50 protein-coding genes, 1 tRNA gene, 1 rRNA gene, 1 other RNA gene, 1 pseudogene and 1 other annotated feature (1 of these 55 running past the window's edge) are annotated in these 57,671 nt (G+C 33.2%); of the genes and pseudogenes, 45 read left to right on the plus strand and 9 right to left on the minus strand.

The window, feature by feature from the left end; genetic code table 11:
* Nucleotides 1-17: 17 nt before the first annotated feature.
* Nucleotides 18-134: ribosomal RNA gene (rrf, locus tag GKG00_RS03950) — 5S ribosomal RNA — on the plus strand.
* Between the two features lie 1,037 nt (nucleotides 135-1,171).
* Here the strand turns inward: rrf and GKG00_RS03955 are convergent.
* Nucleotides 1,172-1,777, minus strand: coding sequence for a hypothetical protein (locus GKG00_RS03955; RefSeq protein WP_094210333.1), 606 nt, complete (start codon nucleotides 1,775-1,777; stop codon nucleotides 1,172-1,174).
* Between the two features lie 216 nt (nucleotides 1,778-1,993).
* Here GKG00_RS03955 and GKG00_RS03960 point away from each other — a divergent pair, with 216 nt between their 5' ends.
* Together GKG00_RS03960 and GKG00_RS03965 are read left to right on the plus strand one after the other, a co-directional pair.
* Nucleotides 1,994-3,922, plus strand: coding sequence for an oligopeptide transporter, OPT family (locus GKG00_RS03960; protein WP_154254371.1), 1,929 nt, complete (start codon nucleotides 1,994-1,996; stop codon nucleotides 3,920-3,922).
* A complete protein-coding gene (locus tag GKG00_RS03965; RefSeq protein WP_154254372.1) occupies nucleotides 3,909-4,253 on the plus strand; it encodes a PqqD family protein in 345 nt (114 codons plus the stop codon). The genes GKG00_RS03960 and GKG00_RS03965 overlap by 14 nt, the downstream gene beginning before the upstream one ends.
* 1,152 nt (nucleotides 4,254-5,405) lie before the next feature.
* On the opposite strand, the gene GKG00_RS03970 is transcribed toward GKG00_RS03965, so the two are convergent.
* Nucleotides 5,406-6,098, minus strand: a complete 693-nt coding sequence (locus tag GKG00_RS03970) for a DUF554 domain-containing protein (RefSeq protein WP_241673597.1) — start codon at nucleotides 6,096-6,098, stop codon at nucleotides 5,406-5,408.
* A gap of 188 nt (nucleotides 6,099-6,286) precedes the next feature.
* Here GKG00_RS03970 and GKG00_RS03975 point away from each other — a divergent pair, with 188 nt between their 5' ends.
* The 4 genes from GKG00_RS03975 (at nucleotide 6,287) to GKG00_RS03990 (ending at nucleotide 12,350) form a co-directional block, all read left to right on the plus strand.
* Nucleotides 6,287-7,972: a hypothetical protein gene (locus GKG00_RS03975; RefSeq protein WP_154254373.1), complete on the plus strand. Its 1,686-nt coding sequence runs from the start codon at nucleotides 6,287-6,289 to the stop codon at nucleotides 7,970-7,972.
* Between the two features lie 2 nt (nucleotides 7,973-7,974).
* Nucleotides 7,975-8,580, plus strand: coding sequence for an ABC transporter ATP-binding protein (locus tag GKG00_RS03980; RefSeq protein ID WP_154254374.1), 606 nt, complete (start codon nucleotides 7,975-7,977; stop codon nucleotides 8,578-8,580).
* A 168-nt stretch (nucleotides 8,581-8,748) separates the two neighbouring features.
* A complete protein-coding gene (locus GKG00_RS03985) occupies nucleotides 8,749-11,277 on the plus strand; it encodes a ribonucleoside-diphosphate reductase subunit alpha (protein WP_154254376.1) in 2,529 nt (842 codons plus the stop codon).
* Between the two features lie 5 nt (nucleotides 11,278-11,282).
* Nucleotides 11,283-12,350 carry a hypothetical protein gene (locus GKG00_RS03990; protein WP_154254377.1) on the plus strand — a complete coding sequence of 356 codons (1,068 nt, stop codon included), beginning with the start codon at nucleotides 11,283-11,285 and terminating at the stop codon, nucleotides 12,348-12,350.
* A 100-nt stretch (nucleotides 12,351-12,450) separates the two neighbouring features.
* Nucleotides 12,451-12,701, plus strand: a binding site (T-box leader).
* Nucleotides 12,702-12,759: 58 nt separating this feature from the next.
* On the opposite strand, the gene GKG00_RS03995 is transcribed toward GKG00_RS03990, so the two are convergent.
* Nucleotides 12,760-13,746 (minus strand): IS30 family transposase, encoded by a 987-nt coding sequence (locus GKG00_RS03995; protein ID WP_154254379.1) that lies wholly within the window; start codon nucleotides 13,744-13,746, stop codon nucleotides 12,760-12,762.
* A 125-nt stretch (nucleotides 13,747-13,871) separates the two neighbouring features.
* On the opposite strand from GKG00_RS03995, the pseudogene GKG00_RS04000 reads away from it, so the two are divergent.
* The 8 genes and pseudogenes from GKG00_RS04000 to GKG00_RS04035 all read left to right on the plus strand — a co-directional run bounded on the left by GKG00_RS04000 (nucleotide 13,872) and on the right by GKG00_RS04035 (nucleotide 24,371).
* Nucleotides 13,872-14,876, plus strand: a pseudogene (locus tag GKG00_RS04000) (ATP-binding cassette domain-containing protein).
* Entirely contained in the window at nucleotides 14,876-15,532 is a 657-nt protein-coding gene (locus GKG00_RS04005; protein WP_094206794.1) for a methionine ABC transporter permease, read from the plus strand. The pseudogene GKG00_RS04000 and the gene GKG00_RS04005 overlap by 1 nt, the downstream one beginning before the upstream one ends.
* A gap of 11 nt (nucleotides 15,533-15,543) precedes the next feature.
* Nucleotides 15,544-16,371 (plus strand): MetQ/NlpA family ABC transporter substrate-binding protein, encoded by an 828-nt coding sequence (locus GKG00_RS04010; protein ID WP_154254381.1) that lies wholly within the window; start codon nucleotides 15,544-15,546, stop codon nucleotides 16,369-16,371.
* Nucleotides 16,372-16,395: 24 nt separating this feature from the next.
* Entirely contained in the window at nucleotides 16,396-17,511 is a 1,116-nt protein-coding gene (locus GKG00_RS04015; protein ID WP_154254382.1) for a 5-methyltetrahydropteroyltriglutamate--homocysteine S-methyltransferase, read from the plus strand.
* 363 nt (nucleotides 17,512-17,874) lie between these two features.
* Nucleotides 17,875-19,455 (plus strand): type I restriction-modification system subunit M, encoded by a 1,581-nt coding sequence (locus GKG00_RS04020; RefSeq protein WP_154254383.1) that lies wholly within the window; start codon nucleotides 17,875-17,877, stop codon nucleotides 19,453-19,455.
* Entirely contained in the window at nucleotides 19,448-20,701 is a 1,254-nt protein-coding gene (locus GKG00_RS04025) for a restriction endonuclease subunit S (protein ID WP_154254384.1), read from the plus strand. The genes GKG00_RS04020 and GKG00_RS04025 overlap by 8 nt, the downstream gene beginning before the upstream one ends.
* Nucleotides 20,702-20,714: 13 nt before the next feature.
* Nucleotides 20,715-21,341 (plus strand): restriction endonuclease subunit S, encoded by a 627-nt coding sequence (locus tag GKG00_RS04030; protein ID WP_154254385.1) that lies wholly within the window; start codon nucleotides 20,715-20,717, stop codon nucleotides 21,339-21,341.
* A 9-nt stretch (nucleotides 21,342-21,350) separates the two neighbouring features.
* On the plus strand, nucleotides 21,351-24,371 hold the full coding sequence (locus tag GKG00_RS04035) for a type I restriction endonuclease subunit R (RefSeq protein WP_154254386.1): 3,021 nt from the start codon (nucleotides 21,351-21,353) through the stop codon (nucleotides 24,369-24,371).
* A 60-nt stretch (nucleotides 24,372-24,431) separates the two neighbouring features.
* On the opposite strand, the gene GKG00_RS04040 is transcribed toward GKG00_RS04035, so the two are convergent.
* Both GKG00_RS04040 and GKG00_RS04045 read right to left on the minus strand, forming a co-directional pair.
* A complete protein-coding gene (locus tag GKG00_RS04040) occupies nucleotides 24,432-25,355 on the minus strand; it encodes an IS3 family transposase (RefSeq protein WP_346962832.1) in 924 nt (307 codons plus the stop codon).
* A complete protein-coding gene (locus GKG00_RS04045) occupies nucleotides 25,289-25,828 on the minus strand; it encodes a helix-turn-helix domain-containing protein (RefSeq protein ID WP_154254387.1) in 540 nt (179 codons plus the stop codon). Before GKG00_RS04045 ends, GKG00_RS04040 begins: the two co-directional genes overlap by 67 nt.
* A 186-nt stretch (nucleotides 25,829-26,014) precedes the next feature.
* Here GKG00_RS04045 and GKG00_RS04050 point away from each other — a divergent pair, with 186 nt between their 5' ends.
* From GKG00_RS04050 to radA, 5 genes are read left to right on the plus strand one after another with little or no spacing between them, the layout of a single operon-like run.
* Entirely contained in the window at nucleotides 26,015-26,476 is a 462-nt protein-coding gene (locus tag GKG00_RS04050; RefSeq protein ID WP_154254388.1) for a CtsR family transcriptional regulator, read from the plus strand.
* A 10-nt stretch (nucleotides 26,477-26,486) separates the two neighbouring features.
* The gene (locus tag GKG00_RS04055; protein WP_094204256.1) at nucleotides 26,487-27,086 is read left to right on the plus strand and encodes a hypothetical protein; all 600 of its coding nucleotides are present in this window, start codon (nucleotides 26,487-26,489) and stop codon (nucleotides 27,084-27,086) included.
* On the plus strand, nucleotides 27,079-28,074 hold the full coding sequence (locus tag GKG00_RS04060; protein WP_154254390.1) for an ATP--guanido phosphotransferase: 996 nt from the start codon (nucleotides 27,079-27,081) through the stop codon (nucleotides 28,072-28,074). Before GKG00_RS04055 ends, GKG00_RS04060 begins: the two co-directional genes overlap by 8 nt.
* Nucleotides 28,071-30,491, plus strand: a complete 2,421-nt coding sequence (locus GKG00_RS04065; protein ID WP_154254391.1) for an ATP-dependent Clp protease ATP-binding subunit — start codon at nucleotides 28,071-28,073, stop codon at nucleotides 30,489-30,491. The genes GKG00_RS04060 and GKG00_RS04065 overlap by 4 nt, the downstream gene beginning before the upstream one ends.
* 1 nt (nucleotide 30,492) lies before the next feature.
* The gene (gene radA / locus GKG00_RS04070; RefSeq protein WP_154254392.1) at nucleotides 30,493-31,854 is read left to right on the plus strand and encodes a DNA repair protein RadA; all 1,362 of its coding nucleotides are present in this window, start codon (nucleotides 30,493-30,495) and stop codon (nucleotides 31,852-31,854) included.
* 28 nt (nucleotides 31,855-31,882) lie between these two features.
* Here the strand turns inward: radA and GKG00_RS04075 are convergent, their stop codons facing one another.
* Complete coding sequence (locus tag GKG00_RS04075; protein ID WP_154254394.1) at nucleotides 31,883-32,188, minus strand: hypothetical protein; 306 nt, start codon at nucleotides 32,186-32,188, stop codon at nucleotides 31,883-31,885.
* Nucleotides 32,189-32,290: 102 nt separating this feature from the next.
* Nucleotides 32,291-33,976: a M3 family oligoendopeptidase gene (locus tag GKG00_RS04080; RefSeq protein WP_094208294.1), complete on the minus strand. Its 1,686-nt coding sequence runs from the start codon at nucleotides 33,974-33,976 to the stop codon at nucleotides 32,291-32,293.
* A gap of 114 nt (nucleotides 33,977-34,090) precedes the next feature.
* Here GKG00_RS04080 and GKG00_RS04085 point away from each other — a divergent pair, with 114 nt between their 5' ends.
* Nucleotides 34,091-34,903, plus strand: a complete 813-nt coding sequence (locus tag GKG00_RS04085) for an ADP-ribosylglycohydrolase family protein (protein WP_154254395.1) — start codon at nucleotides 34,091-34,093, stop codon at nucleotides 34,901-34,903.
* A 44-nt stretch (nucleotides 34,904-34,947) separates the two neighbouring features.
* Here GKG00_RS04085 and GKG00_RS04090 read toward each other — a convergent pair whose 3' ends face one another.
* A complete protein-coding gene (locus GKG00_RS04090; RefSeq protein ID WP_094206807.1) occupies nucleotides 34,948-36,108 on the minus strand; it encodes an iron-containing alcohol dehydrogenase in 1,161 nt (386 codons plus the stop codon).
* A 229-nt stretch (nucleotides 36,109-36,337) separates the two neighbouring features.
* Here GKG00_RS04090 and GKG00_RS04095 point away from each other — a divergent pair, with 229 nt between their 5' ends.
* Nucleotides 36,338-36,670 carry a hypothetical protein gene (locus GKG00_RS04095; RefSeq protein ID WP_154254396.1) on the plus strand — a complete coding sequence of 111 codons (333 nt, stop codon included), beginning with the start codon at nucleotides 36,338-36,340 and terminating at the stop codon, nucleotides 36,668-36,670.
* A gap of 49 nt (nucleotides 36,671-36,719) precedes the next feature.
* On the opposite strand, the gene ssrA is transcribed toward GKG00_RS04095, so the two are convergent.
* Nucleotides 36,720-37,081, minus strand: a transfer-messenger RNA (tmRNA) gene (gene ssrA, locus GKG00_RS04100).
* Between the two features lie 106 nt (nucleotides 37,082-37,187).
* Between ssrA and rpiB the strand changes: the two genes are divergently transcribed.
* From rpiB to GKG00_RS04215, 23 genes are all read left to right on the plus strand, one after another.
* On the plus strand, nucleotides 37,188-37,640 hold the full coding sequence (gene rpiB / locus GKG00_RS04105; RefSeq protein WP_154254398.1) for a ribose 5-phosphate isomerase B: 453 nt from the start codon (nucleotides 37,188-37,190) through the stop codon (nucleotides 37,638-37,640).
* A 1-nt stretch (nucleotide 37,641) separates the two neighbouring features.
* Nucleotides 37,642-40,269 carry a DNA polymerase I gene (polA, locus tag GKG00_RS04110; RefSeq protein ID WP_154254399.1) on the plus strand — a complete coding sequence of 876 codons (2,628 nt, stop codon included), beginning with the start codon at nucleotides 37,642-37,644 and terminating at the stop codon, nucleotides 40,267-40,269.
* Nucleotides 40,256-40,864, plus strand: a complete 609-nt coding sequence (coaE, locus tag GKG00_RS04115) for a dephospho-CoA kinase (RefSeq protein ID WP_241673653.1) — start codon at nucleotides 40,256-40,258, stop codon at nucleotides 40,862-40,864. The genes polA and coaE overlap by 14 nt, the downstream gene beginning before the upstream one ends.
* Nucleotides 40,861-41,502, plus strand: coding sequence for a lytic transglycosylase domain-containing protein (locus tag GKG00_RS04120; RefSeq protein ID WP_002835551.1), 642 nt, complete (start codon nucleotides 40,861-40,863; stop codon nucleotides 41,500-41,502). Before coaE ends, GKG00_RS04120 begins: the two co-directional genes overlap by 4 nt.
* A gap of 28 nt (nucleotides 41,503-41,530) precedes the next feature.
* A tRNA-Leu gene (locus GKG00_RS04125) sits at nucleotides 41,531-41,616 on the plus strand.
* Nucleotides 41,617-41,644: 28 nt separating this feature from the next.
* Nucleotides 41,645-42,973 carry an electron transport complex subunit RsxC gene (rsxC, locus tag GKG00_RS04130; protein WP_094205306.1) on the plus strand — a complete coding sequence of 443 codons (1,329 nt, stop codon included), beginning with the start codon at nucleotides 41,645-41,647 and terminating at the stop codon, nucleotides 42,971-42,973.
* A gap of 3 nt (nucleotides 42,974-42,976) precedes the next feature.
* A complete protein-coding gene (locus GKG00_RS04135; RefSeq protein WP_094206812.1) occupies nucleotides 42,977-43,948 on the plus strand; it encodes an RnfABCDGE type electron transport complex subunit D in 972 nt (323 codons plus the stop codon).
* Complete coding sequence (locus tag GKG00_RS04140) at nucleotides 43,945-44,517, plus strand: FMN-binding protein (protein ID WP_154254400.1); 573 nt, start codon at nucleotides 43,945-43,947, stop codon at nucleotides 44,515-44,517. Before GKG00_RS04135 ends, GKG00_RS04140 begins: the two co-directional genes overlap by 4 nt.
* Before the next feature lie 10 nt (nucleotides 44,518-44,527).
* The gene (rsxE, locus tag GKG00_RS04145) at nucleotides 44,528-45,157 is read left to right on the plus strand and encodes an electron transport complex subunit RsxE (protein WP_154254401.1); all 630 of its coding nucleotides are present in this window, start codon (nucleotides 44,528-44,530) and stop codon (nucleotides 45,155-45,157) included.
* Nucleotides 45,157-45,738: an RnfABCDGE type electron transport complex subunit A gene (locus tag GKG00_RS04150; protein WP_094205310.1), complete on the plus strand. Its 582-nt coding sequence runs from the start codon at nucleotides 45,157-45,159 to the stop codon at nucleotides 45,736-45,738. Before rsxE ends, GKG00_RS04150 begins: the two co-directional genes overlap by 1 nt.
* Nucleotides 45,739-45,748: 10 nt before the next feature.
* Nucleotides 45,749-46,600 carry an RnfABCDGE type electron transport complex subunit B gene (locus GKG00_RS04155; protein WP_154254402.1) on the plus strand — a complete coding sequence of 284 codons (852 nt, stop codon included), beginning with the start codon at nucleotides 45,749-45,751 and terminating at the stop codon, nucleotides 46,598-46,600.
* A 184-nt stretch (nucleotides 46,601-46,784) separates the two neighbouring features.
* Nucleotides 46,785-47,459, plus strand: a complete 675-nt coding sequence (locus GKG00_RS04160; protein WP_002835543.1) for a DUF969 domain-containing protein — start codon at nucleotides 46,785-46,787, stop codon at nucleotides 47,457-47,459.
* Nucleotides 47,452-48,438: a DUF979 family protein gene (locus GKG00_RS04165; RefSeq protein WP_154254403.1), complete on the plus strand. Its 987-nt coding sequence runs from the start codon at nucleotides 47,452-47,454 to the stop codon at nucleotides 48,436-48,438. Before GKG00_RS04160 ends, GKG00_RS04165 begins: the two co-directional genes overlap by 8 nt.
* Before the next feature lie 11 nt (nucleotides 48,439-48,449).
* Nucleotides 48,450-49,091 carry a pyroglutamyl-peptidase I gene (gene pcp / locus GKG00_RS04170; RefSeq protein ID WP_094206821.1) on the plus strand — a complete coding sequence of 214 codons (642 nt, stop codon included), beginning with the start codon at nucleotides 48,450-48,452 and terminating at the stop codon, nucleotides 49,089-49,091.
* Nucleotides 49,092-49,254: 163 nt separating this feature from the next.
* Entirely contained in the window at nucleotides 49,255-49,632 is a 378-nt protein-coding gene (locus GKG00_RS04175; protein WP_094206822.1) for a NusG domain II-containing protein, read from the plus strand.
* Entirely contained in the window at nucleotides 49,632-50,144 is a 513-nt protein-coding gene (locus tag GKG00_RS04180; protein ID WP_002835538.1) for a Gx transporter family protein, read from the plus strand. Before GKG00_RS04175 ends, GKG00_RS04180 begins: the two co-directional genes overlap by 1 nt.
* Nucleotides 50,145-50,146: 2 nt before the next feature.
* On the plus strand, nucleotides 50,147-50,818 hold the full coding sequence (radC, locus tag GKG00_RS04185; protein WP_154254404.1) for a DNA repair protein RadC: 672 nt from the start codon (nucleotides 50,147-50,149) through the stop codon (nucleotides 50,816-50,818).
* Entirely contained in the window at nucleotides 50,819-51,814 is a 996-nt protein-coding gene (locus GKG00_RS04190) for a rod shape-determining protein (RefSeq protein WP_154254405.1), read from the plus strand.
* Nucleotides 51,815-52,669: a rod shape-determining protein MreC gene (mreC, locus tag GKG00_RS04195; RefSeq protein ID WP_154254406.1), complete on the plus strand. Its 855-nt coding sequence runs from the start codon at nucleotides 51,815-51,817 to the stop codon at nucleotides 52,667-52,669.
* Nucleotides 52,670-53,161, plus strand: coding sequence for a rod shape-determining protein MreD (mreD, locus tag GKG00_RS04200; RefSeq protein ID WP_002838856.1), 492 nt, complete (start codon nucleotides 52,670-52,672; stop codon nucleotides 53,159-53,161).
* A gap of 8 nt (nucleotides 53,162-53,169) precedes the next feature.
* Entirely contained in the window at nucleotides 53,170-56,496 is a 3,327-nt protein-coding gene (locus tag GKG00_RS04205) for a penicillin-binding transpeptidase domain-containing protein (RefSeq protein ID WP_154254408.1), read from the plus strand.
* Nucleotides 56,477-57,073, plus strand: a complete 597-nt coding sequence (locus GKG00_RS04210; protein WP_154254409.1) for a cell division inhibitor — start codon at nucleotides 56,477-56,479, stop codon at nucleotides 57,071-57,073. The genes GKG00_RS04205 and GKG00_RS04210 overlap by 20 nt, the downstream gene beginning before the upstream one ends.
* Nucleotides 57,070-57,671: the 5' portion of a ribonuclease E/G gene (locus GKG00_RS04215; protein ID WP_154254410.1), read on the plus strand. The gene runs 403 nt beyond the window's last position; only the first 602 of its 1,005 coding nucleotides appear in the window; it begins with the start codon at nucleotides 57,070-57,072; its stop codon lies beyond the right edge, outside the window. The genes GKG00_RS04210 and GKG00_RS04215 overlap by 4 nt, the downstream gene beginning before the upstream one ends.

Here is a 57,671-nt window from a genome sequence, read left to right on the forward strand (position 1 = left end):
TGTAAAAAGTGAATAAGTATGGTGATAAAAGCAAGAGGGATACACCTGTACCCATGCCGAACACAGAAGTTAAGCCTCTTAACGCCGATGGTACTACGATGGAAACGTCGTGGGAGAGTAGGTAGTCGCCAAACAATTAAGGTCTAACGTGATTTGATCCGTTAGATCTTTTTTATTTTAACCAATGAACCTACGAGCCCACTTGTGGGAGAGCTAGACGGGAAATTTAATGATTTCACTCGCTCAGCCTCACTTCATAAATCTTCTTTTTTTAAAAAGCAAAAATGAAGATTTCCTCGTTCGAAGCGTCGCTCATGAAAAACATTAAATTTCTGGATTATAAATGATGTTGCAACCAGTTGCCACGAATCTATGATTCGTAGGAACTGTCTGCTGTAGGTAGTCGCCAAACAATTAAGATCTAGTGATGACAAGTCCGCTAGGTCTTTTTTGTGCGTTCTTTTAGCTATATTAAGATAGAAAATAGTTTATAGAATTCGCAATACAACAGTTGCAGGATAAACATAGGTAATGAAATAAGCAAACATCTCGCATGAATATCTTGTGAAAAATTTAATGTTCTCACTCGCTCAGCCTCACTTCAGAAATCTTCTTTTAAAAAATTTAACTGAAGATTTCCTCGTTCGAAGCGTCGCTCATAAGAAGCATTAAATTTTATATGGTGATATTCTTAGCTTCGATTGTTTGCTTGAAGGTTTTTCAGTGTTGATGATTGCAGGGAGAGGATAGAAAATGATAAAAAAATTTTCGCTAGACAACAGTTGCAGGACACACGTAGGTTAGAAAGTAAGCAAACATCTTGCACGAATATCTAGACTACGAAAATAAATAAATTCTAAGCTTGTGAACCTAAAATTGTGAACTCGTGCTATGCACTCAAACAGCCCAGTTTTTAACGGTTCCCTTCGCTTGAATTTATGATTATTATCTCCGTATGATATTCTTAGCTTCGATTGTTTGCTCGAAGGTTTCGAGATGTTCAAGAATTGAGAGACACAGATATAAATTTTTGATAAGGATCACTAGACTAGGATAAAGGACGTATAGATTTAAATAGAAAATTATAAAATTAAATCACTAGACTTGGGGGAAAACAGAGAAATAAAAGGATAAAATGATAGCCACTAGATTTCTAGTGGCTAGGTGTTCATTATTTTGCTTTGATTACAAGTTGTTGGTTTGGTCTTTGTAATTTTGCGTTTATGTCTTGTGGTAGGTCGATTTTTGCTTCTTTTCCTGCAGATTCTAAGTTTACTACGTATTTTATTGCGTCGTGTTCTTCTTGTTCTTCAACTTGTGCTGCTTTACCATTTACATTGATTTTTGGTGCTTGTAAGTTCAAGATTGTTTTTGCTTTTTCTGATGATTTTAAGTCTTCTGGAATTTGTACGATGAAGTTTAATGTTTTAGGCATTTCTGCTACTTCAACTGTTGTTTCTTGTGCTAATTCTTGATCATCAGCTGTCAATTTGTAAGCAATTGTGTTTGTTAATACTTTTTGCAATTGTTCGTTTGTCATTTCAGCTGTTAGGTCGTTTACTAATACTTTTGAGCTGTATCCTTGTTCTTGTTCTTGAATTTTTGCGTTTAATTCTTTGATTTTGTTGTTAGCGTCGTTTAAGTTTTCGATAGCAAATTTTTTATCTGTTTCTACTTCTTTTAATTTGCTTTCTAATTCTGATCCTTTTTGATTAGAACATGATGCTAATACAACCATTGATAATACTAATAATACTGTTAAAAATTTCTTTTTCATAATTTCCTCCAATTAATTTATTCCAACTCTTTTATTATACTATTAATTTGGGAAAATTCAAACTATTTTAGTAGAAAAGTTCAGATATTTGTTTCTTAAATATTTTTATAATTATTTGAGTATTTAAGTGTAATGCAATAAATATTATTGACAAAATAAATTCAATTTGGTATAATGATGTTGTAAATTTATATATATAAAAAGGAGGGTATATTTATGAGTAACAATAATAATGACTTTAAGCCTTTTATTTCGGCCGATAAGGTCTTGCCAGAGCTTACACCATTCTCTATTATTTTCGGTATTATCATGGCAATTGTATTTGGTGGAGCTAATGCATATTTAGGTCTTAGAGTTGGCTTGACAGTTTCTGCATCAATTCCTGCTGCAGTTATTTCAATGGGAGTTATCAGATTGATTTTCAAGAGGGATTCTATTTTGGAAAACAACATCGTTCAAACTATAGGATCCGCAGGGGAATCAGTTGCTGCAGGTGCTATCTTTACAATGCCAGCATTATTTATTTGGATGAAGGAATGGAATGAACCAGCTCCATCATTAATCGAAATAGGGGTTATTACTCTTATTGGTGGTTTATTAGGGGTTTTATTCATGGTTCCGTTGAGAAATGCTTTAATAGTTAAGGAACATGGGGTTATTCCATATCCAGAAGGAACTGCTTGTGCAGAAGTTTTATTAGCAGGTGAAGAAGGTGGATCCAAGGCTAAGCTTGTATTCAAGGGTTTAGGTTTGGCTGCTGTATACAAATTCTTTGCTGATGGTTTGAAGATTTTCCCATCTTCATTATCAAAAGAAATTACAGTTAAATCTTTCTCAGGTGCTGGTATCGGTATCGACCCACTTCCATCTTTGGTAGGTGTTGGTTATATTTGTGGTCCTAAGATTTCTGGATATATGCTAAGTGGTGCAACTTTAGGTTGGTTAGTTATTATGCCACTTATGAAATTATTCGGTGGAGACAACATAATCGGTGCTGCAGATAAGGCTATTTCTGCTATGACAGTAAAAGATATTTGGGGTACTTATTTAAGATATATAGGAGCTGGTGCTGTAGCTACTGGTGGTATTATATCTTTAATTAAATCATTGCCACTAATTATTAGAACTTTCAGAGATGCTATGAAAGACTACAAATCACAAGGTTTGGGTACAGACTCAGTTCTTCGTACTGAAAAAGATTTGAGTATGAAATTCATAGGAATAGCTATTCTTGCTATCGCAGTTGTAATGGCTGTTTTACCAATTATTCCAGTTGGTCCTATTGGTTCAATCATTATCGTTGTATTTGGTTTCTTCTTTGCAACTGTATCATCTCGTTTGGTTGGTCTTATTGGATCTTCTAACAACCCAGTTTCTGGTATGACTATTGCGGCTTTATTAATAACTTCATTATTAATCAAAGCTATGGGAAATACTGGTCACGATGGTATGATGATGGCAATTTCAATTGGTACTGTAATCTGTGTTATCGCTGCTATTTCAGGGGATACTTCACAAGACTTAAAGACTGGTTTCTTGGTTGGAGCTACTCCATATAAACAACAAATCGGTGAATTAATTGGTGTTGCTGTATCTGCACTTGTAATCGGAGCTATTTTATGGTTATTAGATTCATCTTGGGGATATGGAACAGACGAACTTCCTGCACCACAAGGTATGTTGATGAAACTTATAATCGAAGGTGTAATGGGTGGATCACTTCCTTGGGGATTAGTTTTCGCAGGAGCATTCATTGCAGTTGTTGTTGAAATTTTAGGAATTCCAGTTTTACCATTTGCAGTAGGTTTGTATTTGCCAATCAACACTTCTACAGCAATCATGACTGGTGGTTTAATCAGATTATTTGTTGACAAGAGAAAAGTTAAAAACGAAGAATTAAGAAAAGAACAAGAAGAAAATGGTGTATTGTTCACATCTGGATTTATTGCAGGTGAAGGTGTTGTAGGTATTTTACTTGCTGCATTTGCTATAATCAAAGTAGGAGACAAGACATTAAGTGAAGTTCTTGATTTATCTTCAAAATTCAACATTGGCACAATTGGATCAATTATAGTATTCATATTGTTATTAGCAGTTCTAGTTAGAACTTGTATTAAGAACGTAAATACTAATGAAGCGAAATAAAAATTTCCTAGAATTTATTCCTGAGGTCAATGACAAGATAGAGTTTTATGAAAAAGATGATCTTGTGTATTTAGTAAAAAAACACAATCATATTTTTGATAAGATTGCTCAAAAGATGTTCTTCACACCAAAAGAATCCAACATCAAGCTTGAAAGTTACGGTAGTGATGTTTTCAGGATGATTGATGGTAAAGCAAACATTATGGAAATTGGGAATAAATTAAAAGAACAATACGGAGATGAGGTAGAACCTCTATACGAGAGACTATCTCAATTCATACAAATTTTATACAACAATGATATTGTTAAACTTAAAAAGAAGTCTGAATAAGGCTTCTTTTTTTATGGGAATTGCAGGACAATATACAAAATTGTGCTGAGTATTCGCTGTTCAACAGATGCAGGACACACAGGGAACAAAATCAAAGCAAACATCTCGCACGAATATCTAGAGTAAAATTTAATAATCTTATTCGCTAGAAATCACAGATCAAGCATTTTGCACGAATATCTAGACTACGAAAATTTGTGATTTCTAAATCTCAAAATCCTGAAATCGCAAGCTCGCTCACGCTCAAGCGGTGCGATTTCTGACGGATTTTTTCGATTTGAAATCAAGAAAATTTTCTCCGTATGATATTCTTAGCAAAAAGGCTTGACTGTTTACATAATTTCAAGATATACAGCTCGATTGTTTGCTTAAAGGTTTCGCGAGTTTTGGGGATTGCAGGACAAGGTTAGAGAGTTGTGTTGGGGTTTCGCTAGACAAAAATGGCAAGACATGGGTAGGTTGGAGATGAAAAATAAAAAACAAGGGAAATGAAGCAATTAACAAAAATTGAGATAGTCTTCTTTAAAAATTACGGGGAAGGGAATGAAAGAAAATGGACACAAAAAAATAAGAGTCATTTTCCATCTTCTGAAACAACTCTTATTTTCCGAGCAAACTGCACTTAAACTGAAATTTTGGTTCGATCATTTCCTTATCCACTCCTTAATAGTAATCTATCAGATAAACTTGCTTTTCAAGATATAACGAATCAATCTTTAAATCTTTAATTAACTAAAGTTTTCGATACTTAGGATAAAATTTTAAATTTTAATGTTTTAAGTTTAAATGTTTAAAGGTTCTAGTTTTATTTGTCTTCAAATAAAACGGGTAGTATTCCTGCGATTTTTGTTTATATATCCTTTTCATCGGAATCAATAAACTAAAGTAACAGTTCTGCTCTACAATTTAGATATCTTTTATTGTAGTATATATATACCCACTGAAAAATGTTTTAAACACTTTTTTGAAGTTTTTTTGAAAAATATTTAAAAAAATTTGAAAAAAATGATTTTGTTTTAAATTTCTCGAAATGAGGTATAATAAAAAAAACACATGATTTAAAATCATGTGCATATAAGAAAGGAGTAAGGGGAGTCAACTCTGGAAAATTTTGAAGGCATGAGAGTTTTCCCCTCTAACTTATTAACTAATTTAGATGTGAAGTAATTGTTTGATGATAAACCAAAATATTGGAATAAATATTGCTGGAATGTAATCCATGATTTTGAATTTTTTAATTTCTAGCATATCTATACCAAGTAGGACTATCAACAATGATCCTACTACGGAGATGTTTTCAATTACTTCTGGTACTAAGACTTTGCTTAGTGATGTTGATAATAAAAATATTAGTGTGTTCATCACAAGTCCAACAACGCCTGACAGTGCAACTGTGAATCCGTATGTTGCTGAGAACAAAAATGTTGTGATACCGTCTAATATTATTTTAAATTGCATTATGTCAGCGGATCCGCTTAATCCTAAATTCAATGGAGCAAGGATTGCCAATGATCCGATATTTTGTAGCATTATTAATGCAATAGCGCCTTTCATGGACGAGCCAGATGAGTCTGGAACTTTGTTTTGCAAATACTCTACAAGGTTGGCTAATTTCTTATCCAAATCAAGACCGTTACCTATTATAGCACCGATAACTAAGGAAATCAACATAAAAATAAAATTATTTGTTTTGACACTTCCTTGGATTCCCATTATTAATATACAAACGGCGACAACGTCCATTATACTTTTTATTAGTTTTTTTGGTAGGAAAGATTTCAAAAGTCTTCCCAAAAGGGCTGCGACTGCAACCGCTACAACATTTATTAATATGTAAAACATCATAATCCTCCACGAAATATGATAATATATTTTATTCAATTTGTAAAGTAATATTTTTATTAATTAACAATGTAATATTTGAAAGTGGTAAAAATATGTAAATATAATATCACAATAAAATAATCTGCATAAAAGCTACATACTAAATAAGTAAAAATATGTCAATAATTTGTAAAATTTAGGAGTTCGATATGAACGAAAAAATCGAATTAATCAAAACTAAAGAGATAAATTTCCTCAAAGAATTGGACAATTCTGTCATTAGATTCAAGCACAGTCTTCCTCATCACAATGACAGTTTGTTAAATAGGGCTCTTGTGGAAAAATTTATAGCTCAATCTAAGATTGATTTTTATGAGGAATATAAGGATGTATCTTCTCAGTATAATTACATATACACTAAGAATAAACTTGTAGAAGAAAGATGCGATGAAATCATTCAGATTTTTCAAGATATGGAAAATGATATGAGTTTTTTGGACGATGCTATCAAAAATTCTGGAGATATAGAAAAAGGATTTAATTTTAGGTTTTATTTGAAGAAAATTGTAGAGAGTTATAAATTTTCACGCGATAATTCAATAGACACGGATAAGAAAAGTAAAAGAGCTCATCTTAAATCGAAAAATAAAAGGGAGTTCATAGTAAGTGAGTATTCAAAGGATAGCGTGTATTTGTACAGTGTTAAGAGAAGCCTGAAGCATGTGTACAAAAAGAGAATAAATACTGAGGTGAACAAGCTTAGGCGTGATTTGTACGATTTGAGAAAAAATATGAAGGTTGATCCCAAAGATTACGATACAACATTCAAGGCTTTATATTTAATTCCTGGTGTGGGACAGCTTCAGTTCAATCAACTGTATAAGTTTTTGATTATGATTGCGATATTTTTGGCGAGTGTGTTCATTCTTATTGGAGATACGCATATCGATAAACTGGATGAGTTTATTATTGGCATATTGGTCGTTTTGGAAATTATCAATATAGTAAATTATAAAAAAATCGTCAGAGATATTAATAAAGGAATTCGTCCGAATAATTTTAGAGAGTCGATTATTAACATAAAATTAAAGGTTAAAGGATTTTTCATTAATAATATTAAACTTATTTACTGGATACTGTGTGGAATAGTTGCCGTTTTTAATATTTTTGTTGTGATTGCAACTGTTTTGGGAGAGGATTTGACACTTGTTCTGAAAAATTACGAACGATTTTACATTCAGTTTAATTTGAAGATAGTGTGTGCGTGTGCTCTACTTAGTGTGATGGTGTTTTCTATTGGAGAGATTGTATCTTTGATTGTGTGGAGGATTTTCTCCAGAGTTGACAAGGAACTGAATCTTTTCATGTGTATTATGTCAATTGCATCACTGTTTGTATTGCTGATGTTTCCAAATGATTTTGTGTTTACGAAAATATTTGGAATTTTCAACCAATACGTACTTCACGACCAAAGTTTGATGTTAATTTTTAGGTTGACTTTTTGGTTACTTATAGGTGCGCTAACAGCTTATAACGTGTATTCAATGCAAAGAATAGGATTTTTCTCTAATAATATCAATTATTTGATGCACAATGACGATATGAACAAGTTTGAGTATTATAGATGGGTTGTGTTTCCGATTTATTCTAACAAGGTTAATTTGATTACGATTTTGTTGAATTTTATGGCTTTTTATGTGATGTTTTGTTTCACTGGAGTGTATTTTTCTCACATGGTCGATATTTACAATGAGGGTGCTATGGATATTCTCATATTTTTTGTAAGAAAGCTTAACAGTAATTATTATTACTTGATAGGTTTTATAATTGTGGCGATATTTTCTGTTGTCAATTTGTGTTGGGATATTATAACTAAGATTAGGGTTAGAAGGTAGTTATGGATATTGTATTTGAAAATTATAGTACGAATTATTTTGAAAATTTGACAGGGAAAATCTCTCAGAATTGTCAGGTTTTTTCAAACAAAATAACTTTGGATAAGTTCATAGCTGTATTAATGAATGTAAAATACGCAAATGGGAAGATGTTAATAGATGGAAAGATTTCAAACAATGTGATATCGAAGTACCGTGGATTTTATGTTGTGGATGAGTTTATGTTGTATCCTCATTTGAATGTGTACGATAATTTGTCGTTGGTGTTGCGTTCAATGAAGATGTCTCCTGTGACAATTTACAGGAGAATTGAGAGTTTGAATGAAAGTCTGAATGTGGATTTGGATAATAAGTTAAAAGAATGTGATGATGATACTATCATCAAACTTTTTTATGCGAAGGTTGTGTTGGCGCAGAGTCAGTTTGTGATTATAAAAAATTACAATAATTACACAAAAATTTTTGCTAAGAAAAATCTGAGAAAACTTACTCAAATGTTTTATGAGAAGAATATCAACTATATTATTTTGTGTGACAAGAAGAAAAAATTAGTTGATGATTTACCGATTTTAAAGCTAGGAAAGAGTAGAATTTCTGATGTAAAATGATTTGAACATTTTATTAAAATTATATATTTTTAGCTTTTTGAAAAATTTTAATACTATATTTTCAGTGTTATTTCACTTAGATTTGTGGTAATATTTAATAGGAATTAATACTATAAATTGTAGTTGGGTTTTTATAATCCACTATATACACGATAAAAGGGAGTAATAATGGAAATAAAAAAGAGAGATGGCAATATTGTCGATTTTGATAGGTCGAAGATAAAATTAGCCATGAAAAAAGCTTATGCTTCTGTAGGAATTTATGCAGAGGAAAATGAATTGGAAGCTATGGCACAAGAAATTGAAAACACTATTGTGAACAAGTATCCGAAAAATCATGTGGTTACTGTGGAAGAAATTCAAGATTTGGTGGAATTGACTTTGATTGATCACGGTCAATACAAGGTTGTAAAATCTTTTATTTTGTATCGTGCAAAACATACCACAGACAGAAAAGTTATCGAAGAGTTCGAAAGATTTATCACAGATGAAGATGTCATCGAAATCATTAGATATATTCAAGAACATTACGATTCTACTAGGTATTCGATTGAGAATTTGTATTTGAAGTTCGAATCATTTGTTAAGCCTAATTTGTCACAATACGATATGGTGAATTTATTGTCGAAAGCTTCTGGGGAACTTGTTAGTAAGGAAGCTCCAAATTGGGAATATATTGCATCTTTGTTTATGAATTATAATTTGAAACAAAATATTAAGAAGTTAGAAGTTCAATACGATCTTCAAGATTTCAAATCAAAGATTAAGTTTTTGGATGAGAGAGGATTGTATGGTTCATACATCAGAGAAGTGTATACTGATGATGATATTGACGAATTGGAAAAATACATTGATGACGATAGGGATAAGTTATTCACATTCAGTGCTTTGGATTTGATTATAAAAAGATATTTGATTAAAACTCATGACAACAGAGTGATGGAATCTGCACAAGAAATGTTCATGGGGATTGCGATGCATTTGGCACTTAAAGAAAAGGATAGAATTCATTGGGCAAAGAAGATCTACGATAATTTGTCCACATTGAAAGTGACTGTGGCAACTCCTACGATGAGTAACGCCAGAAAGCCATTCAATCAATTGTCAAGCTGTTTCATAGACACTGTTCCTGATACTTTGGAAGGAATTTATCGTTCGATAAATAATTTCGCACAAGTTTCTAAGCATGGTGGTGGAATGGGATTGTATTTCGGAAAAGTTCGTGCAAATGGATCCGACATTCGTGGTTTCCAAGGTGTTGCAGGTGGAGTTATCAGATGGATTAAACTTGCAAATGATACTGCTGTTGCAGTGGATCAATTGGGAGTACGCCAAGGTTCTGTAGCTGTGTACTTGGATGTGTGGCACAAGGATATATTGGAATTTTTGCAACTTAGAACAAACAACGGTGATGACAGAATGAAGGCACACGATGTGTTCCCATCTGTTTGCTACCCTGATTTGTTCTGGAAGATGGTTCGTGACGATATAGACGGAACTTGGTATATGTTCGACCCACACGAAATCTCTGTGAAAAAAGGATATAACTTGGAAGATTATTATGGAGACGAATGGGAAAAAAGATACAACGAATGTGTGCTTGACGAAAGTATTTCCAGACGTAGCATAAAAGTAAAAGATTTGGTAAGACTTATTATAAAATCATGGACAGAAACAGGAACTCCATTCACTTTCAACCGTGATACTGTAAATAGAATGAATCCAAACAAACACAAGGGAATGATTTATTCTTCTAATTTGTGTACAGAAATTATGCAAAATATGAGCGAAATTCATTCTATTAGTGAAACTATAGAAACAGAGGACGGAGACGATATTATCGTTACAAAAACAAAACCAGGAGATTTTGTTGTGTGCAACTTGGCTTCTCTTGTTTTGGGAAATATTGATGTGAACAATGATGAAGAATTAGAAGAAGTTGTGGAAACAGCGGTTAGAGGACTTGATAATGTTATTGATTTGAACTTTTATCCATTGGAATACGCAAAGTACACTAACAAAAAATACCGTCCAATCGGACTCGGGACAAGTGGATATCATCACTGCTTAGTAAAAAACAATATTATGTATTCTGATATTGAAAAGCATTTGGAATTTGCAGATAAATTGTACGAAAAAATCAATTACTACGCTATCAAAGCAAGTAATAAAATCGCCAAGGAAAAAGGATCCTACGAATATTTTGAAGGTTCTGATTGGGAAAATGGCGAGTATTTCAAATTAAGAGATTACAATTCTGAAAAATGGAACGAATTGTATCATGATATTAAGAAAAACGGAATGAGAAATGGATATTTGATGGCAGTGGCACCAACTGGTTCAACTTCTATAATCGCAGGAACTACTGCGGCAGTAGATCCTGTAATGAGCAGATATTTCCTTGAAGAAAAGAAGGGCACAATTGTTCCACGTGTTGCTCCAGGACTTAGCCCACAAACATTCTGGTTGTACGAAAATGCCCACGAATTGGACCAAAATATAACTGTAGATGCGACAAGTATAAGACAACGTCACATCGACCAAGGACAATCGGTCAACATTTACATCACGACTGATTATACGATGAGAACAATATTGAATATCTACATCAGAGCGTGGGAAAAAGGAATCAAATCCATCTATTATGTAAGAAGTAAATCATTAGAAGTGGAGGACTGCGATAGCTGCAGTGCATAATTTTTATGAAAAAATTATTATCAGTAATGTTGAGCTTGGCGCTTGTACTTGGAGTTACAGGTTGTAACAAAAAAGAAAAAAAAATAGAATGTAAAGCTACAGTAGAGCAAGTTCAACCAAAAGACGATTTGAATGGCAAAAAGCCAAGCGAAATTGATTCGTCGGTAAATTACGATGAATACGTGGATACGAAGGACAAATTAATCAAAGTCATCAAAAAATTGCACGAAACACGTGGCAAAGAAGAGATAGTATTCTTGGGCAATGACAAATCGCAAGTCGAAAATTTTATGAATGAATACGATAAGAACGATAAGAAAACTGCCGAAGATAATTTGGTAGTTGGAGATATGAAATTTGTGAAGGATTCTTCAATCGGTAAACCAATTTTCTCTATGAAATTAAAATCGGTGTTGAACGAAGATTTCAGAGATGAGCCTTATAGCTTGGAATTCACTTACAAATACATCGATAAGCTAAACGAATTGTCAGAAAAAGTAAAAGGCAAGGATGATTTTGAAACAGTAAAAAATTTGGCGAAAGTTTTGATTGACGATTACAGATACGATCCACAGCTTTCATCGACATTTGGTTGTGATTTGTTGTTGAACAAAGAAGGAACTTGTAATTCGTTCAGTGAACTTGCCAATGATGTGCTAAATAATTGCGGAATTTATTCTGAAATTTGGTGGGTGGATTCAATGCCTGACGATGAATTGGACAAAAATTCCAATCCATACAGAAATCATTCAATCGACAGAGCAAGATTAAATGGCAAGATGTATTTCTTGGATTTTACTCATTCTACGATTTCTCATAAGAACGCAAAAGACTACGGATTTGAAAATAGGCCGAAGCTGATTATGGAAATACTACCAGAAGTAGAACGCGGCAAAAACCAACTATACACTGGATATTCAAAAGTTCGTGAACCTATTTTGGTTAACAAAGGATTCTGTGACGGACATTACAGCATCGACAATCCTTATGCAAAGTATTCTGACCTAGGTTTGGGTTGGACAACATACGGGCAATTACTGGATAATTTGCGTAAAAACCCGTACTTTAAGTAGTTATAATTAAATGACAAAAAAGTTTTTAAAAGTTTTTTGAAAAAAAGCTTGACAAATATTTTTGGAGCGTGTATTATATATCCATAAGCTAAATGAATAAACATTAACGTTGATAAGAAGAGTAAACAATGAATGCTTTTTCAGAGAGTCTCAGTTTGGTGAAATGAGATAAAGAATAGTTGTTGAAAATGGTCTTGGAGTTAGAAAAGTCGAACGGCATTTGCTTTTAAACTTTTCCGGTTGCATCCGATATCTTGTGCTAGGTATGAATACGTACTGAATAATGAGAAAATGCATATGTATATATGTATTTAAAAATAAGGTGGTAACGCGGATATATTCGCCCTTATGTGATGAATGTCACATAAGGGCTTTTTTTATTGACGAATTGTCAAATCAAATGCAACACCTATGGTAAGAAACCAAAAAGTTCTTCTTTAGGTGTTTTATATTTTATACATTTCCTAGGTCTATTATTCATTAAACTTAAGTTATAATTTAAATCATTAATATTTACTTCCGATAAATCCATACCCTTAGGATAAAACTCCCTTAAAAGTCCATTACTATTTTCATTTGTACCCTTTTGCCATGCACAGTAGGGGTCACAAAAATAAGTTTTACATCCTAACTCTTTTTCTATTTTCTCAAATTCTGAAAATTCTTTACCTCTATCAAAAGTTATTGTTTTCACTAATTCTTTGGGAAAATCTTTTAGTGCATTGATTATTGCAGGTGTTACATTTTCTGATTTTCTATTTTCAACTAGAATTGCTATATAGTATCTAGATTTTCTTTCTGCTAAAGTTACGAAACAGTATCCACTTTTTCTTTTATGATCGAACCTGCCTGATTCTACTGTATCTGCTTCCCAGTGACCTAGCTCTTGCCTTTTGTATATTTCTTTAGGTCTTTTCTTAATAGTTCTGCCTTTATCGTTAAATTTTCCTCTTTTTTCTGCTGGTCTTTTAAATCTTCCTTTTCTTCTCAAATTTTCCATACTGGTTTTTGGCAGTTTTTTTGCGTGTATAAGCCTATATATAGTTGATGTAGATGGTATATGATTAATAGAATTTGTATTTCTATTTGATATTTGTTCAGGTGACCAATGTTCATTAATTTTTATAGTTAAATACTCAATAACATCTTTAGAAAACTTGGTTTTCCTATGACAATCTTTCCTTCTATGACGATATTTGTCATTTGCCTTTATTGGGAAGTATTTAGTGTAACTTCCTCTACTGGATTTTATTTTAGAAGAATTTCTTTTAATTTCTCGAGATATTGTACTAGGTGACCTTTTAAGCGCTTGTGCAATTTTCCTTATACTCATTCCTAAATTTAAAAATTGATAGATACAAGATCTCTCTTCTATGGTAAGATGGTTATAGCTCATAGTTAATCGCTCCTTTTAATATGTTTTGTTTGGTCACTTACATATTAACACAGCTGATTAGCTATGAGTTATTTTGTGTTGCACTTGTTATGATAAATTATCTATTATAAAAATGAGGTGAGATTATGATTGAAGTATTAAATTTGAAAAAAACTTTTAATACAAGTGAGAAGGAATTTAATGCAGTTGATGATGTAAGTTTCAAGGTAAATAAGGGTGAAATTTACGGAATAATTGGTTTGTCAGGAGCTGGCAAATCGACACTTGTAAGACTTCTAAACAGATTGGAAGAACCGACAAGTGGTAAAGTCATCATCGATGATGTTGACATAACATCGTTGAAGCAAAAGGAATTATTGGAAGCGAGAAAAGAAATCAGCATGATTTTCTAACATTTTAATTTGTTTAATCAAAAAAATGTCTACGAAAACATTGCTTATCCGTTGAAACTTCAAAACATTCCAAAAAATGAAATAGAAAAAAGAGTTAACGAATTATTGGATTTCATTGGACTAAGAGATAGAGCAAAAAGTTATCCTAGCCAATTATCCGGCGGACAAAAACAAAGAGTTGCGATTGCAAGGGCATTATCCACAAATCCTAAGGTGATTTTGTCAGATGAATCTACAAGCGCACTTGATCCACAAAACACACAACAAGTTTTGGAGATATTGAGAAAATCAGTAGACAAATACAAAACCACGATAATAATGATAACTCATCAAATGGAAGTTGCAAAAGATGTTTGTGACAGGATTGCAGTGATGGAAAATGGAAAAATCATCGAAGAAAATTCTGTCGAAGAATTATTCAAAAATCCCAAAACAGATGTCACTAGAAACTTCATCAGAAAGCTTGTAGAAGAGGATGAAGAAGAGATAATAACTGACGATTTTAAGGGAGATGTCGTTAGATTAACTTATTCCAAGAAGTCTTACAACAAACCGATATTATCACAAGCAGCGAGAATTTCAGGAATAGATTTTAGTATAATATCTGGAAATATCAACAAACTTCAATCCACAGGTGTTGGATACACAGTGGTTGAACTTATCGGTGACAAAGAAAATATACAAAAAGCAAAAGACTTTTTGACAGAAAATGATATTAGAGTAGAGGAGGTTAAATAATGGATGATTTATTACATTTGGTATTAGAAGCCACAGGCGAGACATTGTACATGATTTTAGTAAGTACATTCTTCACAATTTTATTTGGCCTTCCATTGGCACTTATTTTATATACAACTGGACAATCGGGACTTAATCCAAAACCAAAACTATACGCGGTGTTGGATGTAATAGTTAACATTACGAGATCATTTCCATTCATCATATTGATGATAGTATTACTTCCACTTTCAAAGTTGATCGTAGGAACAAAAATAGGAACATCAGCATCCATCGTTCCATTGACAGTTGGTGCAATTCCATTTTTGGCGAGATTATTCGAGCAAGAATTCTTGAATGTGGATAGAGGAATCATTGAAGCGTCCAAATCAATGGGTGCAAGTAATTTTAACATATTGACAAAAGTATTGATTCCAGAATCATTGCCACAATTAGTGTTGGCAATAACAAACTTAATGATAACATTGATTGGATATTCTGCAATGGCAGGAACAATCGGTGGAGGAGGCTTGGGAGCCTTGGCAAAAAGATACGGCTACGACAGATTTAACACAGAAGTATTATTGTGGGCAGTAGTTGTAATTATAATCTTGGTTGAAATTGTACAAATATCAGGTACAAAAATTTCAAATAAATTAAACAAAAAAAACATATAGGAGTGGTAAAAATGAAAAAGAAAATTTTATTAGTAGTATTGGCATTAGCATTGGTATTAACATCATGTGCTAAAAAAGAAAGCAAAACAGAAGACGGACAAACAACAAACACAGATAACAAAAAGGTTGTAATTGGAGTATCTCCAGCACCTCACAAAGAAATTGCAGAAAAAGCAAAAGAAATATTAGAAAAAGATGGAATTGAACTAGAAATCAAAGAATTTGACGATTATGTAACACCAAACACATCACTTGAGGAAAAAGACATTGACTTGAACTTCTTCCAACACATACCTTATTTGGAAAACTTCAACAAAGAAAGAGGAACAAAAATCGTATCATTAGGTGGAGTTCACATCGAACCATTGGGAGTTTATTCTAAAACTTACAAATCACTTGATGAATTAAAAGACGGAGACGAAGTTATAATCCCAAATGATGCTACAAATGGAGCAAGAGCATTAAAGATTTTGGAAGAAAATAATGTTATTAAATTAAAAGAAAACGCAGGATTGGAAGCTACTGAAAAAGACATTGCAGAAAATCCTAAGAACTTGAAATTCACACCGGTTGAAGCTCCAACTATTCCAAGAGCATATGAAGATGCTGCAATTGCTGTAATTAATTCAAACTACGCATTAGAAGCAAATCTATCACCAAAGAAAGATGCAATTGCAACAGAAAAAGCAGAGGGAAACCCATTTGCAAATGTAATAGCAGCAAGAGAAGCAGACAAAGATAACGAAACTTACAAGAAAGTATTGGAAGCTTTCCAATCAGACGAAGTTAAGAAATATATCGAAGAAAAATTTGAAGGTGAAATAATACCAGCAAAATAGGAAACATTAAGGGGGAGATTGAAAATGAGTTTACACGTACCATTTAGATATGATTATGTAGGAAGTTTCTTGAGAGATGAAAAATTACTAAAGGCAAGATCGGACTTCGAAAAAGAAATAATCACAAAACAAGAACTAAAAGAAATAGAAGATGAATGCATCAAAAAATTAATCAAAAAACAAAAGGAATTGGGCTATCACGTAATAACTGATGGAGAATTCAGAAGAAAAAGCTGGCATTTGGATTTCTTCTGGGGACTAAACGGAATAAAAAGAGTTGAACTTGACCATGGATATTATTTCCATGGCAAGGAAACTTACCATACATCAGTACAAGTTGAAGGTAAAATCACAGGCGAAAATCATCCATTTGTAGAACATTTTAAATTCGTAAAACAATTTGAAGATGACAATACAATCGCAAAACAAACAATACCTGCACCAGCACAATTAATCGTGGAATTATTCAGAGAAGATAATGCAGAAATTACGAAACAAATCTATCCAGATTACGAAAAGTTGGAACAAGATATCGCGAGGGCTTACAAACAAGTTATCAAGGATTTGTATGAAGCAGGATGCAGAAATATACAATTTGACGATTGCACATGGGGAATGTTAGTAGATTCTGATTATATCAACAGAAAATACGGAGAATCAGTTTCATTGGATGATGAAGCTAACAAATATTTGAGAATCAACAACTTAGCACTTGAAGACAGACCAGAAGATTTGACAATTACAACACATGTATGCAGAGGAAATTACGAATCAACATATGCAGCAAGTGGTGCCTACGATAAAATCGCACAAATATTATTTGCACAAGAAAACGTAGATGCATTTTATCTTGAATACGATGACGAAAGATCCGGCGGATTCGAACCATTAAAATACGTTTCTGGGGATAAGAAAGTTGTACTTGGACTAATCACATCAAAAAGAGGCGAACTAGAAAACGAAGATGAAATCATCGCTAGAATTCACAAAGCATCTGAATTCATATCTCTTGATAGATTGTGTCTGAGTCCACAATGCGGATTTTCATCTAACGAAAATGGAAACATATTAACGATTGAGCAACAATGGGAAAAACTAAAACTAATTAAAAAAATAGCTGAAAAAGTTTGGGGAAAATAAGTAATCATATATCTCATTTTTATAAATTGCAGGCAATGAAAATTGCCTGTAATTTTTTGTGTGAAAAACACCGCTATATAAGATTAACAGAATAGATTATACTCAAAAATGAAACCTCCAATAATTAAATAGTGATAACTGACAAGCTGGACTAATTAACAAAGTAGGCTATCGTCATGATAGATAACAATAGCCTATCACGAACAAGCTAAAAATGTAAACAAAATCAAAAATACAAATCATTTAATATCTGAAATATAAAACACGAGGTAGTCAATTAATTATATGATATAATTAAAATGAAAAATTACGTAAAATTTTATAAAACATAATTAGAAATTAACATAAATAGGAGAGATGAAAATGTCAGTAGTATCAAATGAAAATAACGAGTCAGCACAAAGAACGGAACTTCACAGGAAAATTTGGGCGATTGCAGATGATGTCAGAGGTGCTGTTGACGGATGGGACTTCAAACAATACATATTGGGAATTTTATTCTACAGATTTATCTCAGAAAACATCACAGAATTTTTCAACAAAGTTGAACACGAAGCTGGAGATGAATCCTTCGATTATGCAGAAATAACAGATGAAGAAGCAGAAATAGATTTCAGACCAGATACAGTGGAAGAAAAAGGGTTTTTCATACTACCAAGTCAATTATTTCAAAATGTCGTAAAAACTGCACGCACCAATGAAAATTTGAACACAGATTTGGCAAATATATTCAAATCAATCGAAAAAAGCGCAATAGGATATCCTTCAGAAGATGACATCAAAGGATTATTCGAAGACGTTGACACCACAAGCAACAAACTTGGAGCAACGGTAGCTGAGAAGAACAAAAGATTATGCGACATACTAACTGGAATTGACAAAATTAATTTCGGTAAATTTGAAAACAACGACATCGACGCATTCGGCGATGCATACGAATATTTGATATCCAACTATGCAAGTAATGCAGGAAAATCAGGAGGAGAATTCTTCACTCCACAAACAGTGTCAAAGCTTTTGGCAAGGCTTGTAATGGACGGCAAAACAAGCATTAACAAAGTATATGATCCGACATGTGGCAGCGGCTCTTTATTACTTCAAATGAAAAAACAATTTGAAAAAAATATAATTGATGAAGGATTTTTCGGACAAGAAATCAACATGACCAACTTCAACCTTGCTCGTATGAATATGTTCTTGCACAATGTGAATTACAATAATTTTTCGATAAAAAGAGGAGACACGTTGCTCAATCCATTGCACAATGATGAAAAACCATTCGATGCAATAGTATCCAATCCACCATATTCAATTAAATGGGTTGGAGACAATGATCCTACACTAATCAACGATGAAAGATTTGCACCAGCAGGAAAGCTTGCTCCAAAATCATACGCAGATTACGCATTCATAATGCATTCATTATCATACCTTTCAAGTAAAGGAAGAGCTGCGATAGTTTGTTTTCCGGGGATATTTTACAGAAAAGGCGCCGAAAAAACCATCAGAAAATACTTGGTAGACAACAACTTTATCGATTGTGTCATTCAATTGCCGGAAAATTTATTCTTCGGAACATCAATCGCAACATGTGTACTTGTAATGGCGAAAAACAAAACAGAAAACAAAATACTGTTCATAGATGCAACCAAAGAATTCAAAAAAGAAACCAACAACAATATATTAGAAGAAAAAAACATAAATGCAATTGTAGACGAGTTCAGAGACAGAAAAGAAATAGAATATTTCTCAAGATATGTAGACAAATCAGAAATAGAAGAAAATGAATACAACTTGTCAGTGTCAACATACGTTGAAAAAGAAGACACCAGAGAAAAAATAGACATCAAAGTACTCAACAAACAAATCGAGCAGACAGTACAAAGAATAGATGAATTGCGAGCTTCAATAAATAAAATAGTAAAGGAGCTTGAAGATGAGTAAAATAGATGAATTATTAAAAAATGAAAAAGTTGAGTGGAAAAAACTAGGGGACGTTTGTGAAATAAAAAGAGGAAGAGTAATATCTAAGAAGTATTTAAAACAAAATCCTGGGGAGTATCCAGTTTATTCATCTCAAACTAGAAATAATGGGGAAATAGGAAAAATAAAAACATACGACTTTGATGGTGAGTATGCAACTTGGACAACAGATGGAGCCTATGCAGGAACTGTTTTTTACAGAAATGGAAAATTTTCTGTTACTAACATTTGTGGGATTATTAAACCAAATGATAAGAAAGAATTATTAGTTAAATTTATAGTATATTGGTTACAGATTGAAGCGAAAAAACATGTTAAAGGAGGATCTGGCAATCCAAAGTTGATGAGTAATGTTGTAAATAATATCAAAATCCCAATCCCGTCATTTGAGACACAAGAAAAAATCGTCGAAATACTTGACAAATTCACAAATTATGTTACTGAATTACAGGCTGAATTACAGGATAGGACTAAACAATACGAATACTACAGGGATATGCTATTAAGTGAGGATTATTTGAATAAATTGTGCAAAAATCCTGAAATAAATTCTTATAAGTTAAGATTTACTACTTTAGGAGAAGTAGGTAAATTTATAAATGGTTCAGGAATGCCAAAGACTATGTTTACCAGCGATGGAGAAGTTGGCGCAATTCATTATGGACATATCTATACTAAATATAGTGTATTTGTAAATGAGCCAATTGTAAAAGTTAGTAAGAATGACGCAGAAAAACTAAAAAAAGTTAATAAAGGAGATTTAGTTATTGCTAGAACATCAGAAAATATAGATGATGTTATGAAGACAGTTGCATATCTTGGCAACTCACAGGTTGTGGCAGGAGGTCACACTGCTATTTTTAAACATAGAGAAAATCCAAAATATTTATCTCATTTATTTAATGGATGTAGTTCGTTTTTGAAACAAAAAATTAAATATGCTCGAGGAGTTAAAGTTATTGAAATTTCTACTGAAGAAATGAAAAAGATAAAAGTGATTCTTCCTCCACTTGAAATTCAAAACAAGGTTGTTGAGGTGTTGGATAAGTTCCAAGCTTTGCTTACTGATACTGAAGGATTGTTACCACAAGAGATTGACCAAAGGCAAAAACAATACGAATATTTTCGTGAAAAACTCTTGACATTTGACGGAAATGTGGTAAGCAAGCAAGCAAGCAAGCAAGCAAGCAAGCAAGATAATATCTAATAGATATTTTGATTTGCTTGAAGAAGCTTGTGATATTGTTGGAATTGAGTTATTTAATGTAGAATGGAAAAGTTTAGAGGAAGTTTCTACGGGAAAACTTCAATATGGATCAGGGGCATCTGCTGTTGAATACGATGGAAAAACGAGATATATAAGAATAACGGATATAGATGAAATGGGTAATTTAAAGCTAGAAAAAGTCTCCCCAAATAAAATAGAAGATAAATATTACTTAAGTTATGGGGATATTTTATTTGCAAGAAGCGGAGCTACTGTAGGCAAAAACTTTATTTACACGGAGGATTACCCTGCTGTGTTTGCTGGATATTTAATTAGACTAAAAGTAAATAAAAAATTAGTAAATCCAAAATTTGTTTATAGTTGCTTGAATACAACTTCGTATAAGAGCTTTATATTGAATAAAAAAAGTAATAGTTCAAAACCTAATATCAATGCTAAGCAATATTCTGAATTTAAAATCCCGGTGCCACCTTTTGCTGTTCAAGAGCATGTCGTGTCCATTTTGGATAAGTTTGATGAATTAATTAATGATATTTCAACAGGAATACCTAAGGAGATTGAGTTAAGACAGAAGGAATATGAATATTATAGGGAGAGGTTATTAAGTTTTCCTAGATAGGAGGAGATTATGTCTGATAAGTTTGTAAATTATAATACGTCGACTATTGCAGAGATGAATAATGGTATTATTTTGTCTAGTTATAAAAAAGTGGAGTGTGTCTCTGAATCTTATCAAACTGAGAGTCAACTTGAGATGAATTTGATTAAGAATTTGGAAAGTCAAGGTTATGAGAGACTTATTGCTCGTTCGAACAAGGATTTGTACAAGAATTTGAGAGTGCAAATCGAGAGGTTGAATGATGTTAAGTTTTCGGATGAGGAATGGAGTAGGCTTTTAGTTGAATACTTGGATTGTCCGAATGATGGTTTGATTGAGAAGACTAGAAAGATTCAAGAAAATCATATTTACGATTTTGTATTTGATGATGGGCATGTGAAAAATATCAAGATTATCGATAAGAAGAATATTCATAACAATTTTCTACAAGTTACTAATCAAATCACTGCTGAAGGTAAGAAGAAAAGTAGATATGATGTTACAATTTTGGTAAATGGTCTTCCGCTTGTTCACATTGAGTTGAAGAAGAGGGGGGTGAATTTGCATGAGGCTTTCAATCAAATTCACAGATACAGCAAGGAGAGTTTTAATTCTGATAATTCATTGTACAAGTATGTTCAAATTTTTGTGATTTCAAATGGTACTTATACTAGATATTTTGCAAATACTACTGCACAAAACAAGAACAATTACGAGTTTACTTGCGAATGGGCTGATGCTAAGAACAAAACTATTTGTGATTTGGAAGATTTCACGAAGACTTTTTTTGAAAAGCGTGTTTTGCTTGAGGTTATCACAAAATACTGTGTGTTCGATGTGAATAATACTTTGCTTATTATGAGACCGTATCAGATTGCTGCTACTGAAAGGATTTTGTGGAAGATAAAATCCAGCTACGAAGCAAAGAAAGCAGGTAGGCCTGAGGCAGGAGGATTTATTTGGCATACGACAGGTTCTGGTAAGACTTTGACTTCTTTCAAAGCTGCTAAGCTTGCGACTGATTTGGAATTTATTGATAAGGTGTTCTTCGTTGTTGATAGAAAAGATTTGGATTATCAAACTATGAAGGAGTATCAAAGATTTCAACCAGATAGTGTGAATGGATCCAAAGATACGAAAGAATTAAAAAAATCTATCGAAAAGAAGGATAACAGAATTGTTGTAACTACTATTCAAAAATTGAATGAGTTTGTAAAGAAAAATCCCAATCATGAGATTTACGATAAGCATTGCGTGATTATTTACGATGAATGTCATCGTTCACAATTCGGAGATGCTCAAAAAAATATAAAAAAATCTTTTAAGAAATACTACCAATTTGGATTTACTGGTACTCCTATTTTTGCAGAAAATTCTATTAATGGTAGTACTACTGCGGGGATTTTCGGGGCACAACTTCACAGTTATGTGATTACGGATGCTATTAGAGATGGAAAAGTGTTAAAGTTCAAGGTGGATTACAACAATATTACTCCTAAGTTCAAATCAGCTGAAGAAGAAGTTGATGAAGATAAAATTAAAAAGGTTGAGAAAAAGATGCTTCTTCATCCAGAACGTATTTCAGAAATCACTAGATATATTTTGGATGTATACAATACTAAAACTCACAGAAATGAGTTTTATGATTTGAAAGATAGAAGGCTTAACGGTTTTAATGCTATGCTTGCTGTTCAAAGTATTGATGCTGCGAAGTTGTATTACGAGGAGTTTGAAAGACAACAAAAAGATTTGCCTGAAGATAAGAAGCTGAGAGTGGCGACTATTTTTAGTTTTGCTGCTAATGAGGAGCAAAGTGCTATTGGTGATATCAAGGACGAGGATTTCAATGTTTCTGCGTTGAATTTATCAGCTAAGGAGTTCTTGGATAAAGCTATCTCAGATTACAATGATTATTTTAAACAAAATTTCTCAACTGATGGAAATGAATTCCAAAATTACTACAAGGATTTATCATATAAGACTAAAAGAAAAGAAGTGGATTTGTTAATTGTTGTGGGGATGTTCTTGACAGGATTTGATGCTCCTACTTTGAATACTTTATTTGTCGATAAGAATTTAAGATATCATGGATTAATCCAAGCTTTTTCGAGAACTAATCGTATTTTGAACAAGGTTAAAACTTTTGGAAATATTGTGTGTTTCAGAGATTTGGAAAAGGCGACAGAAGATGCTATAAAAACTTTTGGCGATGAAAACAGTGTAAATATTATTCTTGAAAAAAGCTACGAAGAATATATGGAAGGTTTTACAGATGAGGAAACTGGAAAAGTAACCAGAGGATACAAGGATATTTGCAATGAAATTGTTGCAAAATTCCCAGATCCAACCGAGATTTTCTTGGAGGCTGACAAGAAGGAATTTGTACAACTTTTTGGAGAGTTGTTGAAGTCTGAAAATATTCTCAAAAATTTCGATGAGTTTGAAAGTTTCGACAAGATTATTTCTGATAGATTAATGCAAGACATGAAGAGTGTGTATGTTGATATTAGAGAAAATATTGTAAATTCAAGAAATTCCAAAGACTCTGAAGAACAACAGGTGGATTTCTCGGATCTGGAATTCCAAATAGATTTGTTGAAAACTGATGAGATAAACTTGGATTATATTTTGGCTTTGATTTTGGAAAAATCCAAAGAACATGAGGATGTTGAAAACTTAAAAGCAGAAGTTCGAAGAGTTATAAGATCCAGTTTGGGAACGAGAGCTAAGGAAGATTTGGTGATGGATTTTATCAATAAAACAAAATTGTCAGAGTTGAAGGATAATGATGATATTTTGGAAACTTTCTATTCGTTTGCCAAAAAAGAAAAAGAAAAGAATGTGAAATTGCTTGTTGAAGAAGAGAAGTTAAAAGAAGGAGCATATCATTTTATCAACAAATCAATTGCGAAAGGTTTCGTGGATTACGCTGGTACTGGATTGGATAAAATCTTGCCACCAACATCCCGTAGACAAGGTGCAAGGGAAAAGAAAAAACAAATTGTACTAACAAAAATAGAAAAAATTGTAGAAGTTTTTGTGGGAATATAATTTAATTGAGGGAAGCTTTAATGACCTGAACCCGTAAACACGGAATAATTTATTAATATTTTAAGCGGAATGTAATCTGTACATAACAGGGGACATTCCGTTTAATTTTGTTTTAATTCTATCTTCATTGTACCATTTAATATATTTTTCTATCTCACTTATCAAATGATCATAACTAGTAAAATCCTCTCCATAATACATTTCTTGTTTTAATATTCCAAAGAAGTTCTCCATTGGAGAATTGTCTAGACAATTCCCTTTTCTTGACATACTTTGCCTAATATTCATTTTTTCTAGTTTTTTAGTCCAAGAACTGTGTTGATAATGAAATCCTTGGTCTGAGTGTATAGTTAAATCTTTAATGTCTTTATTTTCTTCTAATGCTTTTTCTAACATTGTATTTGTTAATCCTATTGTTGGGTGATTACTTAACGTATAGCTAATTATTTCGCTGTTGTATAGGTCTAATATTGGTGATAGGTAAAGTTTTTCTTCTTGTCCTTTAATTCTAAATTCTGTTACATCTGTTAGCCATAATTGATTTGGCTTAGTAGCTGTAAACTGTCTTTTTACAATATTATCTGCTACTTTACCTATTTGTCCCTTGTATGATGAGTATTTTCTTGATCTATTTTTAAATTTAGTACATAGCAAGGATTCTTCTCTCATTATTCTTAAGACTTTTTTATGATTGATATTAAATCCTTTATTTTTTAATACCATAGTTACTCTTCTATAGCCATATCTACCTTTTGACACTTCTATTATTGTTTTAATTTCATCTTTAACTTCCTTGTCTTTATCTACTGGAATTTCTAGTTTTATTTTCCATTCATAGTATGATGATTTTGGTAATTTAGCTATTTTTAGCCATTCACTTACTTTACTTTGTGGATTTTCTTTTAGAAGTTTGAGGATTATCTTTGTCTTTTCCTTGCTTCTGCTTCCTCTTCCAGTAGCAAGGCTCGTAGCTTTTTTTCGTATATTATCTTCATTTTGAGAAGTCTATTTTCTTCCCTTAACCTTATTAATTCTTCTCTCTCACTTTCGTTTATTGGAGTATTATCCTTTGAATTCTTATTTAATTTAGTCATATCTTTTTTAGGCCTTCCTCTGTTATCTTCTAGCCCAGATAGACCATGCTTTTGATAAGCTTTCTCCCATCTATTTACCATAGATCCATTAACAAGATTGAAATGCTCTGCAGTCTCTCTAAGCGAAGTATTATTGATTTGCCTATATTGTATTACAGATAGCTTAAATTCACTAGTGTAATTATTATTTTTTAACTTTTTAGATAAGTTATCAAATCCTCCAGATTTGTATTTATTTATCCAGTTCCGCATGGTTGAATATGGAATATCATATTTTTTAGCCACACTTTTATGACCCCCTGTTTTTCCTGATAAATATTCTAGTACTAATTTTATTTTAAATTCTTTTGTGTATTTTGGCATACAAAAACCCCTCCATCCGTATTCCGGATTTTGGGGTTCAGGTCATAATAGCTTTCCTTTTTATTTTGAAAATATTAGAAATGTTGTAGGATTTTGTAGTTGATATGAAAGGTCAAAGATGGTATAATTTAAGAAAGATAAATTTTTTTATTCAATTAGTCAGAGAAAGTCAAAAGAGGTGATAGTATGGCAGGGCTTAGTAACAGCATTGAAGCTTTTTTGAAGGATTTGTTGAGTAACACTGACGATGATTTCATTGAAATAGGCAGAAATGATCTTGCCAATCAGTTTAATTGTGCTCCATCGCAAATTAATTACGTTCTGACTACTAGATTTACTCCTTACAAGGGTTATTATATTGAAAGTAGACGCGGTGGAAGTGGATATGTTAAAATAATAAAATTAACAATTAAAGACAGTAATCCAATTAAGGAGATTGTCGAAAATGTTATTGGAGATAGAATTACGAAGGATAAGTCGAACAATATTATTAATATGCTTTTGGATGAGGATTTGATAACTGAAAGGGAAGCTTTGGTTATGGTTCACGCTTTGGAGGATAATACTTTGTCGAAGGTGGATTTTAATGACAGGAATATTTTGAGGGCTGATTTGTTGAAGAATATGTTGTTGGCTTTTATGAGATAGAGGTGATTATATGAATTGCGATAATTGTGGCAAACCTGCTTTTATACAAGTGAAGATTGTAGGGCCTTTTGGTGCTCGTGATGTGAATTTGTGTCATGATTGCTATGAAGAATATATGAATAATTTGAAGAATGAGATTATTTCAAATTCTGATTTTAAGTTTGATTCTAATGAAGAATTGAACGAAAACAAGGAGCTTTTTGAAGAAATCGCAAAACAAATTTCTGATGTGGTGGAACATTTACCATTTGAAAAGGTACAACAACCGTCAAAGAAAGATGCTGATGATAAGAGTGTGTGCCCAGTGTGCAATATGCCGTTTGATGAATTGAAAAATTATTCGTCGATTGGTTGCAAATATTGCTACGATCATTTCAGGGATTTCATCATGGATAAGAGAAATTCAAAAAGCTATCCAAAATATTACAGGGGAAAATTCCCTAAGAATTTTGAAAAAGCAAAGGAAATTTTGGAGAAGTTAGATAGTTTGTCAGATGAGCTTTTCATAGCGATGGATAATGAGGAATTTGAAAAGTGTCACGATATTCAAACGAAGATTGACGATTTGGAATTGAAATTACAAGAATATAGGGAAAAATGTTATGAATAATTCAAGTGTTGTAATGAAATCTGATGTGTCGTTTAGAAGGAATTTGTCGGACTATAATTTTATGTTGGTTATAGATACGGATTCTTGCGACGATATGAAATCAGATATTAGAAAAGAATTGGATAATTTGGGATATTTGAAGGAGTCTAGCGTTTATTCTTTTAAGGATACTAAAAGCACGAACAGGGATTATCTTAGAAAACAAGGATACATTTCCAGTGCTTATTACGAGGATGTGTCTCCCGAAGTTATTATAAATAGCTATGAAAAATGCGTGTTTACTTTGGCAGACAATGACCACATTTGTATTACTGCTTACGATTTTGGAAAAAATTTGAGAGATATTTACGAAAAATGTTTAACGATTGAAGAAAAATTGAATGACAAGTTGAATTTTGCTTTCGATATTGATTTTGGATATTTGTCAGATGATTTCTACGATTCGGGTTGTATGATGGGTGTGAGCGTGTGTATGAATTTGAAGGCTTTGGAGTATTTCAACAAGATTGACGATATTCAAGATGTCGCAAGATACAGAGGATATATGTTTGAGAGAGCTTTCAATTCCAATACGAAAAGTTCGATTTACAGGCTTACGACTAATGGTCATTTGATGGATCCTGAATATATTATCAATGATATGACGCTTTTGATTGATTCGATTTCTAGAAAGGAAATTGAAAATAGACGCATTTTATTCGAAAATAATCCTGAGTTTAAGGATGACCTTTTGAGAAGTGTGTCGATGCTAAAATATTCAAGAGTTTTGGATGAAATTGAAGGAATGAACAGGATTGGAGATTTACTGATAGCTATCGATTTTGGCATAGTCGATGGGTTCAATGTAGATGATATTCTGGACTTGTACGATAAGACAAATAAGTTGAAGCTTGAAAAATTTCGTGAAAACAATAAATTGAATCAAAACATTGGAGTTTTGAGAAGCGAAATCATCAAGGATACTTTGGAAAGACAGGTGAAAAATTGAGAAAATCAGATATTTATAATTTAAGAACTGAGGCTGTGTATGAGGCAATTAGTTTGAAGCACGCGGATCTTGGAGTCGAGCATGTGCTACTTGCTATGTTCAAGTTTGATTTCAAGGCGTCTCAATATTTGAAAAAACACGGTGGAAATTACGAAAAAATTAGAAATTTAATTATAGATGAGTTGGGTTATGGAGACAGCAAGGAAACTAATCAAAGAATTAGCCCGAAACTTGAAGAAATAATCACTCAAGCTGTGGGATTGTCTAACACTTACGGAGAAAGAGTGATTACTCCAGAACACATTATGGCAGCGCTTTGCATGGATAGTTCTAACTACGCTAATCATTTGATGAAAAGAACAGGCGTGGATATTATGAAATTGACAGCGGAACTTCGAAAATATTTCTTTATGAAGATGAAGAGAGAACAAGGAGATGTCAATGACACATCAGCTAATTCTTCTAAGTCAAGTGAGATTGAAAAGTACACTAAGAATTTGAACGAATTGGCAAAAGAGGGAAAGATTGATCCATGTATCGGTCGTGAGGAAGAAATCGAAAGGATTATTCAAGTTCTTCTTAGACGTAAGAAAAATAATCCTGTGTTGATTGGAAATCCTGGTGTCGGAAAGACTGCTATTGTGGAAGGTTTGGCTGTCAAAATCGTAAATGGCGATGTGAATGATATTTTCAAGGACAAGGAGATTTTGTCATTGGATTTGGCGGCGTTGTTGGCTGGAACAAAATACAGAGGAGATTTTGAAGAAAGAATCAAAAAAGTTATCGATACTTTGTCAAATTCTGAAAACAAAATTTTGTTTATAGATGAACTTCATTCGTTGATGGGCGCTGGTGGTGCAGAAGGGGCATTGGATGCATCAAATATTTTGAAACCATCATTGGCGAGAGGCGATTTGCAAATAATCGGAGCTACAACTATCAATGAATACAGAAAAACTATCGAAAAGGACCAAGCTTTTGAGAGAAGACTTCAAACTATCATGGTAGATGAGCCTTCTGTTTCGGATTCTATACAAGTTATTGAAGGATTGAAGGACAAATACGAATCACACCATCATGTTCTAATTAGTGACGAAGCAATCAAAGCGAGTGTTGAATTATCGCACAGATATTTGAATGACAGATATTTGCCAGACAAGGCAATAGATTTGATAGATGAAGCTCAATCGATGGTTAGAGTGAAAAACTTCACTGGTGGCAAAAATTATGAGAAAATTCTAGAAGAATTAGAAGCAGAAAAGCAAGAAGCTATTCAAAATTCTGACTTTTTGCTTGCAGCAGAAAAAAGAGATGCCATCAAGGAAGTAGAAGCAGAAATGGAAGAAGAAGACCAAGACGAAAACAAATTGGAAATTGGATTCGATGAAATAGCGAATATTGTGTCACGTTGGGCGAAGGTTCCAGTGTCTAAGCTAACAGAATCAGAATCGCAAAAATATTTGTATTTGGCTGATAATTTGAAAAAAGTTGTCATCGGACAAGACAAGGCTATCGATTCAATTTCTAATGCAATTAAAAGAGCGCGTGTCGGACTCAAAAATCCTAATAAGCCAATTGGATCGTTTGTATTTGTCGGACCAACTGGTGTCGGTAAAACATACTTGGCGAAAAAACTTGCTAAGGAATTGTTCAATGATGAGAATGCGATGATTAGAATTGACATGACAGAATATATGGAAAAACACTCCGTATCAAAACTGATAGGATCTCCTCCAGGATATGTTGGTCACGATGATGGCGGACAATTAACAGACATGGTGCGTACGAAACCATATTCTGTGATATTGTTTGACGAAATCGAAAAGGCTCATCCAGATGTTTTCAACACGCTTTTGCAAGTTTTGGACGACGGTAGACTTACAGACTCCAAGGGACGTGTGGTTAATTTCAAAGACACTGTAATTATAATGACCTCAAACATTGGCGCAAGTGAACTTGAAAGCAAAAATGTAATTGGGTTTAATACAGCAGAAGATGTTGAAGTTGATGAATACAACAGAAACAAAGAAACTATCAACAATGCGATGAAGTCGATGTTCAAGCCAGAATTTATGAATAGATTAGACGATGTGATTGTGTTTAGCAATTTGAATAAGGAAAATGTAAAAGAAATTGCAGGACTTATGATGGATGAATTGGTTGAGAGAATGGCGAAGAATGATTTGATAATTTCTTACGACGAAAAAATCTTGGATTATCTTGTAGACAAAGGATACGACAAGAAATTTGGAGCAAGACCTCTTGAAAGACTTATAAGAACGGATATTGAAAATGAACTTGCCGACAAGATCCTGAACGGAGATATCGACAAAAATAGAAAAACAACTATAACTGTGGTTAACGACAAGGTTAGCTTCAGAAGATATGTAAGACGCAAAAAGACTGTGAAACAATAATATGAAAAAGAAAACAAAATACGTGTGCAAAAATTGTGGCTACGAGCAAGCAATGTGGATAGGAAAATGCCCCAGTTGTAACAGCTGGGGTTCTATGCAAGAACAAGAAATCGTAGATGAAAAATCGAATACTACAACAACAAGTTCAACCAAATCTTCAAAAGCGGTTAAATTAATAGATGTAAAGATAGATTCGTCAGAGAGAATTCAATCGTCGATTACTGAATTAAACAGAGTTTTTGGTGGGGGACTTGTCAGAGATTCCGTGTCAATTCTAACTGCAAGACCAGGAGCTGGAAAATCGACTTTGCTGTTGGAACTTGCAAATGATTTGGCTTCTAAAAATATAAAAGTTCTCTACATTTCTGGAGAAGAATCCACATCTCAAATCAAACAACGTGCGATGAGAACTATGGAGAAAATCCCGGAAAATATTTGGTTGATTTCAACAACTAGCATGGACAATGCTTTGGATTCTATTCACAAAATAAAACCAGATGTGATTTTCTTGGATAGTATTCAAACATTCCAGCTTCGTGAGTACACTTCACGTCCAGGTTCTCCTGTGCAAACTGTAGAATGTGCGAATAAAATCGTAGAAATCTGCAAAAATCCAGAGAAGCCAACTCTTGCGATTATGGTTGGTCATATGACGAAATCAGACGAAATGGCAGGGCTTAGAACGCTTGAACACTTGGTGGATACTGTGCTTTATTTGGAAGGTGAAAGCGACGATCCATTGAGATTGTTGACAACGACGAAAAACAGATTTGGTCGAACTGGAGAGATTGGATTGTTTAATATGCAAGAAGATGGAATAAAAGAAATCACCGATGCGTCTGATTATTTCGTCACGAAAAGGAAAAAAGATGTAAATGGTGCAGCGCTTTCTGTAATAAAAGAAGGGTCACGAATTTTGGTTGTCGAGGTGGAGGCATTGGTGTCCAAATCATTCACTCCGTATCCTCAAAGAATAGGAGATAGCCTTCGTAAAGACCAATTGAATACGCTAATTTCTATCTTGGAAGAACGCGCAGGGATGAATATGTACGACAAGAATGTCATCATCAAAACCACAGGAGGAATCAAAATCCAAGAACAATCCGTGAATTTGTCCATAATAATGGCGATTGCATCATCACTTATGAACAAACCAATTCCATCTGATGTTGTGTTCATTGGAGAAGTTGGATTGACAGGAGAAATCAAAAGAGTTCCACAAATAGAAACCAGATTAAAAGAAATCGAAAGATTGGGATACAAAAAAGTTTACATCTCACAAAACACGAAACTAACACAAAAATACGATCTTGAAATCAAACAATTTGATAGCATAAGATCGGTAATATCAGATATATTTTAAAAGGCACTCAAAAATTGAGCGCCTTTTTCTAATTCTTTCCTAATAGTAATTTGTTGTTATCAATGTAGGTTTTTATTGCAGACAAATCATTTTTCTCATACAAATCCAATAGATATTGTCTGTGAATTTTGGATTCTTCTTGACCATCCTTGTAAATTGGATAATCTTCGTTTTCTTTCATTGACTGCATAGCCTTTTTTAAGTCTTCATCAGAACTAATGCCGTATCTTTCAGAATACGGATTGTAAGAATACATAGTTTTACTCTCACACATTGTGAATGAGAACATCATCAGTACAGACAGTAAAATCACAAGTAATTTGTTACGTTTCATAAAAGCCTCCAAACTGTTTATTTAATTTAATTATAAAACGTTTTCTAAAAAAAAACAATTCTTATATTCAAAAAAAGAGTGGACTATGTCCACTCTTAAATTTTATAATTCTTTTTCTATTTCGTCTAATATTTCCAATAATTGTGGAAGGATTTCTTCAAGAACTCCATCGTTCATTGGGTTTTTGATGTTACCAGCTTTCATTATTCCGAAGAATGATTGGCTTCCACCAACTTTACAGATTTCAAGGTAATCTTTGAATGCTTCTTCACGGTTCTTTCTTGATTTCAATAAGAATTGGAATGCGCAAACTTGTGCCAATGTGTAATCAATGTAATAGAATGGGTTGTTGAAGATGTGACCTTGTCTGTACCACCAAGTTCCTTTTTCTAAGAATTCATCATCATAATCTAAGTTTGGACGATACATCAATTCTATTTCGTGGTATTTTGCTTTTCTTTCTTCAGCTGTTGCATCTGGATTTTCGTATACGAAGTGTTGGAAATGGTCGATAGTTACACCGTAAGGAATGAAACTGATAGCTCCATCTAAGTGAGAGAATTTGAATTTGTTAGTTTCTTCTTCGAAGAACAATTCCATCCATGGCCATGTCAAAAATTCCATACTCATTGAGTGGATTTCACAAGCTTCAAATGTTGGCCAGATGTATTCGAAAATTCTTCCGTCCATTGAAGTATAAGATTGGAATGCATGACCTGCTTCGTGAGTCATTACTTCGACATCATGAGTAGTTCCGTTGAAGTTTGCGAAGATAAATGGGGATTCATAATCTTCAATTGTAGTACAATATCCGCCGCCTTCTTTACCTTTTTTGCTTTCCAAATCGAATAATTCTCTTTCATACATAAAATCGAAGAATTTTTTAGTTTCTGGTGACAATTCTGAGTACATTTTCTTAGCGTTATCTACCAAGAAGTCTTTTTCTCCGTGAGGTTTTGCGTTACCATCAGTGAACATTACGTTGTTATCGTAAGCTTTCATGTCTTCAATGCCAATTCTCTTAGATTGTTTCTTTCTCAATTCAAGATAAACTGGTGTTACGTATTTTTTGACAAATTCTCTGTATTTTGCAACATCATTCTTGTCATAATCAGTTCTCATTAATGATTTGTATTGGTATTCAATGTATGAATCAAATCCTAAAGCTTTAGCCATATCTGTTCTAACGTGAACCATTTCATCGTAAATATCGTCGATTTCTTTTTCATGTTCTGCGAAAAATTCTGAGATTTTTCTTGTGGCAGCTTTTCTTTCATCACGATCTTTTGATTGTGTGTAAGGAGCCATTTGTGACAATGTCAATGTTTTATTGTCAAATTCGATTTGAGCAGAAGCTATTAATTTGTTGTATTTAGTAGTTAATTGGTTTTCTTTTTGCTTAAAAGGAACAGCCTTTTCATTAAAAATCAATTGACAGCTTATTAAATCAAACAAATGTTGTCCGAAATGTTTAACCAATTCGTCTTTGAATTTGGAGTTGTCGATAGCTTCGTACATTTTAGTGTCTAGAACTGAATAATGTGGCATGTATTCATCCAAGAAATCTTGTTCTTCTTTGTAGAATTCATCGTTTGTATCGATCGTGTGACGAATGTATGCAAGGTTGACATTAGTGCTTAATGTTTTCTTGTATTTGTCCATTTCTTCCATGATTTTGATTTGTTCTTCGGAAGTTGTGGAATCGTTAAATCTTTTGATAAAATCTTCGACCTTTTTCTTGTCTTCTTCGAAGTTAGGTCTAGTGTATTTGTATTCTGTAAATTTCATTTTTTCACCTCTAAAATTATTTTATCATATTTTGATACTATGTAAATGTTTTTATGGTTGATAAATTCAATAAGCTATCGGTTTGAGATATAATATACAAAAGGGGATGAAAAAATGAACTCTGATTACAAAGACAAAATCAAAGGAGCGTTGTATGCATTTGCGATAGGTGATAGCATGGGAGCTACGACGGAATTTATGACAGAAGAAGAAATCTCTGAAAAATACGGCAGGATTACAGATATTGTCGGAGGTGGTTGGCTTGATTTGAATCCAGGAGAATGCACTGATGATACTGATATGAGTATTTGCGTTATGAATTCTCTGATGGAAAATGACCGTGATAATTTTGAGAAAAATACTATAAAAAATTTCGTGGAGTGGTACAATACTCATCCAAGAGGTATTGGCAATCAATGTAGACGCGCAATCGAACACTACATTCAGTACGAAATATTTATCGAAGAAGATGATACAGCGCTTGGAAATGGAAGTTTGATGAGAGCACTTCCTTGTGCACTGCTAGATAATGAAACTTCTAAAGATTTGAATATAAAACAAGGACGACTCACTCACAATAACGAAATGTGTGACAGAATTTTAAGAAAATACACACAAATTATCAGAGATAATATCAACGGGAAAACTCATGAACTAAAAGATACGCAATTGTTAAAACCATCAGGATATATCGTGAACACTTTCAATAATGCGATTCATTGGGCTAAGGAAAATTCAATTGAAGATTGTATTATAAATGCTGTAAATCACGGGGGAGATTCTGACACGATAGCTGCAATAGCTGGGAGTATCAGTGGATCAATTCATGGATATTCTAAAATTCCTAAAAGGTGGATTGAAAAATTATACGAAAATGTAAAAGAGCAAATTGAAAAATTCGTAGAGTATTTGGAAAATCAAATATAAAAGCAATAAAAAATCCTGCATTACGCAGGATTTTTTGAGTTATATTATTCTGTTATATCTTCTCCGTTGTAAGCGTGAGTAAATATCATTTTAACTATTTCTGGATTTGATTCACGTGGGTTTGTCAAAGTACATGGATCTTCATAAGCGTTCTTGCTCATTTCATCTAATACTTCGTCAAATTTTTCTTTGTTAAATCCGAATTTTTCTTCAACTTCTTTCAATGTTGGTGGAATGCCAACTTTTTTAGCTAATTCTCTAACGGCGATAGGATAATCTTCAACGTTTAATTCTTTTTCAATCCAATCAACTTTATCAGTAGCTTTTCTGTTAAATTGTGTGATGTATGGAAGTAGAATTGCGTTAGCAAGTCCGTGAGTAATTCCAAATTCTCCACCAATTTTGTGTGCTAATGAGTGAACTAAACCAAGTGAAGCTGATGTGAATGCGATACCTGCCATTGTTGATGCATTATGCATTTTTTCACGAGCTTCCATGTCATCTGGATTTTCACAAGCTTTTGGCAAATATTCAAATACCAATTTCAATGCGTGAATTGCAAGTGCATCAGTATAATCGTTAGCTATATTAGATACTAATGCTTCAGTTGCGTGTGCTACAACGTCCATACCAGTATTTGCTGTAACTGATTTTGGCATCTTAGATGGTAGGACTGGATCTACTATAGCGATGTCTGGAACGATGTGGTCAGATACCAATGGGTATTTGATATGTTTTTCTGTGTCAGTGATTACTGAGAATGCTGTGATTTCACTTGCTGTACCAGAAGTTGATGGAATTCCTACAAATTTTGCTTTTTTACGAAGTTCTGGAAGTGATCCTGGTTCGATAATGTCTTCGAATTTTAATTCAGGATGTTCATAAAAAGCCCACATACATTTTGCAGCGTCCATTGCAGAACCGCCACCTAATGCTACAATCCAATCTGGTTGGAATTCTTGCATTTTCTTAGCGCCTGCTTCAACAGTTGTAACTGATGGATTTTCTTCAACGCCATCAAAAACACATACTTCCATGTTTGCTTTCTTCAATTCTTCACAAGCTCTGTCTACGAAACCGTTTTTCTTCATAGAATTACCGCCTGTAACTATGATTGCTTTCTTACCTTTTAATTCACTTAATTTTGAAAAAGCTCCTTCTCCAAAGTGAATAAAACCTGGAATATGAAGTACTCCGTTTGCCATAATAAATCACTCCTTTTGTAATTTGTACAAAAACTTATATGTTTCTGCTATAATAATATTATATCAATATTGGAATCGTTTAGTCAAATAAAAAACGAAATATTTAACGAATAAATCATATAGTGTTAAAGTATTTTAGCACGACAAATAACAACGATATTTTAAAACGTTCTTTTATAATTTGAAAAGCGTTTCATAAAAATTTGGAAAATCAAAAAGGGGGAATAAAATGCCAGAAGAAAATAAAACGAAAAATGTGAAGAAAAAAATATTGATTATTTTGGTAGTTGTACTTATATTTTTGGCGTCGTGCAGTGCATTAGTGTTCAAATCAGCAGGATTTCAAAGATTTAAGAAAAATGTAAAAAGTGAGTACAGCGGTGGAATCAAAAGAGAGATTATAATTTACAACGCAGAAGGAAAAGAAATTTTCAAGAAATCAGGCAAATTTGATTTTACTTACGATGACAAATGCATCGAATACATTGATACGCAAACTAATTTGAAACACAACGTGTTTGCAGGAGACAACTCAACGGTAATAATTAATGAATTGAAATAATAAAAAGCAAATAAAATAAGGTAGCCTATGTAAGGCTACCCTTTTTTAGTGGTGGAGATGAGGAGATTCGAACTCCTGTCCAAAAATATATCCCTAAGAACTTCTCCGAGTGCAGTCAATTAAGTTTTATTCGTCGATCAAAATTTAATTGACAAAACTATGATCGATATATCCTCTTAAATAATCTCATATACCAAAGGAAAATATACGAGATGTTCCTGCTAATTAGTTGAGATTCAAAAAGAAAACGCAGGACGATTTTCTAGTTTTTGAATCGGCCGCCGTTATTAGGCAGCTAATGCGAAGTTATTATCTTCAGCGTTTATATTTAGTTGTCCTTTTTTTACGTTTATAGACGAAAACGACTCGCTATTCAAACTTCAATATCCCTGTCGAAACCAAGACATCCCCATATTTTTGTAACTATATTTTATCATAAAATGTGTAATTCTTCAAATAATTGATAAATACATAAACATATTATAAAATGTAATTAATAAAATATTTGGAGGTTTTTATGAAAATAGCAATAGCAGCCGATCACGGTGGATTTGAATTAAAAGATTCAATGGTTGAATATATAAAAAGTTTGGGAAATGAAGTTGTGGATTTGGGAACAAATTCAGCTGATTCAGTAGACTATCCAGATTATGCAAAGAAAGTTTGCGAAGAAATCCAACAAGGAAATTCTGATTTAGGGATTTTGATTTGTGGAACAGGAATTGGAATGAGCTTAGCAGCGAACAAATTCGAAGGAATAAGAGCAGCTTGTGTGTCTGATGTATACAGTGCTAAAATGAGCAGAAATCACAACAACGCAAATGTGCTTTGCATCGGAGCGCGTGTAATTGGAGATGAGGTTGCCAAACTTATCATCAAAACTTTCTTGGAAAATGAATTCGAAGCTGGTCGTCACCAAAGAAGAGTTGACAAGATAATGGCTTTTGAAAAAGAAAACAAGGGATTATAAAATGTCAAAAAAAGCTTTAATTATTGACGGTTCATCGCTTTTATTCAGAGGCTTTTACGCTATCAGAGATTTGACTACAAAAGACGGAGTGCATACTAATGGTGTGTTTGGTTTTATGAATATGTATTATTCTGTGATGGATAAACTCAATCCAGAGCTTGTGGTTGTATGTTTTGATAGAAAAGAGCCTACTTTTAGACACGAAAAATATTCTGAATACAAGGGCAATCGTCAAGAAACTCCAGAAGAACTTATCGTACAATTCGACATGCTAAAAGAATTGTTGAAAGCGATGGGAGTTTCATACATTGATTTAAAAGGATATGAAGCAGACGACATCGCTGGAACTTTGGCAAAACAAGCTTCATTAAAAAACTACGATGTGTATTTATTGACTGGTGACAAGGATTATCTACAACTTATCGACGAAAATACAAAAGTTGTTCTTACAAAAAGAGGAATTACTGAAACAAAAATCTACGATGTGGATACACTAAAAGAAGAATACGGAATTACTCCTAAGCAAATGATTGATTTGAAAGGTTTGATGGGAGATAAATCAGACAATATTCCTGGAATTGATGGAGTTGGAGAGAAGACTGCTCTTAAATACATTCAAAAATACGGAAGTATTGAAGGATTGTACGAACATGTAGATGAAATCTCAGGCAAGAAAACTAAGCAAAAAGTAATTGATGGAGAAAAAATCGCTTATTTGAGTAGAGAACTTGGAACGATAAACACAGATGTTCCAAAAGATTTAATGGGATTTGTAATTGATGATTGTTCTATAAAAGAAGCTGACAATGATTATTTGATTGAAGTTCTTACAAAACTAGAATTCAATAGTTTTATCAAAAAACTTCCAAACGAAGAATCCAATGAAAAGTTTGAATACGAAGACTTAGATGAAAATGTAGATGAGATTAAAGCTTATATTAAAGAAAATAAAAAGTTTACTTTTGCATTGTTCAATGATGATTATTACGTAGACAATGAGCCTGTGATTTTTGCAATTTACACTGATAAGGTGTATATCACAAGAAACGTAGACATTGTAAAATCATTCAAGGAAGAATTTGAATCAAAAGATATCAACAAGCTTTCATTTGATATCAAGCCATGTATTTATCATTTGATGCGTTATGGCATCGATATTTCGTACAATTACGACGATGTTGTCATCATAGAATACTTGCTCGATCCTTCGAAGACAAGTTATAGCATGGAAAGGTCTGATCCTAAAGTCATAGGTTATGATTTCAAGCCGCTTGAAGATATTACAGGTAAAGGCAGATCCAAGAAGACTATTTTGGAATCAGATGACAAAGAAATCGATAATTACGTAGTAAAATACATGATGTTCACAAATAAATTGTACGAAAAGATTTCTGAAATAGAAGAAGAGGATATGATGCATCTTTACAGAGATGTTGAAATTCCTTTGATAAAAGTCTTGTGCGATATGGAATTTACGGGAGTTTGTGTAGAAAAAGAAACTTTGGTTGAGATGGGAGAACTTTTCGAAGATGAGATAAAATCAATCGAAGACAGTGTTGAGGAACTTATCGGTAAGAAAATCAACATCAACTCATCAAAGCAATTAGCAGAAGTGTTATTTGAAGATTTGGAGCTTCCTATAATAAAAAAGAACAAAACTGGTCCATCGACAGACCAAGAAGTTTTGGAGGCTTTAAGTGGTAGACACGAAATCATCGACTACATTTTAAGATACAGAACTATTGCGAAACTCAAAACAACATATATCGATGGAATGGTTGATTTAATCAAAGAAGACGGCAAAATCCACACGACTTTCCAACAAACTATCGCGCAAACTGGAAGAATTAGTTCTACTAATCCTAATTTGCAAAATATTCCTATCAGAACTGAAGAAGGAAGACTTATCAGAAAAGCATTTGTTCCAAGCAAAGAAAGTGTACTGTTGGATGCGGATTACTCTCAAATAGAGCTAAGGGTATTGGCTGATTTGGCAAATGACGAAGTGATGCTTGATGCATTCAAAAACGGAGCAGACATTCACAGAAAAACTGCCAGCGAAGTGTTCAAGGTTGATTTTGACAAGGTAACATCACTTCAAAGATCCAACGCAAAGGCTGTAAACTTCGGTATTGTTTACGGAATTGGAGATTATTCTTTGAGTAAAGATTTGCACATAACTAGAAAAGAAGCCAAGGAATATATCGAAAATTATTTGAACACGTACAAAGGCATTAAACAATACATGGAAGATATAGTTGCAATTGGTAAGGAAAAAGGCTACGTTGAAACTATAATGAAGAGAAGAAGATACATTCCTGAATTAAAATCCAAAAACTACAATGTCAGAAGCTTTGGAGAACGTGTAGCACTTAACACGCCAATTCAAGGATCTGCAGCGGATATAATTAAAGTTGCGATGGTGAAATTCTACGATAGATTGAATGAAGAAAATCTAAAAGCCAAGTTAATCTTGCAAGTTCACGATGAGCTTATTGTTGATTGTCCACAAGATGAAAGAGAAAAAGTTCTAGAAATTATGAAAGATGTTATGACACATGCTGTTGATTTGAAAGTCGATATGAAGATTGATGTTAACAGTGCAGATAATTGGTATGATGCAAAATAAAAAAATCATTGTAGTTTGTGGCAATATTGCCAGTGGGAAAAGTACGGTGTGCAAAAGAATCAGAGAAAAAGGCTTTGTTGTAATAGATTTGGATGAGATTACTCACCAAATCTATGAACAAGGAACAGATCTTTATTACAAGCTTATAGATGAGTTTGGCGAACAAATTTTAGACGAAAATTCTAACATCGATAGGAAGAAACTTTCCAACATTGTATTTAATTCAAAAACATTACTAAAAAAACTTGAAGAATTGACACATACTGATATAATATTAAGAGTAGTAAAAAGAATTAAGAAGGAAAAATCTGATTTGATTTTTCTGGAAATTTCTATGTGTTTGGAAAGCAAAAATTTGATTGACAAATATATCGACGTCGACGAAGATTGGGTAGTTGTAGCTGATAGAAATATCAGAATTCAAAGAATAATGGATAGAAACAACTTTGATTACGATACAGCAGTTACAAGAATTAATTCTCAACTAGATTATGAGAAAAAAATTAGTGAATTTGACGAAGTTATTGTAAACAACACGACTGAAACTGATCTGCTACAAAAAGTTGACAAACTAATAGATAGGAAAAAATTATGAAATTTATTAAAAGATTTTTAATCACGATTATTTCTATTATTGTGATTGTGTTTTTAGTTGGATTTGGCGTGAGCGCTTATTCAACAATGACAAGACCAGTGAAATATGTCGATTTGGTTAATACATACGCAAAAGAATACAACGTGGATCCTCTTTTGGTTATGAGTGTGATTAAAGTTGAATCTAACTTTGATCCAAGTGTAAAATCAAAAGCTGGAGCTTTGGGGCTTATGCAATTGATGCCAGATACTGCTGAAAGTATTAACAATATGAGAAACACTCACTTTACAGTGGAAGATTTGAAAAAACCTGATAAGAATATTGAAATGGGTACGGCTTATTTGTCCTATTTATTGCACCATTTCAAAAATCACGATTTGGCGATTGCAGCTTATAACGGCGGAATTGGAAATGTAAAAGAATGGTTGTCGAACGAATCTTTTTCAAAAGATGGTCAAACTTTAGACGATATTCCTTCTTCTGAGACGAAATATTACGTTGTAAAGGTTGAAAACCAATACAATATTTACAAGATCTTCTACGAAGATACTAAGCTAGAAGAAAATATGCACAAAAATTTCAAAGTTTGGGCGAAAAACTACATTAAATTAATCAAAAATATTATTAACAAATATTAAAAGACCTTTGTACAAAGGTCTTTATCACGCAGGGGTGGTGGAATGGTAGACACGCTGTCTTGAGGGGGCAGTGGGAATAATCCCGTAAGAGTTCAAGTCTCTTTCTCTGCACCATTTTTTATTTTATTAAAGGGGTGAAAAAATGAGTTTAGAAAATCTGACTTTTAAAGGCGGATTTCACATGGATGATCATAAATCCTATACTCAAAATTGTCCTTTAGATACAAATTTTGAACCTAAAATGGTTTATATTCCATTGCATCAACATATTGGTGCGCCTTGTACACCTACAGTAAAAGTAGGAGATGAGGTAAAAGTGGGCCAAAAAATTGGTGAATCTAAAGCGACTATTTCAGCACCTGTTCACAGTTCAGTTAGTGGAAAGGTTATGAAAATTGAGCAGATGGTATTGTCAAATGGTCAAAAAGGTGAAGTTGTAGTAATCGAATCAGACGGTTTAAACGAATTAGGATACACTGAAACAAATGATGATTTCACACAATTATCAAAAGAAGTTATCCTAGAAAGAATAAAAGAAGCTGGTATAGTAGGTTTGGGTGGAGCAGGATTCCCTACTCACATTAAGATGAAGAAAAAACCAGATGTAAAAATCGAAGAAGTAATCTTAAATGGGGCAGAATGTGAACCTTATTTAACTAGTGACCAACTTAATATGGAATTATATCCTCAAAAAGCAATCGGTGGATTGAAAATTATCATGAAATTGATGGATTGTGACAAAGGATACATAGGGGTTGAGGATAACAAACAAAAGGCAATCGGAATTTTGAAAAATGCTGCAAAAGATGAAACAAATATTTCGATTTGTGCTGTTAAAACTAAATACCCACAAGGGGACGAAAGAAGACTTATCAATGCAATTACTGGTAAGAAAATTTCTAAAGCTCAAAGGTCAAACGAAAGAGGAGTTCAAGGTTTGAACATTTCAAGTGCTATGGCGATTTACGATGCTGTAGTTCACAGTATTCCTTTGACTCACAGAATAGTTACAATGACAGGTTCAGCTATCAAAGAACCTAAGAATATTTACGTTCCAATCGGTACTAAATTCAAAGATTTAGTGGATTATTGCGACGGATTCAAAGAAACTCCATATAAAATTGTTGTTGGTGGACCTATGATGGGTGCTTGTCAATACAACTTGGATGCTCCAACTGTTAAAACAACAGGCGGAATTATTTTTATGAATGAAAAAGATGCAACTCTTGCTTCTCCAGAACCTTGTATTAAATGTGCTAAGTGCGTGGATGTATGTCCTATCGGCTTATTGCCATTGTTCTTACAATTAAAATCATTGAACGGTGATTTTGAAGGAGCAGAAAAAATGCATTTGAATGATTGTATAGAATGTGGTACTTGCAGCTATGTTTGTCCATCAAACAGACCATTAGTTGAAGCAATTGTACACGCAAAGACTCAATTAAAAGCACAACAAAGGAAAAGGGGATAGTCTATGGAAAATAAAGAAATTGTACAAAAAGAATACGACTTATCTCATTTAATCGTAGAAGCTGCTCCTCATCAAAGAAGTGCAGTATCTATTCAAAGAATTATGCTTGATGTTATCATTGCTTTAGTTCCTGCTTTGATAGTGAGTGTTTACGAATTCGGAATGAGAAGTTTAGTTTTGGTATTGGCAGCAGTTGCAGCTTGCGTTTTATCAGAATATTGTTATCAAAAAATAATGAAACAACCTTCTACAATTAGCGATTTATCAGCTGTTGTTACAGGTATATTATTGGCATTTAACGTGCCAGTTACACTACCAATTCCAATGATTATTATAGGATCGGTATTTTCTATTATAATTGTAAAACAATTATTCGGAGGAATTGGATCAAACTTTATGAACCCTGCATTAGCAGGACGTGCTTTCATAATGGCAAGTTGGGCACAAGCAATGAGTAACTACACTGCTCCATTAACACAAAAAGCAGTGGATGCAGAAACTTATGCGACTGTTTTATCAGGTGGTCAACCAGTTAGCTTTATGGATGCATTTTTAGGAAACTTGGGTGGTACAATCGGTGAAGTTAGTGCGTTGGCATTACTTATCGGTGTGGCTTATCTATTATACAGAAGAGTAATTAATCTTAGAATTCCATTAGTTTACATCGCAACAACATTTGTAACATTACTTATTTGCGGCGTAGGAATTCAAGATGCATGCATGAACATATTTATTGGTGGTTTAATCTTGGGTGCATTCTACATGGCTACAGATTATTCAACTAGTCCAGTTACTCCAAAAGGACAAATTATATTTGCAATTGGTTGTGGTTTCTTTACAGCTATCATAAGACAATTTGGTAACCTTCCAGAAGGTGTATCATATGCGATAATCTTCATGAACTGTGCTGTACCATTTATCGATCAATATACAGTTCCAACACCAATTGGTAGAGGAGGTAAACAAGGAATATGAGAAGTTCAATAAATTTAGCTATTAGATTGTTTATAATCACAGCAATTAGTGCGGTAGTACTTGCATTTGCAAACCAAGTTACTGAACCAATAATAGAAGCTAAGAGACTAGAAAATTATCAAAAATCTTTAAAAGTAGCTTTTCCTGAAGCGGAATCTTTTAAACCACTTGATGAAGCAAAAATTAAAGATTTAAAAGCAAAAGACGAAAATTTAGATGACGTACAAGAAGCTATCAAAGGTGGCAAACCTGTAGGTCATGTATATAAAGCAATTGGAGCTGGTGGATATTCAGGTAATGTTGTTTTCGTAGTTGGTGTAGACAATGAGAACAAAATCGTTGGATATTCAATTCTTGAATCACAAGAAACTCCAGGAATTGGAAGTAGAATTGGAGATCCTGAATTTGTAGATTCAGTTATTGGAAAATCTATGGAAAAAGAATTAGCAGCTGTTAAAAAACCACAAGCTGACAACGAAATTCAAGCTCTAAGTGGTGCGACTTATTCCACTACAGCAGCCAAAAACGCATTGAATGTAGCTCAAAAGGCCAATGCAGGATTAAAATAGGAGGGAAATTATGGAAAAAGGTAAAGCGGCTAAAGTTTTCAAAAGCAGCATTCTTAAGAACAACCCAGTTTTAATCCAATTGGTAGGTTTGTGTTCTGTACTTGGTGTATCAACATCAGTAGAAAACGCAATTGGTATGACTGCGGCGTTCACATTCGTTTTGATTTGTTCAAACATAGTAATATCATTACTTAGAAATTTTATTCCGGATAAAGTTAGAATTCCGGCATATATCGTTGTAATCGCAACATTCGTAACATTAGTTTCAATGATGCTTCAAGCATTTGTTCCAGCATTATACAGTTCGTTAGGAGCATTCGTTCCTCTAATCGTTGTAAACTGTATAATCTTAGCGAGAGCCGAATCTTTTGCATCTAAAAATGGTGTATTCTTATCATTGTTAGATGGTATCTCAAATGGATTGGGATATGGTATTGTAATCATTTTGGTTGCATTCATCAGAGAGTTATTAGGTTCAGGAAAAATCTTAGGAAAACTTGTAATAGGAGATATTCCTCCAATTGGTATTATGTCAGCAGCTCCAGGAGCATTCATAGTACTTGGAATATTGTTAGCTACTTACAATTCTTTCTTATCAAGACAAGAAAGAAAGAAGAACAATATGAGAGGTGAAGACTAATGTTAGCAAATATATTTAAAATAATAGTTCTTTACTTATTAGTAAACAACTACGTATTTGGTCAATTTTTAGGACTTTGCCCATTGATAGGTGTATCTTCAAAAACAGAAACAGCTATTGGTATGGGTATGGCAGTATTCTTTGTAATCACAATAGCATCTGTCGTTACTTACGTTCTACAAATTCAAATACTAGAAAGATTTCACATTGAATACTTACAAACGATAGTGTTCATATTGGTTATTGCGACATTGGTACAATTCGTAGAAATGGCATTAAAGAAAATGAGTCCAAACTTGTACTCCGCACTTGGTGTGTTTTTGCCTCTTATAACTACAAACTGTATAGTATTGGGTGTTGCATTAGCAAACGTAAAAGAAAAATACAACTTAATTGAAACATTAGCAAGTGCTATCGGTGCTTCACTAGGTTTCATTTTAGCGATAACTTTATTAGCTGCAATCAGAGAAAGAATCGCATTGAACAAAAATATTCCTGAAAGTTTTAAAGGTGTACCAATCGCATTTATTACTATTGGATTAATGGCGATGACATTCTTCGGATTTGGCGGATTGGTATAGGAGGTAATAAATGACAATTTTAACTCCATTTATAATCTTAGGAGCACTAGGAATTTTATTTGCATTGCTTTTGGGTTTTGCATCTAAAAAGTTCGAAGTTCAAGTTGATAGAAGAGTACTTAAAGTAAGAGAAATGTTACCTGGCGCAAACTGTGGTGCTTGTGGATTTCCAGGTTGCGATGGACTTGCAGATGCCATCGTAAACAAAGGAGCACCTTGTAATGCTTGTCCAGTTGGTGGAAAAGAAACTGCCGACAAATTAGCAGCATTCATGGGAGCTGATGCAGTGGATTCTGCAAAGCAAGTTGCATGTGTAATGTGCCAAGGAACTCCAGAATACGCTACTGAAAAATTCAAATACAAAGGTATTATGGATTGTAGAGTTAACCATAATCTTCAAGGTGGAAGCAAAACTTGTCCAGACGGATGTTTGGGTTGCGGAAGCTGTGTAGATGTGTGTGAGTTCGATGCGATTCACATTGTAAATGGCATTGCATTAGTAGATAAAGAAAAATGTACATCTTGTAAAAAATGTATTGAAATCTGTCCAAGAAATATTATTGAACTTGTTGACTACGATCAAGACGTTTATGTAAGATGTAACAGTCACGATAAAGGTAAAGATGTAAGACAATACTGTAAAGTTGGATGTATAGCTTGTGGAATTTGTGCTAAAATGTGTCCAGATGGATTCAGCGTTGAAGATAACTTAGCGCACTTCAACAATGCAGAAGGATTAGATCCAGAACAAGTTCAAAAAGCAGTAGATAAATGTCCTACAAAAGCTATTTATCCAGGACTTAAAATAAAAGAAGAACAAGCTAAAGCAAAAGCTCAAGAAGCTCCTGCTAAAGAAGCTTAATATTTTACAGACCGTTTTTTACGGTCTGTTTTTTTACGTTTAATTATCAAAAATTTAACAAACAAAGACATCAAAACATCAAAATTGAAAACATAATGTAATTAAAAGTTTAAAAAGAAAAAGTATCGGGTATAATTTTAAGAAGTCAAATTTTGTTTGGCTAATAAAAATTAAGGAGAGCAATATGGGAGAATATTTAGTTTTCATAGGAATATTAATTATTGTCGTTGGATTCGCACTAAAACTAGATGTTTTGGGAATAGTTCTCTTGGCAGGTCTTGTTACAGGTCTTGCGGGAGGTCTTGGATTAACAGGCACTTTGAAAATTATGGGAGAAGGATTTGTCAATAATAGGCTTATGAGTTTGTTCTTGATTTCATTTCCTGTTATCGCAATTATGGAACGATACGGACTTAAGGAAAAGGCTAGAGATTTTATTTCCAAATTCAAAATGGCTAGTGCAGGTTCTGTTTTGTGGATATACTTGTTCATTAGATGGATTGCAGCTGCGTTTTCTTTAAGACTTGGTGGACACGTTCAATTTATACGTCCATTGATTTTACCAATGGCTGAAGGTGCTGCAAGAAAGAAAGTTGATTTGACAGAAGTAAGACTTGACGAGTTAAAGGGTTTAGCTGCTGCTGTTGAAAACTACGGTAACTTCTACGGACAAAATATATTTCCATTGGCATCTGGTGTACTTTTGATGCAAACTACATTAAAAGATGCGGGATTTCCATTGGAAACTGCAGAAATAGCAAAATGGTCTATATTTGCAGGTGTTAGCATGTTGATTATTGCACTTATACAATGTGCTGTTTTTGAAATGAAACTTAGAAAGGATATAAAAAATGTTTGATTTTTTTGTAGATAATCAGGTTGTTCTTGATGAGATAGCATACATCTTATGTGGAATTATCTGCATAATGACTGGTATCCGTGCAAGATTCAACAAAGAAGCAAAAATAGGTACAATGCTTTTCTGGATATTACTTGGAGTATTGTTTGCTGGTGGAGGATTTTTGGTAAGAAATGTAGAATCTGGTGGAATAATTGTAGGTGTTATACTTTTATTCTTGGGAGTATTATCAATTGCAAATCAAATCAAACCAGCAGAATTTAAAGAACTAACAGAAGAAGAAAGAATGAAAAATGCTGAAAAAGTTGGAGGCAAGATTTTTATTCCAGCATTAGTAATGGGAATTAGTGCGATGCTTTTATCGCAATTGAAATCTTTTAAGATTCCTTTGAAAAACACTGATGGAATATTCTCATTGTCAGCTGCACAAGTTCTTACTATTTCATCATTATTGGCTTTGATTATTGCGATTATAATCGCAAAACCAAAAGCAAAAGAAACTGCAGAAGATACTACAAAAATGTTGATGCAAGTTGGATCTTCATCATTACTACCACAATTATTAGGTGGTTTGGGAGTTATATTTGCATCTGCAGGGGTAGGCAAGTTAATAGGTAGCTTGGCTGCTGGAATTGTAGGAGATGCAGGAGTGTTTGCAGCTGCTGTTGCATATATTGTTGGAATGGTTGTATTTACGATGATAATGGGTAATGCATTCGCTGCATTTACTGTTATTACTCTAGGAATTGGTGTTCCATTATTGATGGCAAAAGGAGCAAATCCTGCTGTTGTAGCATCACTTGGAATGACTGCTGGATACTGCGGTACTTTGATTACACCAATGGCGGCAAACTTTAACATAGTTCCAGCTGCAATCTTAGAGATGAAAGATAAAAATGGAGTTATTAAAGCACAACTTCCTGTTGCTTTAGCTCTAGTAGTTGTTCATGTTGTATTATTAATGATATTAGCATTTTAGGAGGTAAATTTATGAAAATTTTAGTTTCTGGATTTGATCCATTTGGCGGAGAAAAAATTAACCCTGCAATTGAATCAGTTAAGCTATTACCTGATTCAATTAAAGGAAATGAAATAATCAAAATAGAAATTCCTACAGTTATTGGAAAAAGTGTAGATAAATTAAAAGAAAAGATAAAAGAAGTTAAACCAGATGTTGTAATATCAGTTGGACAAGCTGGTGGACGTGAAGACATCACTGTAGAGAGAGTTGCAATCAATGTTGATGATTGTAGAATTAAAGACAACGAAGGAAACCAACCAATCGACGAAAAAATCGCCGAAGATGGTCCTGATGCATATTTGTTGACTCTTCCAATCAAAGCGATGGTTGAAAACATTAAATCTGCAAACATTCCAGCATCTGTATCAAACACTGCAGGAACATTCATCTGTAACCATGTTGCATACGGAATGGCTCATGTAAGAGCTACTGAATATCCTAATATGAGAACTGGATTTATTCACATTCCATTTTTGCCAGAACAAGTTTTAGATAAACCCCACACTGCTTCAATGAACTTGGATACAATTGCAAAAGCATTGGAAAAAGCAATTGAAGCTGTAATAGACAATGATGAAGACATCAAAGTTACAGGTGGAAAAACTCATTAAAATAAAATTTGATTTAAAATCATAAAAATTTTGATTTAAGAACTTTGAAGCATTTGAGTTTCGAAGTTCTTTTTTTATTTGCAAATGAATTTTCATTTTTGTTTAATCTTGAAAAGATACACGATAAAATGATAAACTATAAGGTAGTTTAAAGGAGAATTTAATGACTAAATACGATAAAATTTTGATTGGATTTTTGTTGTGTTTTTCAGCTGTATTGTTTGTGATTTTAAATATTAATAATGTAAATTCACAAGACAAATACGTTTCAATTCAAGTGAATGGAAAAGAAATCAAACAAATTACACTTCCAATCGATCATTATGATTATAAAATCGATAATAAATACGGTCACAACATTGTTCATATTAATGGATACAGTGTTGCAATTACTGAATCCGATTGTCCGGACAAGTTGTGTATGCTAAAAGGAAAGATAGATAAACCAGGGGATGTTATTGTTTGTTTGCCGAACAAATTAGTTGTAGAAATTAAGGCTAACAAGCAAAACAAAGATGATATTGATGTGGTGAATTATTGATGAAAAGATTACATATTCCTATTTTAACGGCAGTTGCATTGGTAGTAAGCTTGATTGAGTCAATGATTCCACTTCCAATCGTAATGCCTGGAGCAAAACTTGGGCTCAGCAACATTGTAATATTGACATGCTTAATTGTTTTTGGATTTAGAGATTCTCTTGTAATAGGAATCTTAAAATCATTTTTACTAATGCTAATCACAGGGGCTGTTATAAGCTTTTTCTATTCATTGGCTGGAGCTGTAAGCTCACTTGTTGTGATGTATTTGGTAAACAAATATTTGAGAAAATATTTTTCTTTGATTGGAGTTAGCTTGTTCGGAGCTTTTACTCATAACTTATCGCAAGTATTGGTGTGTGCAATTATGCTGAATAATCTTAGAATTTTGGTTTATTTGCCAATTTTGGTGTTTTTGAGTATATTTACAGGTGTATTTGTTGGACTTACTTCGAATTACCTAACAAATGCACTTTCTAAGCAAAAAAATTATTTGTTTAATAATAGGAGATAACAATGAGAGTTAAGGAAATGAATGAGTCCCTAAGACCTAGAGAAAAAATGAAAATCAATGGTATTTCTTCAATGAGTGACGAAGAATTAATGCAAATTATATTGAAGACTGGAATCAAAGAAGAGGGAGTAGAAGTTCTCTCCAAAAGAGTCGTTGATTATATTAATGAAAATGATTATAAGGATATTTGCGTTGAGGAATTAATGAAGATAAAGGGAATTGGGATGGCAAAGGCTACATCAATCTTAGCTGGAATTGAAATAGGAAGAAGACTTGCTTTGAGAAAAGCAATGGATAGTTTCAGTCTTAATGATCCAGATAGCGTTGCAGAGATTTTTTGTAATGAGATTGGAAGTTGTGATGTGGAAAACTTCTATGCACTACTTCTCGATACTAAAAATAGAATTATTTCCAAAGAGCTTATTAGCAAAGGCACTATCAATCAATCTATCGTTCATCCTAGAGAAGTTTTTAAATCTGCTATTAAGAAGGGAGCGAATTCGATTATTTTAGTACATAATCATCCTTCAGGTTCTCTTATTCCATCAAATGCGGATATTGAAGTTACAAAAAGATTGGATAGAGTGGGGGATTTGGTAGGAATACAAGTGTTAGATCATATTATCGTTAGCTCAAATGATAGTCTGAGTATGAGGAAAGGAATGTATTTTTAAATGAAATTATTTAAATTTCAACAAGAGGGTTTGGGAATTGATTTGGGAACTTCTAATTCCATTATTTCCGATGAAAATGGGAAAATAATAATCAACGAACCTAGCGTTGTAGCTATAGATATAAATAATTACGATATTGTCGCTGTGGGAACTGAAGCGAAAAGCATGATTGGGAAAACCCCGGACAATATCGTAGCAATAAGTCCGATTGAAAACGGCGTTATAGCTGATTTTGAATCGACTGTTAGCATGCTTTCGTATTTTATTAAAAAAGCGAGACCAAATTTTTCGGTTTTTCAACCAGAAGTGTGTGTATCAGTGTCTGCATCTTTGACGGATGTTGAGAGAAGAAGCGTGGAAGATTTGGCGCTAAATTCTGGAGCGAGAAGTGTAAAATTGGTTGAAGAAAACATAGCTTCTCTTAAAGGATTGGGTGTCGATGTAGATGAACCAACGGGACACATTATTTTAAATATTGGCGCAGGTACAATCGAAGCTTCTGTGATTAGTTTGGGTGGAATTGTTACAAGCTACTGCATCAAAAGTGGTGGAGAAGATATTGACCAAGAAATAAAACAAATTTTGAAGAAAAAATTTGGAGTTAACATCGGTATTTCAACAGCAGAAGCGATTAAGTTTAAGATTGCGACATTGAATTCTGACAGGGAAAACAACACGATGATTGTTGGGGGAACTGATGTGATATCCACGATGCCAAAATCTGTTGAGATTAGGGCGAAGGATATTACACCTGCGATTGTGCCGATAGCAGATATGTGCATCGAAGCTTTGAGAAAAGTTTTGGAGAAAACTCCGCCGGATATCGCAAACGACATTATTGCAGAAGGGATCTACATTGTAGGTGGAGTGAGTCTTATCGACTACATTCATGAATACATCACAAATGTTTTGGGAATCAAGGTGTTGAAAGTGGATAGTCCGATGGATTGCACGGGAATTGGTATTGGCAAATTCTTAAAGAAGGGAGACAAATAATTGGCTAAGTTTGGATATAATAATAAGCTTAGAAAAAGAGTGTTCTTCTTTGCGGTGACTTTGTTTCTCATATTGACTATTACAATATCAAACAATAATAAAACTTACATGTCTATTGGAGAAAACGCGATAGGAACAGTGATTACCCCTGTTAACAAAGTGTTTTATGTGATAGGCTCCAAATTCAAGGAATCAGTTCATTATGTTTTTGGAACTAAAAAAATGCGTGAAGATAATCAAAGATTAACTGTGGAAAACGCAAAGCTACGAAAAAACGTAGATAATTTGAACAAAGTTATAAGTGACAAGAGATATTTGCAAGAAGAATACGAACTTTTGAGTAAGGACAGGACTATAAAAACAAAAGCTTTCATAACAGGAAAAGATCCTGGAAATATTTTTACGAGATTTAGTATAGATAAAGGCTCAATGGATAAAATTAAAAAAGGTGACATCGTGATAGAGGCTGTGTCTTCAAATGATGGAATCGAAAAAGGTTTAGTTGGAGTTGTAACGGAGGTTGGACTTAACCATAGCAAAGTGGACACTATTATGAATAGCGGAAACAACGTAGGGTTTAGACTAGCAAAGAGCGAAGATGTTGGGATTTTGAATGAAAAAGAAAAAGATATTTTAAAAGGATATATGTACGATTCTAATGCTGATGTAAAAGTTGGAGATATTATTACAACATCGGGACTTGGAGGAGTGTATCCGAGAGATATCAAAATCGGAGAAGTAACAGAAGTTATCAAGACAAAGGATAATTTCACCAAAATTATTAAATGCAAATCCCAAATCAACTTCAACAATATGTACCGCGTTCTTATAGTTGATGGACAAGGAGTGAATTAGATGAACAAATTAAAAATATTTTTGATAGTTTTGTTGGACATCATAATCCAAGCGACACTTCTTTCCAGAATTTCAGTGTTCAACGTGTACACGAATATTTCCATACCGATAGTAGTGTTATTGTCCATTGGATTTGGTGCGTATACAGGCTCGTTAAACGGTATGATAATTGGGCTAATTGAGGATGCGATATTCAGTCCAGTTATTGGAGTAAGAGCTTTGATTTATTTTACATCAGGTTTTTTGATTGGAAATAGCGAAGCAGGAATTAACAAAGAAGATCCAAGAAGTGGGATGATACTTACGTTTTTTGTGACTTTGTATTACACTCTCGTTCATTATTTTGTACTCTATATTACAGGAAATGGATTCAATAAAGCTTATTTAAAAGGACCGATTTTAATCGAAATGATTTTAAATGTTCTATTGTATTATGTTTTGTTCAAATTGTTCAAAAAGATATTTAAATTTCCAAAATTTAAGTTTATTTGAGGTACAAAATGAAGAAATTTGACAATAAATTTTTAAAAAAACTTGAAAAATACGATAGATTTACGATAATTATTGTGATATTGGCGATAATGATGACCGTACTTACTTTGAAATTGATGCATTTGACATTGATTAAAGGAAATTACTACAGGGATATTGCCAAGAATAATAGACTTCGTGAAGTCAAAATCCCTGCTCCTAGGGGAAATATTTACGACAGAAATGGAGAATTGTTAGCGACGACGAAAAATGTTTATGTTGCTAATTTGTACAAAGATCAAATCAAACAAATGAAGCTTGACAATAGTAATGACGCATTGTTGAATTTATCGAGAATTTTGGAAAAAGATGGTTCGATGAACACCGAAGATTTTCCAATCGCACTAAACGCTTTTACTTACAGAAATACGGACGATTATTTGAAAGAAGATAAATCACCGCTTGACAAAGTGGCATCAATTGTCATGGATAAAAACATAATGGCAAATCTGATCGACAAGACTTACACACAAGAAACTAATCAAGGAATTTATAAGAAAACAGTCTTGGATTATTGTTTGAATGCACTGCGCTCAAAAGGTTTGACTTTGAAATTGGATCGTAAAGATAATACAAAGTTCGATACAAATGACAAAGAAACTGTGAAATTACTAAAAAAACACGGATTAAAGAAAACTTCAGATGTTAATTCTGCGATAGCTACGATAATTCAAAAAGACAAATCAATTATCAGAAAACTTTTGAACGACAGCGTCATTAGGTCGATGGTTTACAAGGAATTGGAAAAGGAAAATCTTCAAGATAATATCGTTCTGAAAGATATGGAACTCAAAGACAACCAAAAACTTTTGGAGAAGAAAGTTGAAATGATGAAGTTGTCCAACAAAATTGATTTTAAAACAGAAGCTGCTGACGATTTTGTAAATATTGTAAAAGACAATACTATAGTTGAGCTTTTGAAAAAAGTAGATGTAGAAGATGACAAGAAAATTGTCGTGTTGGAAAAAGCCCTAAACTTACTCAAGAAAAACGGAATACAAACAAATGTAGAGTTTAGCTTGGATGAAAAAGACAAGCAAAATCCAAAAGTTAAGGCTAAGTTTGTCACAGAAAGTAAAAAGTCTACAGATCCATACAAACACGTTGCAGATTTATTGAATTCAAATAATTTGGCGTATAAGTTCATCACAGACGATGATATAAAACTTATTGCTCAATCGGTAAACACTGAAAACAACATCAATCCTTCGATTAGTGTTAATGATTGGAAATACATTTACGAAAAAAATATGGAAGATTTCTACAAGAGTTACGACAAGGAAATAAATTCTGATGTTAAGCTTTTGTATGAAGAAATTTTGAAGAAAAATAAATGCGAAAAATATTCAAAATACGATGCTTACAACATCGTAAGTATTTACAATCAATTAAAAAACAAAGGACAAAAAGGTTATGAGCCAATCGCTCTAAGCTACAATTTAACGGAAGAATCCGTGAGTAGCATCGAGGAAAGATTTGGCAAAAATCAAGGAATAGAGGTAGCGACAAGGTCAGTTAGATATTATCCTAATGGTGAAGAACTAAGTCACGTGTTGGGATATATCGGAAAGATTTCTACTGAGAAAGAAATTGAAGAATACGTAAAACAAAAAGGCTACAGCAAGGATGCTTTGATTGGTAAAACTGGAATTGAAGAAAGTAAGGAAGATGCATTAAAAGGACAAGACGGATCTTTGAGAGTTATGGTCGACAGCAAAGGAAATAGAACTGAAACTTTGTCTGAGAAAAAAGCAATTCCTGGCGACAATGTGTATTTGAGTATTGACATTAATGTTCAAAGAGTTGCCGAAGAATCTTTGAAAAAATCTATAAAAGCCGTAAGCTCTGGAGGAACTTATGTATCCGAATGGGGCGACAAAACTTTAGCTGGATATAAAAATGCAAAAAGTGGTGCAGCAGTTGCAGTAGATGTTGAAACTGGAGAAATACTTGCAATGGCTTCATTCCCATCTTATAATCCAAATTTGTTTTCAACTGGGATTTCACAAACTGATTGGGAAAGTTTACAAGCAGAAGATCCAAAAGATCCAATATCCCCAAGACCTTTGTATAACATTCCAATGCAAGCTGCGATGCAACCAGGTTCTATTTTCAAACTTAATACTTCTCTTGCAGCATTAGAGGGTGGATTTGATCCTTATCATGAAATAAAATGCGGAGGATACGTAGATGTCGGCGGTTCTATATTCGGTTGTTGGATATGGAATGAACACAAAGGAACTCACGGTAGCGACAATGTGATGAAAGCACTAAGGGACAGTTGTAACTACTATTATTATTCTCTAGCACTTGGAAAGGATCAAAGACGTTCCAGAGATTTGGGATACCAATTAAGTGTTGACGAATTAGTGTCTACTGCAAGAAAACTTGGCCTAGGTAGTAAAACTGGAATAGATATCAATATTCCAGCAGAAAATTCTGGAACAGTTCCAGACCCACAAATAAAAGAAAATAACTTTAAAGCAATATTCAGAAGGTTTTTGGAAAAAAACGCTGATAAATACGTTAAAGAAGGAGAAGTATTTACTGCAAAGGAAATGAAATCCAAAATCGACAAAATAATGTTACTTGCAGATGATAAAAATCTTCAAACGAGAAACAATATTATAAATACATTGGATAGTTTGGGATTTGATGCAGAAAAGAAATTGGACGGAGAGAGAAATTCGTTCGCCGATAAAATCAAATTCGATTATTTGAGCCAATCCAAGTGGAATATCGGTGATATGTTGAACGTAGTTATCGGTCAAGGACAAAATGCATACACGCCACTTCAAATGGCAAGATATATGTCTGCATTTGCAAATAATGGATACTTGAACAAATTATCGCTTGTAAATGAAGTTAAATCCAATGACAATTCCACATCGCTATTTAAAAACGAAAAGAAAAGCGAAAAAATCAAATTAAAAAATTACGAAAATTTGGAATATATCAGAAAAGGACTTCACTTGGCTACGACTGAAGGCTACGAAAAAAATACTTTTAAAAACTTCCCAGTTTCTGCTGGAGTGAAGACAGGAACAGCACAAGTTGGGGTTAATCCAGTAACTGGAGAGACTTATGACAACCATGCATGGATGATTGGATTTGCTCCAGTTGAAAATCCTAAAGTTGCAGTGGTAACAGTTATTATGCAAGGTGGAACGAGCACGAATAATGGGCCAATGACAAGAGATATAATGGCAGAAGCGTTGAAATTAAAAAAAGAAAAAGACGAAAAACAAGAAAATACTGAGAGTGAGAATGATATGTATGAAAACAGTACTCGTTAATTCACAATTACAAAAAAAGGCTTTGTTGATACAAAGCCTTTGTAATTTATTAGACGGAAAAATTTTAATAGTAAATTCAGAAAAATCAAGAGAAATAGAATACGCTTTAGGAGTGGAGGATTACTGCGTTTATGACACATTGGATGTGTTGAGTAATGTGGTTGATTACAAGAAATCCATGGTCAAAATCACAGAAGATAGATATGTTATACCTTCAACCATAAAACCCGACAAATATTCTGCTACAATTGATGATTACCAAAATTTATTGGATAAATTAAGTGAGTTTGACATTGTAATATTCACTGAAGATATTGGAATAGAATTTGATGAAGAAATAATGTGGGGAAATGAAGAAAAATCTCACGCAAAAAAATTATTTCAAATTACGGATTCATCATCCAAAAGGAAATCTGATTACAAATACATTGGAAAATTAGAGTTCACAAAAGAATACGAGAAGAAAATTAATTCCTATTCTGAAAATGTCGATGAAAAACTAACTGAAATTATCCAAAATTACAAACAAGACAAAGAAGCGAAAATCGGATTTTTCGATAGGATTTTCAAAAGATGAAATATCTATTCATAGACAAAAACACTTGGGGATATTATGATGATGAGCTTAAATTATTGGGAGATTACGACAGTGAACTTGGTAACATCTACGTAGCCAAAATCACAAAATACGATAAAAAACTCGACGCGTTTTTTATAGAATACGACAAAAAGAAAACAGGATTTCTGAATAATACAAAGTTCACCAAAAACTTGAAACCATCTGATGAAATAATAGTTCAGATGACGAAAGAATCAATTGGTGACAAATACCCCAAATTCACAACGAAAATTACGATTAAAACAGAAAATTTGAAATACACAAACGGCGACAAATTAACATTTGAAGGAAAACAAAAATACAAAGATATCGATAAATTCAAGCAAAAATACACATTCACAGGAATTGTAGGAGAAGATTTCTTCAAACAAGAAAAGTCACAACAAGAAAAAGAAATGAATTTTATTGTAAATAAATTACGTTACATTGAAACAGAGAAGAAATTCCTTCCGATTCCAAAACTTTTGTACAAGAAAAATCCAGTGGATAAAATAATTCAAGAAGAAGATGTGGATTATTTGATAACTAATGACAGAATAGTTTACAGACAGTACAA

This window comes from Finegoldia sp. BIOML-A1 (assembly GCF_009678325.1).
Lineage (GTDB): Bacteria > Bacillota > Clostridia > Tissierellales > Peptoniphilaceae > Finegoldia > Finegoldia magna.

Excerpts from the sequence above, each read along its gene's own strand:
- GKG00_RS04045 (WP_154254387.1), bottom strand. The coding sequence starts at position 25,828 with ATGCCAAAATACACAAAAGAATTTAAAATAAAATTAGTACTAGAATAT.
- GKG00_RS03955 (WP_094210333.1), bottom strand. The coding sequence starts at position 1,777 with ATGAAAAAGAAATTTTTAACAGTATTATTAGTATTATCAATGGTTGTA.
- GKG00_RS04005 (WP_094206794.1), top strand. The coding sequence starts at position 14,876 with ATGGATGATTTATTACATTTGGTATTAGAAGCCACAGGCGAGACATTG.
- mreD (WP_002838856.1), top strand. The coding sequence starts at position 52,670 with ATGAACAAATTAAAAATATTTTTGATAGTTTTGTTGGACATCATAATC.
- rsxE (WP_154254401.1), top strand. The coding sequence starts at position 44,528 with ATGGAAAAAGGTAAAGCGGCTAAAGTTTTCAAAAGCAGCATTCTTAAG.
- GKG00_RS04165 (WP_154254403.1), top strand. The coding sequence starts at position 47,452 with ATGTTTGATTTTTTTGTAGATAATCAGGTTGTTCTTGATGAGATAGCA.
- radA (WP_154254392.1), top strand. The coding sequence starts at position 30,493 with ATGAAAAAGAAAACAAAATACGTGTGCAAAAATTGTGGCTACGAGCAA.
- GKG00_RS04180 (WP_002835538.1), top strand. The coding sequence starts at position 49,632 with ATGAAAAGATTACATATTCCTATTTTAACGGCAGTTGCATTGGTAGTA.
- GKG00_RS04055 (WP_094204256.1), top strand. The coding sequence starts at position 26,487 with ATGAATTGCGATAATTGTGGCAAACCTGCTTTTATACAAGTGAAGATT.
- rpiB (WP_154254398.1), top strand. The coding sequence starts at position 37,188 with ATGAAAATAGCAATAGCAGCCGATCACGGTGGATTTGAATTAAAAGAT.
- GKG00_RS03985 (WP_154254376.1), top strand. The coding sequence starts at position 8,749 with ATGGAAATAAAAAAGAGAGATGGCAATATTGTCGATTTTGATAGGTCG.
- GKG00_RS03995 (WP_154254379.1), bottom strand. The coding sequence starts at position 13,746 with ATGAGCTATAACCATCTTACCATAGAAGAGAGATCTTGTATCTATCAA.
- coaE (WP_241673653.1), top strand. The coding sequence starts at position 40,256 with ATGATGCAAAATAAAAAAATCATTGTAGTTTGTGGCAATATTGCCAGT.
- radC (WP_154254404.1), top strand. The coding sequence starts at position 50,147 with ATGAGAGTTAAGGAAATGAATGAGTCCCTAAGACCTAGAGAAAAAATG.
- GKG00_RS04150 (WP_094205310.1), top strand. The coding sequence starts at position 45,157 with ATGTTAGCAAATATATTTAAAATAATAGTTCTTTACTTATTAGTAAAC.
- GKG00_RS03960 (WP_154254371.1), top strand. The coding sequence starts at position 1,994 with ATGAGTAACAATAATAATGACTTTAAGCCTTTTATTTCGGCCGATAAG.
- GKG00_RS04175 (WP_094206822.1), top strand. The coding sequence starts at position 49,255 with ATGACTAAATACGATAAAATTTTGATTGGATTTTTGTTGTGTTTTTCA.
- GKG00_RS04075 (WP_154254394.1), bottom strand. The coding sequence starts at position 32,188 with ATGAAACGTAACAAATTACTTGTGATTTTACTGTCTGTACTGATGATG.
- pcp (WP_094206821.1), top strand. The coding sequence starts at position 48,450 with ATGAAAATTTTAGTTTCTGGATTTGATCCATTTGGCGGAGAAAAAATT.
- GKG00_RS04160 (WP_002835543.1), top strand. The coding sequence starts at position 46,785 with ATGGGAGAATATTTAGTTTTCATAGGAATATTAATTATTGTCGTTGGA.
- GKG00_RS04155 (WP_154254402.1), top strand. The coding sequence starts at position 45,749 with ATGACAATTTTAACTCCATTTATAATCTTAGGAGCACTAGGAATTTTA.
- GKG00_RS04095 (WP_154254396.1), top strand. The coding sequence starts at position 36,338 with ATGCCAGAAGAAAATAAAACGAAAAATGTGAAGAAAAAAATATTGATT.
- GKG00_RS03970 (WP_241673597.1), bottom strand. The coding sequence starts at position 6,098 with ATGATGTTTTACATATTAATAAATGTTGTAGCGGTTGCAGTCGCAGCC.
- GKG00_RS04015 (WP_154254382.1), top strand. The coding sequence starts at position 16,396 with ATGAGTTTACACGTACCATTTAGATATGATTATGTAGGAAGTTTCTTG.
- rsxC (WP_094205306.1), top strand. The coding sequence starts at position 41,645 with ATGAGTTTAGAAAATCTGACTTTTAAAGGCGGATTTCACATGGATGAT.
- GKG00_RS04090 (WP_094206807.1), bottom strand. The coding sequence starts at position 36,108 with ATGGCAAACGGAGTACTTCATATTCCAGGTTTTATTCACTTTGGAGAA.
- GKG00_RS04050 (WP_154254388.1), top strand. The coding sequence starts at position 26,015 with ATGGCAGGGCTTAGTAACAGCATTGAAGCTTTTTTGAAGGATTTGTTG.
- GKG00_RS04190 (WP_154254405.1), top strand. The coding sequence starts at position 50,819 with ATGAAATTATTTAAATTTCAACAAGAGGGTTTGGGAATTGATTTGGGA.
- GKG00_RS04060 (WP_154254390.1), top strand. The coding sequence starts at position 27,079 with ATGAATAATTCAAGTGTTGTAATGAAATCTGATGTGTCGTTTAGAAGG.
- GKG00_RS04205 (WP_154254408.1), top strand. The coding sequence starts at position 53,170 with ATGAAGAAATTTGACAATAAATTTTTAAAAAAACTTGAAAAATACGAT.
- GKG00_RS04210 (WP_154254409.1), top strand. The coding sequence starts at position 56,477 with ATGAAAACAGTACTCGTTAATTCACAATTACAAAAAAAGGCTTTGTTG.
- GKG00_RS04020 (WP_154254383.1), top strand. The coding sequence starts at position 17,875 with ATGTCAGTAGTATCAAATGAAAATAACGAGTCAGCACAAAGAACGGAA.
- GKG00_RS04085 (WP_154254395.1), top strand. The coding sequence starts at position 34,091 with ATGAACTCTGATTACAAAGACAAAATCAAAGGAGCGTTGTATGCATTT.
- GKG00_RS04035 (WP_154254386.1), top strand. The coding sequence starts at position 21,351 with ATGTCTGATAAGTTTGTAAATTATAATACGTCGACTATTGCAGAGATG.
- GKG00_RS04120 (WP_002835551.1), top strand. The coding sequence starts at position 40,861 with ATGAAATTTATTAAAAGATTTTTAATCACGATTATTTCTATTATTGTG.
- GKG00_RS04010 (WP_154254381.1), top strand. The coding sequence starts at position 15,544 with ATGAAAAAGAAAATTTTATTAGTAGTATTGGCATTAGCATTGGTATTA.
- GKG00_RS03965 (WP_154254372.1), top strand. The coding sequence starts at position 3,909 with ATGAAGCGAAATAAAAATTTCCTAGAATTTATTCCTGAGGTCAATGAC.
- GKG00_RS03990 (WP_154254377.1), top strand. The coding sequence starts at position 11,283 with ATGAAAAAATTATTATCAGTAATGTTGAGCTTGGCGCTTGTACTTGGA.
- GKG00_RS04080 (WP_094208294.1), bottom strand. The coding sequence starts at position 33,976 with ATGAAATTTACAGAATACAAATACACTAGACCTAACTTCGAAGAAGAC.
- GKG00_RS04140 (WP_154254400.1), top strand. The coding sequence starts at position 43,945 with ATGAGAAGTTCAATAAATTTAGCTATTAGATTGTTTATAATCACAGCA.
- GKG00_RS03975 (WP_154254373.1), top strand. The coding sequence starts at position 6,287 with ATGAACGAAAAAATCGAATTAATCAAAACTAAAGAGATAAATTTCCTC.
- GKG00_RS03980 (WP_154254374.1), top strand. The coding sequence starts at position 7,975 with ATGGATATTGTATTTGAAAATTATAGTACGAATTATTTTGAAAATTTG.
- GKG00_RS04025 (WP_154254384.1), top strand. The coding sequence starts at position 19,448 with ATGAGTAAAATAGATGAATTATTAAAAAATGAAAAAGTTGAGTGGAAA.
- GKG00_RS04135 (WP_094206812.1), top strand. The coding sequence starts at position 42,977 with ATGGAAAATAAAGAAATTGTACAAAAAGAATACGACTTATCTCATTTA.
- polA (WP_154254399.1), top strand. The coding sequence starts at position 37,642 with ATGTCAAAAAAAGCTTTAATTATTGACGGTTCATCGCTTTTATTCAGA.